This is a genomic window from Aeromonas sp. NJAU223, assembly GCF_051125555.1.
GTDB lineage: Bacteria > Pseudomonadota > Gammaproteobacteria > Enterobacterales > Aeromonadaceae > Aeromonas > Aeromonas veronii_G.
Map to the genome: position 1 here is coordinate 2,733,292 of NZ_CP144204.1, position 57,671 is coordinate 2,790,962.

Sequence of the window (57,671 nt, forward strand, 5' to 3'; positions counted from 1 at the left end):
GTGCGAGCAGGAGCTGGCAAGCGTGGAGCGGCTGTTCCGCCAGGAGGCGATCCGCTTCCTCGATACCAGCTCCCACTCGGTGGAGGAGATCAGCGCCAAGATCCTGGAGGCGACTGGATTGCGTCGCCAACTGTGCTGACATATCGATCAATTGCAGAATAAAATGCCAACCACCATGTGGGTGGCAATATAAATGAACAGAAAAATGAGAGAGACACTGTGCCCACAGGGCGGGTCGGCACTGTGCCGTGTCAAAAAATCCCTTATGGCAGGGGATCAGCACCCGGCTTGTTGAGCTCCTTGTTGTTCATCAGCCAGCCGTGGAGGGTCAGCAGCCCCGTCCCCTTGCGTATCCGCTCACTCAACCAGCAGGCGGGGAGCAACCCGGCCCCGGCGGCCAGCATCAGTACCATGGCAATGTTGGCCACCAGATAATCCGCCCCCTGCCAGCCCCATACCATGAGGCAGGCCGCCGCCAGGGTCAGCAACATGGGGGAGAGCCAGATCCCGAACCAGAGTGCGACCATGACGAGCCCGCCGACAACTTTCTCTATCATATGAGTCCCTTTCATAGAAAAGAGACAATTGCGCACAAACATCAAAATCCGTCAATACCGCCACACCCAGCTGCTCACTAAACCATCAATCACTTCAAAAACCCCATTCCAGATCATAAAAACCCTGCGTAAAGCCGGAATTGGCAGCCGAAACCAAGGAAAACAGGTGCATGAACGGGCGTTTATCATTATTCTGCTCGGGTTGATAGCCGCTACAAAAAACCGAAGGCGGCAATCCGTAACGAAATTAATACGGTTTTTGTCATGTTTTCGGCACGACGTGCTGATCCGGCCCACAGGATGCGGGCCGTCTGGCACGATGAAAACCGCGTGACCTCAGCGACCTAAGGAAGGAAGAATGGATCTTCAGCAAGACGGCGAAGAGCTCAAGCGCGGCCTGAAAAACCGCCATATCCAGCTCATCGCATTGGGCGGTGCCATCGGTACCGGCCTGTTTCTCGGCATTGCCGACACCATCAAGATGGCGGGCCCCGCCGTGTTGCTGGGCTACGCCATCGGTGGCTTCATCGCCTTCCTCATCATGCGCCAGCTCGGCGAAATGGTGGTGGAAGAGCCGGTCGCCGGCTCCTTCAGCCACTTCGCCTACAAGTATTGGGGTGACTTCGCCGGGTTCGCCTCCGGCTGGAACTACTGGGTGCTCTATGTGCTGGTGAGCATGGCCGAGCTGACCGCGGTCGGTATCTATGTGCAGTACTGGTGGCCCGAGATCCCGACCTGGATGTCGGCGGCCTTCTTCTTCGTGCTGATCAACGCCATCAACCTCTCCAACGTCAAGGCGTTCGGCGAGATGGAGTTCTGGTTCGCCATCATCAAGGTCGTGGCCATCCTCGGCATGATAGGGTTTGGCGGCTACCTGCTGTTCTCCGGCGCCGGTGGCCCCGAAGCCACCGTCAGCAACCTCTGGGCCCAGGGCGGTTTCTTCCCGCACGGCGTCGGTGGTCTGGTGATGGCCATGGCCTTCATCATGTTCTCCTTCGGCGGCCTTGAACTGGTCGGTATCACGGCGGCGGAAGCGGACAACCCCGAGAAGAGCATCCCCAAGGCCACCAACCAGGTGATCTACCGCATCCTCATCTTCTATATCGGTGCCCTGACCGTGCTGCTCTCCCTCTACCCCTGGGGCAAGGTGGTCGAAGGTGGCAGTCCGTTCGTGATGATCTTCCACGCCCTGGACAGCAACCTGGTGGCCAACGTGCTGAACCTGGTGGTGCTGACCGCCGCGCTGTCCGTCTACAACAGCTGTGTCTACTGCAACAGCCGCATGCTGTTTGGCCTCGCCAAGCAAGGCAACGCCCCCAAGACGCTGCTCAAGACCAACAAGCGCGGGGTGCCGCTGACCGCCATCACCATCTCCGCCGCCGCCACCCTGCTGTGCGTGCTGATCAACTACCTGATCCCGGGCAAGGCCTTTGGCCTGCTGATGTCCCTGGTGGTCTCGGCGCTGGTCATCAACTGGGCCATGATAAGCTTGGCGCACCTGAAGTTCCGCAAGGTCAAGGCCGCCGAGGGGGTCACTCCCAAGTTCAAGGCACTGTGGAGCCCGTTTGGCAACTATCTCTGCCTCGCCTTCATGGCCGCCATTCTGGTGATCATGTACATGAACGACGGCACCCGCATCTCGGTCGAACTGATCCCGGCCTGGGTACTGCTACTCGGTATCGGCTACCTGCTCAAGCAGAAGAGCCAGCGCAGAGTGGCCGCCAACCTCGGTTGAGCTCCCCCCTCCCCATGAAAAATGCCGGTCGATGACCGGCATTTTTTTCATCTGTGGCGCCCCGCCACTTCATCGGGACAGCCCCTGGTACGCCGCATCGGAGACAGGTTCCAGCCACTCGTTGCTCGCCCCTTCGGCCGGCACTTCGATGGCCAGGTGTGCAAACCAGCTGTCGGCGCTGGCCCCGTGCCAGTGCTTGGCACCCGCCGCGATATGGACCACATCCCCCGCCGCCAGTGCACGGGGAGCCTGGCCCCACTCCTGGTACCACCCTCGCCCGCCGGTCACGATCAGGATCTGCCCGCCTTGGTGGTGAACATGCCAGTGGTTGCGACAGCCCGGCTCAAACACCACGTTGCCGATGGTGACGCCCTGGGTGGAGAGCATCGCCAGATAACTGGTACCGGTGAAGTACTGGGCATAGGCCTCGTTCCTGGCTCCTTTGGGGAAGAGCCCGTTCCCGTCAAATTCAGTGTTCATCGTTTTTCCTCGCCAGACCCTGCGTCTCCCGTCTGCTGACTCGCCAGCAGCTCATTGAGCACCGCCTCGGCATTGCGACCCATCTCATCCCCGCAGCTTGCCTTCAGGGTACTCACGTATCCCCGCAGCTGTGCCACGGTCCACCCAGTGTTCAGACTCATCGCAAGATGGCTCTTCAGCTGGTTGTTGACCCCCGCCATGGCGGCGAGCGCCCCTATGGTTGCCAGCTCCCGGGTCTGCCAGTCGAGCACATCTCGCTGGAAGATATCCCCGAAGAGATGGGACTTGAGAAAGCCGTCAATGGCCGGGGCAAACGCGAACAGCGCCCCCGTCACGGGCTGACCCACCAGTCGAGTCTGGTTGCGGGTCCCTTCCACCAGAGCGTCCCACGGTTCGGGATTGGAGCTGGCTTCCCTGCCCACCTCGTCGGTCAGGCCTCGTTGCTGGCGCTGCGCCAGGACAGTCATGAATGCCGAGAGCGCGTTCAGACTCCGGGGAAATCCGGCATAGGCATAGAGCTGCACCAGGATTTCCTTGATGCCGTTGATGGTCATGCCTACATCCAGCCCATGGTGTAGCGCCGTGCCGAGCGCAACCATGTCCCCCTTTGCGGTGAATGCCGCGATGGGGATCATCGCCTGTTGTTGCTCACTCAAGGGATTGCTCATCATCTCACCTCCAGACAGGGTTCAACGCTGGGCGGCGCGCTGCAGCCATCCCAACAACGGCAGTGTAGAGAAAGGCAGATTGGATGATAATATGGGCAAATCAACACACACCTGTGCAGATAACTCACCAATCATGACCAAAGAGAAACTCGGCGATCTCCAGGCTTTCGTGACGGTGGCGAGAGAGCGCAGCTTCACCCGGGCGGCCACCCTGCTTGGCGTCTCCCGCTCGGCCCTCAGCCATACCTTGCTCTCCCTCGAGGATCGCCTCGGCGTACGCTTGCTGACCCGCACGACGCGCAGCGTCTCCCCGACCGACGCGGGTCACCGTCTGATGAGCGTGCTGGCCCCCCGGCTGGACGAAATAGAATCCGAACTGGCCGCCTTGCGCGCCGCCAGTGACAAACCCGCCGGCTCGGTACGCATCACCGCCAACGATCACGCCATCTCGACCGTGCTGTTGCCCCGTCTGCAGCCCCTGTTGAGAGAGCACCCGGATATCCGGGTGGAGTTCAGCATGGATTACGAGCTGACGGATATCGCGGCCAGGCAGTTCGATGCGGGGGTACGGATGGGGGATCAGGTCGACAAGGACATGATTGCCGTGCGCATGACACCGGATATCCGGATGGCGGTGGTGGCAACCCCTGCCTATCTCTTCGGCAAGGATCCCATCATCGCCCCCCGGGACCTCATGGCACATAACTGTATCAACCTGCGGCTGCCGACCCGGGGTTCCCTCTATGGGTGGGAGTTTGAGCAGGATAATCACCCTCTTTGCGTGCAGGTGGCGGGACAGACGGTGTTCAACAATACCTTCTTGATGATCCAGGCGGCCCGGGAGGGTTGTGGCATTGCCTATGTCCCAAGCGATCTGGTCGCAAAGGAGGTGGCATCCGGCGAGCTGGTTTCGCTGCTGACCGACTGGTGCCCGCTATTTCCGGGCTATTACCTCTATTATCCCAGCCGTAAACACCTTCCCGTGGCGTTTGAACTCGTCATCGATGCCCTGCGCTGGCACAAGCGGGGCTGATCCCCAGATTTGCGGACTCGGCATCAGATAACAACGAGTACCGCATCACCCCCTCCCCCCCCGCCTGAGTGTTTATCCGCTGACATGGCCCACCTGAAACAACAAGCCCGAGGGATGAGCCTCGGGCTTGGTATAAACAGGCATTCAGGCTGGGTCATCACTCCAGCAGGAAGACGGCTTCCACGTTGTCCGTGATGCTGATCTGTTGCTGTTGGTAGCTGTTCTCCACCATGTCGGCGGACGGCGCAGCGGCGGCCTTCATGGCCCGGCTGTACACCGGCACCGGCGAGCTGTTGCGGTACTCGACACTGTAGACCTTGCCCAGCTTCATGCCAAAGGCTTTTGCCAAGGATTCCGCCTTGCTGGTGGCATCGGCCACGGCGCCAAGGCGGGCCTGCTCCTTGATTATCTGCGGGGACTTGAGACCGTATTCAATCTGGGAGACGGATTCCAGACCGGCCTTGAGCGCGGTGTCCATCAGCTGGCTCAGCTTGTCGAGCTGATAGAGTTTGACCGAGAGCTGGCGCTGGGCACGATAACCCACCATCTCCGGCTGCTTGTTCTGGGGATATTGATACTCGGGGGAGATCACCAGGTTGCCGGCCTCCACGTCGCTGCGCTTGATGCCGAGGCTCTCCAGCTGGCCAAAGAAGGCGGCCACCTTGGTATCCACCTGCTGCTTGGCCTTGATGCCCTGCTTCTCCAGTGCGGTCACGGCGACATTGAGGGTCAGCATGTCGGGCTCGGCCTTCTGCTCGGCATAACCGCTGACCACCAGATGCGGTGCCTGGGGCACTTCAATGGCAAACAGGGGGGCACTGACAACCAGGGCAGACAGGGTAAGAAGGGGACGCCACATAGAAAAAAAACCTCAATCGGTTGGATTGAGGTCATTATGCCCATCGCCGAATGAGATTCAAATATCGTGCAAGGGAGGGAGCTGCTCCAACACCTGATTGGTCATGTCGATATTGATGCTGATCTCGCCATTCAGGGAACCATGCGGGCTCACCGCGGCCACGGATGCCGGTGCACCGAGCAGTTCATCTTCTTCGAAGTGGAAGGCGTCCCACGACAGAACGTGACCTTGCGGCGGAGACATGGGCTCGGAAGCCGTCACTACCGCCAGCGAATGCCAGTCGAGTTCATCCTCCTGGCCGAGCAAGCCGTGCAGGGCATTGTCACTCAAGCTCGAGAGGGCATACTCCTGTTGCCCCCACTCATGACCGACCAGCACCACCATGTGAGGCATGGGGGCACTCTCCACCGGGCTGAAGCTGATGCTGGACGCGGCGAAATCCACGTTGAGGGACCCTGCCACCTCACCGTCTTCCGTCTCCAGCTCCAGGCCATTGAGCCTGTCACCCGTCATCGATGCCTGATAGCCAAAGCGGCCGGAGCAGACGATGTTGTCCTGCCCATCCCAGCTATAGCGAATGCCATCGATGTCGACCCAATTGAATGGACCCATATCATCCTCACAACGTTGATCTGGCCTATCTTAACGTCCTTCTGGCGCCAACGACAGAGGACAGGCGAACCTGCCCTCTGTCTGCGTCATCAAGGATGTTGGTCCACCTTGAGGTTACCATCGTCAAGCAGTTGCTTGATGATGTCCTGATTGGTGAGCGTGGTCCCTCCATGGGTCAGATCTGGCCCTCCCTGGAACTGAACGGTCAGCTGCCCACCTCCCGCAGCGCTGCCATTGGTATCTATCGTCAATTTGTTATTGATCGTATCGAACGTCAGATAACTATTCAGAGCACTGGCCAAGGCACTGTTGTTGGCACTCGCTGGCACGTTGTCCAGAAGCTGGGACAAATCCAGTACATCACCACTGCTCCCCGTCCCCAGGGTGAAGTCGGTGATTTTGTCGGTGCTGCCATCGGCATCACCAGCCAGCCACTTGAAGGTGTCTTTACCTGCTCCCCCTGTCAGGGTGTCCGCCCCCAGTCCACCAATCAGCGTGTCGTCACCGATTCCACCATCCAGAATGTCGGTACCAAGTCCCCCCAGCAATACATCATTGCCGCTATCGCCGTACAGGGTATCATTGCCGGCCCCACCTTCAATATGATCATTCCCCCCATTACCATGGATGATGTCGTTGCCATCATGACCAAGCAGCACATCGTCGACAGCCGTACCATTGAGGGTATTGTCCCCACTGGTTCCTTCAATGGGGGTTGGCACAGTCGCGGCCGTTGCACCTATGTTGATGGTCAGCTGGGCTGTATCCTTATCCCCATCGTTTTGTACCACCTGATAGGTGAAAACATCCGATTTCCCTTGGTTGGCAAGGTTGGAGTTCGGGGTATAGGTGTAAGAACCATCGCTCTGGATTTGGAGTGACCCATAGAGACCGGTCACCGTCTGACTGGTTGTCACCGACACATAGCTGCTGCCATTCCAGATCTTGAGTACCGAATTTTCACTGCCAAGGGAATCGGTCGCTCCCCAGGGATCACTGCTCATGAGGTTGTGATTAGGCTCTGTCAACACATTGCCCTGTGCCACCATGATGGCAATTGCAGCTGTGGCGGCAGCAGTGACGTTGAGTTTGATGTTATCCAGTTGCAATGTTGAATCGCTGTTACCACCACCGTCATTGACGGAGAAATAGACTCGATAACGTGCATTCGCATCCAGCGTTGCCGTGGTGACCGTGGTCATTGCACCGGGATCACTGGACAGGATGCCACTCAGGCCAGCTCCGGAGAGCGAGATCCAGTTAGTGCCATCAAACTTGTACAGGTTCCATGTCACGGTATCATTGCCATTCACATTGCTTCTGTCGTACTGGAAGCTCAACGTCGTCGCCAACGCCGTGGTGGCAAATTCCGGTGTGACCAGTTGTGCCGCCCCAACCCCATCGTCATTGGAGTCCACCAGTGACAGCGAACCGCTGCTGACACCGCCATCCAGAGTTGTGCCGTTCAATGTGCTGACAACCCATTTGTCACCATTACTGGCCACGGCTGTGGCAATCGAGTTATTTCCCAGATCGATCACACTGATGCCTGTGCCGTTGGTGTCATAGACCCAGGGGTTGTAGCCTGCACCGCTATTCGCGCTGTTACTGGTACTGCCAAAATCAGCCAGTGTGGTGGGAGTTGTCGCCCCAGGTACCATGACCTGATACACCAGTGCATCATTGCTATTGTCATAGACGATGACCTCACTGGAATCCGTCGTGATCAGATTCAACACGCCGGTTTTCACATCCCCATCGGCATCACTGATGGTGTAGCGGAACGTTTCGGTATAGTCATTGGCCACATCCAGCGACAAGCTGTAGCTATAAGCACCCGTCAACAGATTGACTGAGAGAGTCCCACCACCATGGGTTGGAATCGTCAGCACATGGGTTGTGGCGTTATAGCCGGAGTAGGCGGTGGTATAAATCACGTCCGGTGTGGCCGGATTGCCATCGGCATCGTGCGAGATGCTGGTGATGGGCAAAGCCGCAGGACCATCGGCACCAAACACGACGCCCGCATCTACCAACAGATTTCCTGTTGTTGGAACCTGTACAGTTCCCGACAGCGTGCTGGCTAATTGACTCAGGTCCGTCACAATAATGGCTGGCTGTTCAGTCCCAGTCGCACCATTGTAAGATATGGGCTCCAAGGCTGGAGCAGTAGCTCCCGTTCCCATACCCAACGCATAGGACTTGATATCATTGTTGGTCAGGAATGTTTGCCAAGCAGACTGCTCGGCAGCATTGATACCACTGCTACCCGTCCCTGCAACCCCAGACCAGTTAGTGCTCTCCGTTGGCTCACCATCTGAGAGGAAGTACAGTACGCTTTGCCCACCGATGATCTTTCCCGCTGAGTTGTAGGCCGACATGGCTTTTATCAATGCGTCGTCATAGTCAGTACCGCCATTGCCAAGTGTATCGGTAATGGAGTTGATGACATTGAGCGCCTGGGTCGCAGTCAACCAGATATCTCCAGAACCAAGGAAATTGGTCGTTGCAGTGCTGGCAAACCCAACCAGCCTTACCATGACGTTCCCTACATCATCGTAGTCATTGATAAGCTGCAAAATGGATGCTCTAGCAATAGCCATTCGAGTAGCGTATCCAGCAACGCCTGAGGGTTCATCCATACTGCCCGAGGTATCCAGGATGATCATCAGATTGGTCCCCGGATTCGAGAACTCCTCGATCCTCGTATTGATATCGGCAGGTTGAACCGGTACGTCATCGACAATCTGCACGCTCAGGGTACTGCTCGCCGCATCGTTGTCGCTGTCCACCAAAGTCACGGTGAAATCTTCATACAGGCTGTTGTTGCCACCCGCCGTCGGGTGCGCCTCGTTGTCCAACAAGGTGTAGCTGTAGCTCACCAGCCCCGTCGCCGGGTCGTACGCCGTTACCTTGAGGGTATTGCCCAGCGGCGTCGTCACGCTCTGCGGGAAGCTCACTACCACTCCGTTGTTGACGATAAGCAGACTCCCCACACTCAGGGTCTTCACCCCGTCCGGCGCACTGATATTGAAGTCGCCGGTGACCGTGGTCGACTCCTTGCTGGTGTCCGACCCCGCCGATTCCCCCGTACCACGGCCCGCCAGCAGGTCATCCTCGTACACGATGGCATCCCCGCCCTGCGCCTTGGGTATCAGGTTGGTGATGGTCACCCCGTCATCGTCGTTCTTGATGCTCAGGGTCAGGGTCGCCGTGCTCACGTCACCGTCCGCATCGGTCAGGGTGTAGGTGAACACTTCACTGCCCACACTGCCCCCGGTCAGCGCCTTGAAGTCCACGTCGCCCGGATTGAGGGTGTAGGTATAAGTGCCGTTGGCATTGAGCACCAGGCTGCCATAGGTACCGCTCAGGGTACCGCCGGTCACCGCCGCACCATCTGCCCCTTGCACGTCGTTGGTGATGACGTTGCCGGTCAGCGTCAGGTTGCTCTCGCTCGCGGTGTTCGGGTTGCTGTCGTTCACCGCAGTCGGGACGTCATCGACAATCTGCACGCTCAGGGTGCTGCTCGCCGCATCATTGTCACTGTCCACCAGGGTCACGGTGAAGTCTTCATACAGGCTGTTGGTGCTATTGGCCGTCGGGTGCGCCTCGTTGTCCAACAAGGTGTAGCTGTAGCTCACCAGCCCCGTCGCCGGGTCGTACGCCGTTACCTTGAGGGTATTGCCCAGCGGCGTCGTCACGCTCTGCGGGAAGCTCACTACCACTCCGTTGTTGACGATAAGCAGACTCCCCACACTCAGGGTCTTCACCCCGTCCGGCGCACTGATATTGAAGTCGCCGGTGACCGTGGTCGACTCCTTGCTGGTGTCCGACCCCGCCGATTCCCCCGTACCACGGCCCGCCAGCAGGTCATCCTCGTACACGATGGCATCCCCGCCCTGCGCCTTGGGTATCAGGTTGGTGATGGTCACCCCGTCATCGTCGTTCTTGATGCTCAGGGTCAGGGTCGCCGTGCTCACATCACCGTCCGCATCGGTCAGGGTGTAGGTGAACACTTCACTACCCACACTGCCCCCGGTCAGCGCCTTGAAGTCCACGTCGCCCGGATTGAGGGTGTAGGTATAAGTGCCGTTGGCATTGAGCACCAGGCTGCCATAGGTACCGCTCAGGGTACCGCCGGTCACCGCCGCACCATCTGCCCCTTGCACGTCGTTGGTGATGACGTTGCCGGTCAGCGTCAGGTTGCTCTCGCTCGCGGTGTTCGGGTTGCTGTCGTTCACCGCAGTCGGGACGTCATCGACAATCTGCACGCTCAGGGTGCTGCTCGCCGCATCATTGTCACTGTCCACCAGGGTCACGGTGAAGTCTTCATACAGGCTGTTGGTGCTATTGGCCGTCGGGTGCGCCTCGTTGTCCAACAAGGTGTAGCTGTAGCTCACCAGCCCCGTCGCCGGGTCGTACGCCGTTACCTTGAGGGTATTGCCCAGCGGCGTCGTCACGCTCTGCGGGAAGCTCACTACCACTCCGTTGTTGACGATAAGCAGACTCCCCACACTCAGGGTCTTCACCCCGTCCGGCGCACTGATATTGAAGTCGCCGGTGACCGTGGTCGACTCCTTGCTGGTGTCCGACCCCGCCGATTCCCCCGTACCACGGCCCGCCAGCAGGTCATCCTCGTACACGATGGCATCCCCGCCCTGCGCCTTGGGTATCAGGTTGGTGATGGTCACCCCGTCATCGTCGTTCTTGATGCTCAGGGTCAGGGTCGCCGTGCTCACGTCACCGTCCGCATCGGTCAGGGTGTAGGTGAACACTTCACTGCCCACACTGCCCCCGGTCAGCGCCTTGAAGTCCACGTCGCCCGGATTGAGGGTGTAGGTATAAGTGCCGTTGGCATTGAGCACCAGGCTGCCATAGGTACCGCTCAGGGTACCGCCGGTCACCGCCGCACCATCTGCCCCTTGCACGTCGTTGGTGATGACGTTGCCGGTCAGCGTCAGGTTGCTCTCGCTCGCGGTGTTCGGGTTGCTGTCGTTCACCGCAGTCGGGACGTCATCGACAATCTGCACGCTCAGGGTGCTGCTCGCCGCATCATTGTCACTGTCCACCAGGGTCACGGTGAAGTCTTCATACAGGCTGTTGGTGCTATTGGCCGTCGGGTGCGCCTCGTTGTCCAACAAGGTGTAGCTGTAGCTCACCAGCCCCGTCGCCGGGTCGTACGCCGTTACCTTGAGGGTATTGCCCAGCGGCGTCGTCACGCTCTGCGGGAAGCTCACTACCACTCCGTTGTTGACGATAAGCAGACTCCCCACACTCAGGGTCTTCACCCCGTCCGGCGCACTGATATTGAAGTCGCCGGTGACCGTGGTCGACTCCTTGCTGGTGTCCGACCCCGCCGATTCCCCCGTACCACGGCCCGCCAGCAGGTCATCCTCGTACACGATGGCATCCCCGCCCTGCGCCTTGGGTATCAGGTTGGTGATGGTCACCCCGTCATCGTCGTTCTTGATGCTCAGGGTCAGGGTCGCCGTGCTCACATCACCGTCCGCATCGGTCAGGGTGTAGGTGAACACTTCACTACCCACACTGCCCCCGGTCAGCGCCTTGAAGTCCACGTCGCCCGGATTGAGGGTGTAGGTATAAGTGCCGTTGGCATTGAGCACCAGGCTGCCATAGGTACCGCTCAGGGTACCGCCGGTCACCGCCGCACCATCTGCCCCTTGCACGTCGTTGGTGATGACGTTGCCGGTCAGCGTCAGGTTGCTCTCGCTCGCGGTGTTCGGGTTGCTGTCGTTCACCGCAGTCGGGACGTCATCGACAATCTGCACGCTCAGGGTGCTGCTCGCCGCATCATTGTCACTGTCCACCAGGGTCACGGTGAAGTCTTCATACAGGCTGTTGGTGCTATTGGCCGTCGGGTGCGCCTCGTTGTCCAACAAGGTGTAGCTGTAGCTCACCAGCCCCGTCGCCGGGTCGTACGCCGTTACCTTGAGGGTATTGCCCAGCGGCGTCGTCACGCTCTGCGGGAAGCTCACTACCACTCCGTTGTTGACGATAAGCAGACTCCCCACACTCAGGGTCTTCACCCCGTCCGGCGCACTGATATTGAAGTCGCCGGTGACCGTGGTCGACTCCTTGCTGGTGTCCGACCCCGCCGATTCCCCCGTACCACGGCCCGCCAGCAGGTCATCCTCGTACACGATGGCATCCCCGCCCTGCGCCTTGGGTATCAGGTTGGTGATGGTCACCCCGTCATCGTCGTTCTTGATGCTCAGGGTCAGGGTCGCCGTGCTCACATCACCGTCCGCATCGGTCAGGGTGTAGGTGAACACTTCACTACCCACACTGCCCCCGGTCAGCGCCTTGAAGTCCACGTCGCCCGGATTGAGGGTGTAGGTATAAGTGCCGTTGGCATTGAGCACCAGGCTGCCATAGGTACCGCTCAGGGTACCGCCGGTCACCGCCGCACCATCTGCCCCTTGCACGTCGTTGGTGATGACGTTGCCGGTCAGCGTCAGGTTGCTCTCGCTCGCAGTGTTCGGGTTGCTGTCGCTCATCGCCGTCGGCGTGTCATCCACGATGCGCACTATCAGCTGGTCACTCGCCGTGGTACCACCCACCCCGTTCACCGTGATGGTCACGCTGTCGTCAAATTCAGTACCCGTCGCGCCCAGCTTGCTGTCATTGTCGATGGTCGCGCTCAGGGTGTAGCTGTAGTTCACCGTCCCACCACTGGCGGTACCGCTGTAGCTCAGCAGAGTCAGTATCCCTTCCCCGGTATTCACGCTCTGACTGCCGTTGAAGCCTTGCAGTTGCGCCAGGGTATAGGTCGTTCCGCCTATCACCACGTTCAAGATACCGTCCGAGGCCGACACCGTGAAGCTGCCTGGCACCGTTTCGGTAGTGGCCGCCGCATTGGAGCCGTTCGGATTGAGACCAGACTCGTACACCAGATGGTCCGGACCGGTCGCTGCCACCGTTACCACGGTAGAGGTATCGTTCGCCCCCTTGACCGTGATGGTCAGCTTGGCAGTGCTCTCGTCCCCATCCGCATCCTTCATGGTGTACCAGACGTCGTAGCTCTGGTTGAACCCCGCCCCCAGCGCCTGGGTAGCCGGGCGGCTGTTGTCCAGCACGTAGGTCCAGCTGCCATCACCGTTTTGCACGAAGCTGCCATAGGTATTCAGGGAGGCTACTGCCGAGCTGTTGTTGTGACCGGTCGCACTCCAGCCCACGAAGGCAGCCGGGGTATCCGCACCGGAGGCATCGTTGCTCAGTACGTTGCCGCCCAGGCTGCCCGCTACGTCTTCGGTGACAGTGCCGCCGTTTTCATCGTTTGCTTTGGGCACGTCATCTTCCACATGGATGAGGAAGCTGCCAGCCAGGGTGCCACTGCCGCCTGTCGCCTTCAGGATGCTGGTAAAATCCAGGGTCAGCAGTTCGCTGTCATCGCCGTTACCCAGCGGATGATCCAGCGATTTGACCAGGTTGAACTGATAGCTGCCATTTGAACCAACCTGGAGCGTGAAGACTGTCGCCCCATTGGCGGTGGCAGTCAGGGTGTCGCCGACAACCGTATAGACCAATGCTACGCCACCAGAGCTGGCCGCAGTCACGCCGCTGGTGTTGGTGTTGAGGCTGATGGTGGCGGAGTTGTCCGGACCGACGATCAGCGGCGCAACACTGCCGCTGATACTGTTGGTGACGCCATCGTTGTCGGTGATGCCTGTGGGCAGCTCATCCTCATCCACATAGCCTTCCACCGACCCCACATCCTCGACATAGAGGTGCAGGGTTGCGGTGGCCGGATCGCCATCCTTGTCGATGATGGTGTATTGGAAGTCCTCGGTCAGATCGCCATTCACATTGGCGGGAGCCTGATAGCTCCATGCACCGGTGGAGAAGTTGAAACTCAACTTGCCACCCGCGGGAGTGGTCACGGCAGTCAGTTGCTGATCGCCGTCGAGCACACCATCCCAGCTGTAGGTGATCGCCCCAATCTTGATGGACTGGATATAACCCGGGCCATCGGCACCATAGGCATCATCATCCCCACCGCCAACCACATTGTTGGAGCCATTGAGCACGTTGCCCTGTACCAGACCACCAATCACCTGATTAAGCAGGGTATCGACCAGATCACCGAAATCGTTCACCCGCAACGGGGTATTGTTCGGACCTGCATCGAGGTCCACATCCTGTAGGCGGGTATCGTTTATTCCGTCGCCGATACCGATAGTGGTGACAGTGATACCTTTGCTGTCGACGAAGGTGTTCCAGTCATTCGCAGTGCTAGGTTGTAACGAGTTACCTGGCACATTCCCCTCATTAGGATTGCCATCACTGATGAAGACCACTTGATTATTCCACCCCGGAAGCGGGGTATAAGAGTCCATAGTCTGTTCGATGGCGTCGGTGAAGTTGGTATTGCTGTTAAGCGGTCGCGTACCGCCTTCTTGCGGGTTCAGCGAGTTCACCAAATTTGTAAACGCCGTGACATTGTCGACAACAGGGTAACCAATAGAATCACTGGCGAAGGCCACTATCTGGATCTTGACCTGACCACCCGAGGTGTTGAACAGGGTCTGCCCGGCGGTACGCACCGCATCGAGCATGGCGTTCAGTTCGTTGTTATCTATGCTGCCGCTGAAATCGAGTACAAACACCATGTTGATGTTCTGGGACTGCCCCGCAAGCACGGTGGCATAGTCATCTTGGGCCACCGGAATATCATCCTGCACATCGACAACAAAGGCGCCTTTGCCAAAACCGGATAACTTGTCGCCATCCCCATCGGTCGCAACCAGCACCCCGGAGAAATCGATGGGCACGGGCAGCAGTTCATTGTCGCCGTTGGGCAACCCTTCCTTGACGGGGTGATCCAGCGGTCCCTTCAGGGTGAAGGTGTAATCGCCATCGGCGGCCACCGCCAGGGTGAAGATAACCGTCCCCCCGGCCGAGGCCGTCAGCACATTGCCCACGACGTTGTAACTCAGCGCCATGCCACTGCTGCTCAGTCCTTGCGCGGTCAGGGAGCTGACATTGTTGGAGAGGCTGAATGCACCGGGGCCGTCTGCCCCGAAGTTCACCAGGGTATTGAGGGAACCCGTAGTATCACTGGCCGTGGTGGTCTGCCCGGCATTTTCATGATTGCCCTCGTGGGGCGCGCCGCCAGCCAGCGTCAGCGCATCTTCCTGTACCTGTACTCTGATGCCACCACCTTGCAGGTCCCGCAACTGCGGACCATCGTCCTCGAAGCTGAACACCTTACCGGCCCCCAGATCCAGGCTGGCCTTGGCGCTGTCGCCATCGGCATCGGTTACCGTTTGCTCCAGCGTCAGGATACCGCTCTTGAGCGCCAGGCTGACGCTGTCATCCGAACTGGTGGTGTTGCCGTGCCAGACGTTGTCCAGCAAGGTCAAGGTCACGGCACCCGTGACAGGATCGACGGTCAGGGTGAAGTAGTTCACTCCGTTGGCACTGCCGGTGATGACGTTGCCAGACTGGTTCAGCAGGATCTGTGCCCCCTGACCGTTGGCGGCAGAGGGATTAACTGCATAGAGGCCACTCGCCACGTTGCTGCCACTGAGTACCAGGTTGTAGCCGACGCTGCCGGCACCATCGGCACCAAACACATGACTGAACTGACCTTGCACTGCGGTTGCGGTCAGGGTAGCACTCGCGATGCCGTCACTATCCGCGCCGCCCAGGGCGGGCAAGCTTTCATCCACTGTCGCCAACAGGCGTGGGGCCCCCTCTGTCAGACAAACGGTCGGGCCGTCATCCTCGAAGCTGAACACGCCACCGGCCCCCAGATCCACGCTAGCTTTTGCACTGTCACCATCGGCATCAGTCACGGTCTGCACCAGGGTCAGGATGCCACTCTTGAGGGTCAGGCTGACACTGTCGTCGGGATCGCTGGTATTGCCGTGCCAGACGTTGTCCAGCAGTTTCAGAGTCACTTCGCCGTTGGCGGGATTGATGGTCAGGGTGAAATAGTCCACGCCGTTGGCATTGCCGGTGATGACATTGCCAGACTGGTTCAGCAGGATCTGAGCCCCCTGACCGTTGGCGGCAGAGGAGTTGACTGCATAAAGGCCACTCGCCACATTGCTGCCACTGAGCGCCAGGCTATAGCCGATACTACCAGCACCATCGGCACCAAAGGCATGGCTGAACTGAGCTTGCACCGTCGCGGCTGCCAGAGTCGCACTGACAATGCCGTCGTTGTATGCACCGCCCAGGTTCGACAGGCTCTCATCGACCTTCACGACCCCGAGGCTTGGCCCCTCGGCAGCCAGGCAGACGGTCGGACCGTCATCCTCGAATTGGAAGGTGCCATTCACACCCAGATCCACGCTGGCCTTGGCGCTGTCGCCATCGGCATCGGTGACTGTCTGTACCAGGGTCAAGACACCGCTCTCCAGGGTCAGGCTGACACTGTCATCGGGATTGCTGGTGTTGCCGTGCCAGACGTTGTCCAGCAATTTCAGAGTCACGGCACCGCTGGCGGGATCGATCGTGAGGGTGAAATAGCTCACCCCGTTGGCACTGCCGATGATGACGTTGCCTACTTGGTTCAGCAGGATCTGGGCCCCCTGGCCGTTGACGGCAGAGGGATCGACTGCATAGAGGCCGCTCGCCACGTTGCTGCCACTGAGCGCCAGGCTGTAGCCGATATGACCGGCGCCATCGGCACCGAAGGCATGGCTGAACTGTGCTTGCACCGTCACGGCTGCCAGAGTCGCGCTCACAACGCCATCGTTGTATGCACCGCCCAGGGCCGGCAGGCTCTCGTCCACCTTGACAGTCCCAAGGCTCGGGGCTTCGTCAACCTGGCAGACTGTCGGGCCGTCATCCTCGAAGCGGAAGGTGCCATTCACACCCAGATCCAGGCTGGCCTTGGCACTGTCGCCATCGGCGTCGGTGACTGTCTGCACCAGGGTCAGCACACCGCTCTCTAGGGTCAAACTGACGCTGTCATCCGGGTTGCTGGTGTTGCCGTGCCAGACATTGTCCAGCAGCTTCAGGGTCACGGCGCCGCTGGCCGGATCGATCGTCAGGGTGAAATAGCTCACCCCGTTGGCGCTACCGGTGATGACGTTGCCTACTTGGTTCAGCAGGATCTGAGCCCCCTGACCGTTAGTAACAGAAGGATCGACTGCATAGAGGCCGCTCGCCACGTCGCTGCCACTGAGGGACAGGCTGTAGCCGATACTGCCAGCTCCATCAGCGCCGAATGCCGCATTGAACTGTCCCTGCACGGCGGCCGCCGCCAGGGTCGCGCTGGCCACGCCATCGCTGTATACACCGCCCAAGGCAGGCAGGCTCTCATCCACGGTGACAGAGCCCAGACGCGGGGCCTCGCTAGCCGGCCCTGTGGTCGGGCCATCATCTTCGAAACGGAAGGTACCGTTGGCCCCCAGATCCAGACTGGCCTTGGCGCTGTCGCCATCGGCATCGGTGACCGTCTGCACCAGGGTCAGGATACCGCTCTCCAGGGTCAGGCTGACGCTGTCGTCATGATTGCCGGTATCGCCATGCCAGATGTTATCCAGCAAATTCAGGGTCACGGCACCACTGGCCGGATCGATGGTGAGGGTGAAATAGCTCACCCCGTTGGCACTGCCGGTGATGACATTCCCCACCTGATTGAGCAGGATCTGGGCACCCTGGCCATTGGCGGCAGAGGGGTCAACGGCATAGAGGCCGCTGGCTACGTTGCCGCCATTGAGCATCAAGCTGTAGCGTACGCTGCCAGCCCCATCGGCGCCGAAGACATGACTGAACTGGGACTGCACGGCCGCCCCCGTCAGGGTCGCACTGGCAATACCGTCGTTGCCGGCACCACCCAGTGCAGGCAGGCTTTCATCGACCGTCACGAGTCCGGGGCGCTGGAACTCGGGGGCCAGACCGGACGTCGGGCCATCGTCTTCAAAGCGGAACACGCCACTCGCCCCCAGATCCAGGCTGGCCTTGGCGCTGTCACCATCGGAGTCGGTCACCGTCTGCACCAGTGTCAAGATGCCACTGCCGAGGGTCAGGCTGACGCTGTCATCATTGCTGCTGGTATCCCCTTGCCAGATATTGTCCAGCAGGGTCAGGGTCACGGCGCCAGTGGCAGGGTTGATGGTCAGGGTGAAATAACTCACCCCGTTGGCGCTGCCAGTGATGACATTGCCGACCTGGTTGAGCACGATTTGGGTACCCTGACCATTGGCAGCTTGCGGATCGACCGCATAGAGACCACTCGCTACATTGTTGCCACCAAGAGAGAGGCTGTAGCCGATACTGCCCGCCCCGTCAGCCCCGAAGGCATGGCTAAACTGGGCCTGCACCACTGAGGCCGCCAGCGTCACACTGGCAACGCCGTCGTTGTCCGCACCGCCCAGTTGCGGCAGGCTCTCGTCCACGCTGAGCACACCCAGCTCGGCAGAACCTGGCACCACAGACACGCTCGGCACGTCATCGAGGATCACCACATCCAGGCTGGCGCTGGTACTGTCACCGTCGCTGTCTGTCAACACGACACCGAAGCTCTCGGTCAGCGCCGTGTCATTGGCTGGCTGGGTGTGAGACTCATTGTCGCTCAGGGTATAGCTGTAGGTGACGCTACCGACACCGGTCACCGGGTTGTAACTGATACCGGTCACCAGCAACTGGTTGCCCAGCGGGCTTGGGATGGTCTGCGGGAAACTGGTGATGACCTGACCATTGCTGATGAGCGTCACCCCACCCAGGGTCAGGCTCTGGATCCCGTCGGCCGCATTGAAGGTAAAGGTACCGCCCTTGGTCAAAGCCGCGGCATCCGGTGCACTGCCATCGGCCAGGGCGGCTTCATTGAGGAGAAGCTCGCCCCCCTCCACCGCCAACCCGCCGAGAGAGACCCCTTCATCTACCGGAGTGATGGTGATGATCAGTGTCGAAGGATTGGTATCGGCCCCATCCGTGACGATGTAATCGGCCGGGGGAACCGGGCCCGTATAGTTGAGGGCCGGAGTGAAGGTATAGGTCCCATCGGCATTGATGATCAGCGTGCCTATCCCGTCCAGCGTGGTTGCCACCCCGGCTGGCACGCCGATGTTGTTGCCCCAGCTGTAGGTGAGGATCGACACCCCAAAGGGACCATCAGGGTTGGTGCTGTTGGCAAGCAGGTCGCCGCTGACAGACTGATCTTCCTGCGTCACGGCGAACTCATCCAGATCGTCGAGTTGGTTGTCAGGCAGCAGATCATCTGCTTGTACCGGATTTTGCCCGGCAGCCGCGTCATGGCTGGTATCAAAGCCCGCGCTAGCAATGGTGGCATCACCAATGCGGTCGATGACGACAAAACCGCCATTGCCGCTAGCGCCGGCTACCCCGCCAATCCCGCCACCACCACCACCAGCGGCCGGAGCGCCGCCCGCAGCCGCGGCTTCGAAGTTCTTGGTCGGGTCAACCCCTTCCAGTATGGATTTTTGCAACGCGGCGATTTCTGGCGAGACATCCTTGTTCTCGGCCGATGAGGAAGGATCTCCCTGTGCTGGCGCATCCGTGGGGGCTGGGGCCTCTGGCGCAACATTGGGGCCGTCATCATAAGGGGCCAGCATCAGCTTGGCGTCGTCGGCGATGTTGAGTTTGGCCCCTGGCTGCAATATCTCTCCGGGCTGGAGGGGACGACTGCTGCCATCGGCCAGCAGGATCTGAACATTGCCTTCTACGGATGAGACGACGACGGTCTTGTCGATGATTTGGGTACGCATATCCATTGCTCCAGGGTGACAAATCTTGATGCATACACCTTAGATTTCCCCCCCGTCGGCTTCCGTTGCAAAAATGTACTGATTTGAAACTGTTCACCCCACTCTGATGCAGCGAATCGAATGGTGAATTTTTACACAAATAAATCAATAGATTAACAAATCGACATCTACCCCATTCATCGATACCAACCCAAAAAAACGAAAGCTTATTCTAAATGGATATAAAAAAGGGCCCACAATGGGGCCCATTTGGATTTTGATATTGCTCAGGAGAGCGGGAACGCCGGATGGACGAAGCCCTGATAACCATCGATGTGCAACTTGGCCAGCATCTCGACCTGCTGCTCATCCTCCACCCGCGTGGCGATGGTGATGACGCCGGCATTGTGAGCCGCACGGCAAACCGCCGCCAGGAAGGAGGTATCAGCCCCCGGCTCCATGATCTGGCTGGTATAGCCGTGATCCACCTTGACATAGGCCGGAGCCAACTCTTCCAGATAGCCCAGTGACTGGAAGTGGCGACCATAATGATCGACCCCCCACTGGAAGCCATATTCTTGCAGCACGCTGACCAAGACAGCCACCTGATCCTTGTGCTTCATGATGGCGGCCTCGGGAATTTCAAACAGCAGCTTCTCTTTGAGCTCCCCATGCTGGCCCAGATAGTCTCGCAACCAGCTCAGGAATTCATCGGAACAGAGTGAACCTGCGGTGATGTTGACGGCGAGCACCAGATCGGGTTGCTGCTGGAGCAACGGAACGCAGGCCTCCAGCACGGCCTGATCGAACTCGGGTCCCATCTTGAACTGCTCGATGGCCGGCAGGAACTGGCCGGCAAAGTAATCCGTCCCGTCTCGCGAAATGGAGGCGAACAGCTCGGCATGCAGCCGGGCACCATCGTCAAAGCGACAGGCAGGCTGCGCCTTGAAGCGCCACAAGCTTCTGGCAATGGCATCTTGTACCAGGTCGCGCCAGGCCAGACGGCCCATCAGCCCCTGCTCTGTGCCACCTTCCATCACCACGGCACCACGGCGTTCGTTGCGCGCCTTGCCGAGGGCATTGTCCGCCTTGGTCAGCAGAGCGGAGAGATCGTCGCTGCCATCGCGCCCGGCGATGCCGATGACGGAGAGCGCACGCCCCTCACCCATGGGGTTCACGACCAGATCCGCGATACGGCTATTGATGGTCTCGGCCAGCTCCTTGAGGCGGGAGAGATCATCGGTCGGACAAAGCAGGGCATATTCGGTGGCCGAGATCCGAGCCAGCGCGGATCCATCCCAACCATTGAGGAGTTCTTTGAGCACCTGGGCGATGGATTTCACCATGTTGTCCCGGGCGGCGAACCCCTCTTCCCGATAGAGATCATCCAGCATGTCCACGGCGACCAGCATGACGCCGCCCTGCCCTGCCTCGGCAATCCAGGCGTTGACCTGCCCCACAAAGTAGGAGCGGTTGCCAAGACCCGAGACCGCATCCACATAGACGCGGGCACGCAGATTTTCCGCTTCGTCGGCCTGTTCTTTGAACTGCACGGCCAGCTTGCTGGACAGGATGTTGATGGCTTGTACCACCTGCTTCAATTCACGCGTCTTGGGTTCCGGGATGGCATGCCCGAAGTGGTGCAATTCAATCTCGACGGCCTGATCGCAGATGAGCTTGAGGGGTTTGAGCAGATAATTCAGGGCCCGCATCAACAAGATGGTCGTGATCAAGAACCCGATCAGGAACCAGCTGGCCAGCTTACTCATCCCTTCCCAGAGTTCGTAGTAGGCCTGCCCGGGATGGCCCACGACCTTCAGTTTGCCAAGCTGCAACCAGCCAGAGGTCAAAATAGATTCGTTGGATACCTCAGGAAACAATCCCAATCCGATGAACCACTGGGGCACTCCCTGGATGTTGTTGGTGTTATCCAGCTCGATCACATCCTTGGAGGCCAGCAAGTCCAGACGCACCAGCTGATAATAACCACCATCGAACACGGCCTTGATGACCGACTCGGCGCTGACCTTGTCGCCATTCTCCAGATAAGGCGTCAACGCCAGCCCCAGGGAGGTGGCGGTGTTGATCACCGTGGTTTCCTGTTGCTGTGCCAGATAGTTGCGGGTCGAATTGAACTGCACCCAATAGGTGGCGGCAAACAGCAATCCGAACAGAAGCAACATGGTTGCCAATAATTGTCTGTAGAGCGTCATAGGTTAATCATCCAAATTCAGCACTGGCCGAGCCAATCGCCCCGAAGTCATGCGATTGCGTAAATCATTCCATAATCCCAAGCGTGACGACTGTCCGGTCAATTCCCCTTGTCCACGCGCCTTCATCAACCACAAGTGACTACCGTTAAAGCTGTAAATGGGCAGCAGATCCGCCCGTTGACTGGCCGGTCGAATGGCGCCGACCAGATTGTCCAAAATCAATGGCACGGAGGCGGGCGTCTCATAATACGCAACCACCATATGAAACTGGTTATAATCCAATGCCTTGACATATACCATTCGCATTTTTTCATCCGGGATGCCAAGCTCCAGCAGCGTAAAATATTTGGAAATGCTGAAGTCTTCACAATCTCCGCCGGCAGCCCCCAAAAATTCCAACGGGGTCGCCCAATAATCTTTCTTGTGCCACAGCTTGATGTCGTCGATGAAGCGCATCTGATTGAAGAACTGGTTCACCTTCTCCAGTTTCTGCCGATCCGACAGGCCCGCATCCCGATTCTGCATGGCCAGGGTGCGCCAACCGGTCACCCGCTTGCCTGCCCTCACGCCATAGGTCTCTTCCGCACGCTTGACCAGTTTGAGATCTTCCGATGAGAGAGGCTGGCTGGCATTGAGCAGCAAGGGGAGCGACAGCAGGCACAACCAGAGCATCGAACGAGAACCACGCAGAGACAGACGCATAAGCCGTCCCCACCTGGTCATCCCGTTGCTGCTTGCTTTGTAGCCGAACGTCACATTCTTCCCCTGCGGCAGTGCATCAAAACGTCCCGTGAGACAACAACATAAAAGAATGACTGCAGCGAGCTGCAGCCATTGCTTTGTCTGAACTCATGTCAACGGGATGGACATCAGTTGTTGTTGGCCTGCCAATCGGCTGGCTGCTGCACGTTCATGGCATTGAGCAGACCCCCGGTGGCGTTGAGGATCCGGTAGTCCGCCAGCAAGGAGTCATACTCGGCCGTGATGTAGCTGCGACGCGCTTCGAACAGTTCATTCTCCGTGTTCAGCACGTCCAGCAAGGTCCGTTGGCCCAGACCAAACTGCTTCTTGTACGCCTGAACGGTGTCATAGCTCGCATCCACGTGTTCCTTGAGGAACACCTTCTGCTTGGCCAGAGACTCTTTGGCGTTCCAGGCAAGACGGGTACCCTCTTCCACCTGACGGAAGGCATTCAAGTGAATGTCTTTCGCCTGGGAATAGAGCGCCGAGGTGGCTTTGCTTTCCGCCAGATCGGAGCCACCACGGAACAGGTTGTAGCGCATCCGGACCATGGCGGTCAGGTCGTCGTTACGGCCCTTGACCGCGTCGATATCCTCGTTCCAGTTCTGATCCACTTCGAATGCCACATTCGGATAGAAGCCGGACTTGGACCCTTCGTGCTGGTATTTCGCCTCTTCGATATCCTGCAGGGATGACAACAGCGTCGGATGCAGCTCGGTCGCCGTCTTGAGCGCATCTTCAAGGGTCGCCGGGATCAGCTGGCTGTTAGGCGCGGGCTGAACCAGATCCTTGGGTACCTCGTTCACGACACGGATGAACTCACTCTCGGCATCCCGATAGTTGTTCTCGGCTGCCGCCTGGTTGGAATAGGCTCGGGCCACACGACCATCGATCTGGGTCTGGTCTGCGGTCGACCCCAGGCCGGAGTCAGTCCGTTTCTGGATGTCACTGCGGATCTGTTCGTGAGTCTCCAGGTTCTGCTTGGATAGCTCCAGGATCTCCTGCTGACGCAGCATGTTGAGGTACACCTCTGCCACGCGCAGCGCGGTATTCTCTGCTTCGGAGATCATGGCCAGGCGCTGGGCCTCGGCGGCGGCATCGGTACGGGCCACGTTGCTGCTGACGTCAAAGCCGTCGAACAGCATCTGGCGCAGACTGATCCCGGCCTCTTTACGAGTCATGGAATCATCGATGGTCTGCGAGTTCGCGCCAGCAGCGCGGGTCGAGGGGCTGTCAGTCTTTTCATAACCGACACCGCCACGCAGATCGATGGTGGGATAATAGCCACCTTTGGCTCCATCATGCTGATACAGTCGTGCCTGATAGAGGTCAAAAGCTTCCTTGATTTTAGGATGGGTGGCCAGTGACTGTGCCACTGACTGCTCCAGCGTTTGAGCCTGGCCAAGGCCAGGGAACAGCACTGCGCCACTGACCAGCATGGCAACAATCGTCTTCTTCATGGTATCTCCAGTCATGTTGTTTTTAGATTGTTGGCTTATCGTTCTCTCAGTGCCGACTGCTTAGCCCGCAAGATCGGCTTTAGCAAGTAGTCTAAGACACTTTTTTTACCAGTTATGATATCTGCACTGGCTAACATACCGGGGATGATGGGAAGTGCGTTAAGCTCATCGCCCAGATAACTCTTCTCGGTTCGGACCCGCACCAGATAGAAGGAGTTGCCCTCCTCATCCTGAATGGAGTCCGCGCTTATCTGTTCAACCTTGCCATGTAAACCTCCATAAACAGTGAAATCGTACGCCGTTATCTTGACCACGGCCTCGAGCCCGGGACGCAGGAAGGCGATGTCCTTCGGCGAGACCTTGGCCTCCACCAGCAGGGTATCTTCCAGCGGTACTATTTCCATCAGATCCATCCCGGGCTGCACGACGCCCCCCAGGGTATTGATCTTGAGTTTCTTGATGGTGCCCTTGAGCGGGGCGATGACGCTGGTCCGATCGACCCGGTCACGCAGCCCGACCTGCCCCTCTGAGAGCTGACCCAACTTGCCCTGACGCTCGTTGAGCTCAGTTTGGGAGTCGGCCCGGAATTTCAGGGCGATATCATTGCGCTTGGAGATGGTTTCACGGAGCACAGAGTTGAGCTTGGGGATCAGCAGGCGATTGGCTTCCAGCTCCCCTTGCATCTCGTTCACCTGCCGCTCCAGCTTGATAAGCTCCACCTGAGGCACTATCCCCTCTTTCGCGAGCGGACGGCTGATGTTGAGCTCCTGACGCGCCAGGTCGACGCTGCGGCTCACGGTGCGGATCTTGGCATTGAGCTCTATGGTTTCCTGTTCTTTCTGCTCTATCTGCTGACCAAGGATATAAAGCTGGTTCTGCAGATTGTTGAGACGATCGTTCTGAACCGACTTCTCCCGGTTCGCATATTCGGCGAACACATTCTCATAGCCATCCGGGAAGACGATGGGCTGCTTGTCGATGACCACTTGCTCACGCCAGCCCAGATTCGGCTCATTCTTTACGATCACGCTCTTTATCTCTGCGCGCAGACGGGCGATATCCCCCTTGAGGGTCACCAGCTCTTGCTCACGCTCCCGAAAATCCGACTTGAAGCGGGTGTCGTCGATGCGCAGCAAAGGCTCCCCTTTTTCGACGATGTCCCCTTCCTTGACGAAGATCTCCTTGACGATCCCCCCTTCCAGGTTCTGGATGACCTGCAGCTGGCGAGACGGGATCACCTTGCCTTGGCCCACGGTGACTTCATCGAGCTTCGCCCAGGCGGCCCAGACGATGGCACTCACGAAGAACAGGAAGCAGGCCCACAGCAGAACCCTGGCACGGGTCGGCGTGGTCAGCAGGACGGCGGCGGCCCCGTCATCCACGAACTCCAGCTGTTCCGGGGAAGGCAGGACGGTGTCGGGGGCCGTTTTCTTGAACCAGTTGTTAGCCATGGGCCGTCTCCTGCACGCGTACCTTGCCTTCCTTCAATTGTTGCAATACCACCTCTTTGGGACCATCGGCCACTATCTGGCCCTGCTCCACCACGATCACCCGGGAAGCCACATCCAGCATGGAGGTCTTGTGGGTGATGAGGATCAGCGTGGTTTCGGGCCCGAGCCGCGCCAGTTCCTGCTTCACCAGCATCTCGGACTGGTTGTCCATGTTGGAGGTCGGCTCGTCCATCACCAGGATGGGTGGATCATTGAGCAGGGAGCGAGCCAGCAAGATGGCCTGACGCTGGCCACCGGAGAGCTGGCGTCCACCTTCACCTATCTGTCTGTCCAGCCCGTTGGGATCCCGGTTGGTGAAATTGGTCACCCCGGCGCGCTTGGCGGCGCGCATCACCCGCGCATCATCCACCAGCGGGTTGCCGAGCATGATGTTGTCCCGCACCGAGCCAAAGAAGAGGGTCACGTCCTGGGGCACACAGCCGATATTGCGGCGGATGGCCGCCGGCGGCAGTTGATCCAGTTCAAAACCATCGAGCCTGACCGAGCCGTCGGTCGGACGATAGAGACCCATCAGCAGCTTCTCCAGCGTGGTCTTGCCCGCGCCAATACGGCCGATGATGGCCACCTTCTCGCCGGGTTCGATGCGCAGGGAGATGTTGTGCAGGGTGCTGCTCTCCATCCCCGGGTACTTGAAGGAGACATTCTCGAATTCGATGCGCCCCTGGATCACCGGATGGTGGATGTACTGCTTGCCTTCCTCCTGCTCCCCCGGGGTCATCATGATCTTCTCGAGGATCTCGAGGGCCGACTTGGCCTGGTTATAGCGCGTGGAGAGCACGGAGAGTTGCACCATGGGCGCGATGGCGCGACTCGACAGCATGACGGCGGCGATCATGCCCCCCATGGTCACCAATCCTTCCGAGATCTGATAGACCCCGACGATAACCAGCCCCACGGTCACCACCTGCTGGATGTAACTCGCCAGTGATGACATGGAGTTGGTAATACGGCGGGTCTGCACACCCCAGGTGGAGATATGGGATACCGCCTGCTCCCAGCGGTGCTGGAACAGGCTCTCGGCGCCGAAGATCTTCACGGTCTCAAGGCCTGAGATGCTCTCGATGAGGTTCGCGTTCTTCTGGGAGGCGAGACGGGAGCCTTCCTCAATGGACTGCTTGAGGGGCTCCTGAATATAGAAGCTGTAGGCAACCAGGATCAGGATGGCGACGATGGGGACCACTACCATGACACCGGCGAAGATCCAGATGATGAACAGGAAGAAGATGGCAAAGGGCAGATCAATCAGGGTGGAGACGGTGGCGGAGGTAAAAAATTCCCGCACCGACTCGAACTCCTGCAGGTGTTTGGCAAAGGCCCCCGTCGAGGCGGGACGCGACTCCATCTTCATCCCCATCACCTTGGCGAAGATCTTGGCCGACAACAACACGTCCGATTTCTTGCCCGCGATATCGATGAAGTAACTGCGCAACTGGCGCATGACGAAGTCGAAGGTAAACACCACCATGGCCCCGACCGCCAGCACCCAGAGGGAGTCAAAGGCCAGGTTAGGCACAATCTTGTCGTAGACGTTCATGGTGAACAGGGGGCTGGCCACCGCAAACAGGTTGATGAGGATGGAGGCGATCAGCACGTCCCGATAGATACCACGGGACTCGAACAGCGTGCTCCAGAACCAGTGGCCATCCCGGGTCTCCAGGACCTTGGGGGAGCGCTCGTCAAACTTGAACTGCTTCTTGACGAAGAAGCATCGGCCATTGTATTCGTCACCGAGCTGGGCAACGCTCACCCACTGGGCGGCATCACCGGCCTGGGGAAAGATGACTTTGCCCTGGCTTCTGTCTTCACTCCATTCCAGCAGGATGCAAGCCCCGCCGTTGCGGGTCTGCAACACGCAGGGCAGCAGCAGAGAAGAGATGTTTTCGAGCGGCTGGATCACCTCACGGGCCGAGAGCCCTCCCCGCTCGGCAGCGCGGCTGAAGAGTGCGGTACTCAGACGGCCGGATACCAGCGGCAAGCCGTTGGTCAGGGCATCCTGGCTGTTGGGTACGCCATAAAAGCGGGTCAAGAAGACCAGGCATTCCAGTAGCTCATCAATACGGCTAGTTTCTGCTTGCATAGCATCCCGTTAAATATGATTTCAAACGGTTGTCGCGGGAGTGTCGCCACCCGAGGCGGCGGGGATCGGCAAAAGACATCATGTACAGACCCCGGGATCGACAACCTGATTAGCGCACGGTGACAGGACTTTCCATGACGCGCCTCACTCCCTCATCTGGCCCCGGATATGAAACCCGGATGGCGTGAGGTGGCGGCCCGAATACCGACGCGTCCTGTCCGATTCGTAAACACTACAAGCTTATTGATAACAATGTATTTTTCAAGCCGACCATGATAACAAGGCGACTTGAATGAAACTATACCGCAAAGACTGAATTTCTTCTAATAAGCCCCTGTTTTTTTGATGAAATTAGAGTGACTGCTCATTAGTGCCCAGCAGGGAGAAGGGTCGACCCAGGCTGGCCCCCTGGGGGCCCATGCGACTCAGTTCCGCCGCGATATCGGCCATGGCCGTCCAGCGATTCTCGCACCAGGCAGGCGCCAGCAGGGTCGGGCGGCGGGCCGATGCCGAGATGCGGTGGTACACCACCTCGGGAGGAGTGTGCTGGATCATGGCCACCGCTGCCGCAACATACTCCTCCAGGGTCGGAACCACGAGACGCCCTGCTTGCCAGGCCTTGCCAAGGGTGCTCCCCTCCACCACGTGCAGCGGATGCAGTTTGATCCCTTCCACCCCGGTCTCGACGATGCGGTGCAGAGTCCCCAGGCTGTCCATGGCCGCCTCCCCCGGCAGACCGACGATGAGGTGGGCACACACTTTAATGCCTCTGGCATGGGCGCGGCGCACCGCATCTTCATAGGCGCCATAGCCATGACCCCGGTTAATCCGCTGCAGCGTCTTGTCATTGGCGCTCTGCAGCCCGAGCTCCAGCCACACCTCGTAGCCTCTCGCCTGATAGCCGGCCAGCAAGTCCAGCACCGCATCCGGCACACAGTCCGGGCGGGTGCCGACACAGAGCCCCACCATGTCGCTCACCGACAACGCCTCTTCATACATGCGCTGCAGGTACTCCACCTCGGCGTAGGTACTGGTGTAGGCCTGAAAATAGGCGAGATAACGCTTGGCGCGGGTCACCTCATCCCGCCTCGCCAGCAGTTGCTGCACGACGGAAAGCTGCTGGGCCGACTCGTCGGCAAAAGAGGAGACGTTACAGAAAGTGCAGCCGCCACGGCCAAGGGTGCCGTCCCGATTCGGGCAGGTAAAGGCACCGTGAATGGAGAGTTTATGGATCTTCTGGCCATGACGCTGCTTGAGATCCTGGCCGAATGTATTGATGAGTTCGTGTAACTGCATGACGCCTCCGTGATGAGGCGACATTGTAAGGGCTAGGTCCTTGGGAGGGAGTGAGCTGGATCAAGCCTCTCTTTGGCCAGAAATCATATAAACATTCATCAATTCACGAATAAATATACACAACCATGCTATTCAGGGTACTTTTGGAAACCTTCTCTCTCCCGGCAAGGTTGCCAGCGGTAAACCGGGAGTGGCTATAAACAACTGTTAATCATGAATAATTTCCATATAGCCCGGCAATCTGTAAATGCAAGACACAGGATCCTGAAATGTGATCCCCGCCCTCCCCTGACGAGATGAATTGGTAAGATTACTACAGGAAACGGGCACGATGCAGTCAACCACCAAACCCACCACTGACAGAGCAAAAAACCACTATTTAAATAAATATCAGATTAATATATAGGTTTAATCAGAATTACCCCCCCAATCCCGCATTTTGTTATGCCGATGTAACATTGCAAACAGCAGGGATGTCCAATTGACCTTGCCGAAAATTCCCATTAGTTTGGAGATTCGCCACCTCAGGCGGACGGAACCACAAGAGCCAATCGCAATTTATGCAGTCTGTCGATGACAGAGCGATGGAAGGCCGAGCAAGGGAGAAATGCAATGTCACTATATGATCCAAAGCTGGAGAGGGATAACTGTGGCTTCGGCCTGTTGGCCCACATGGAAGGGGAAGCCAGCCACAAGCTTGTCCGTCTCGCGATGTCAGCCTTGGCTCGCATGCAGCACCGCGGCGGTATCTCCGCCGATGGCAAAACTGGCGATGGCTGCGGCCTGCTGCTGCAAAAACCGGACAGCTTCTATCGCGCTGTCGCCGAAGAGAAGGGATGGCACCTTGGCCGCAATTATGCGGTCGGCATGCTGTTCCTGAACCCGGATCCCGTCCTGGCCCAGGCCACTCGCGACATCATCGACGAGGAGCTTGAGAAAGAGACCTTGAGTCTGGTCGGTTGGCGCAAGGTGCCCATCGATACCAATGTACTCGGTCCCATCGCCAAGGCCTCACTGCCCAGCATCGAACAGGTCTTTGTCAACGCCCCCCCGGGCTGGGTCGACAAGGATCTCGAGCGCCGCCTCTATATCGTGCGCCGCCGCATCGAGAAGCGCATCAGCGACGACTACTTCTACGTGGTCAGTCTCTCCAACCTGGTCACCGTCTATAAAGGGCTGTGCATGCCGGTGGACTTGCCGCGCTTCTATCTGGATCTCGCCGACATCCGCATGCAGGCCGCCATCTGCGTGTTCCACCAGCGTTTCTCTACCAACACCAGCCCGCGCTGGCCGTTGGCACAGCCGTTCCGCTACCTGGCTCACAACGGCGAGATCAACACCATCGCCGGCAACCGCCAGTGGGCCAAGGCCCGCAGCTACAAGTTTGCCACTCCGCTCATTCCGGACTTGCAGGAAGCCGCCCCCTTCGTCAACACCACGGGCTCGGACTCCTCGAGCCTCGACAACATGCTGGATCTCTTCCTCGCCGGCGGCATGGACTTGTTCCGCGCCATGCGCCTGCTGATCCCGCCTGCGTGGCAGAAGCACCCGAACATGGATGACGATCTGCGCGCCTTCTATGACTTCAACTCCATGCACATGGAGCCCTGGGATGGCCCGGCCGGCATCGTCATGACCGATGGCCGCTACGCCACCTGTGCCCTCGACCGCAACGGCCTGCGCCCGGCCCGCTACGTCATCACCAAGGACAAGTTCATCACCCTGGCCTCCGAAGTGGGCACCTGGGACTACACCCCGGACGAGGTACTGGAGAAGGGCCGGGTCGGCCCGGGCGAGCTGTTCGTGGTGGATACCAGCAACGGCAAGATCTGGACCAGCTTCGAGATCGATGACGATCTCAAGAGCCGTCACACCTACAAGCAGTGGATGGACAAGCACTGCAAGCGCCTGGTGCCGTTCGAGCAGATGGACGACGCCAGCACCGGTGCCCGCGAGTTCCCGGACGATCGCCTCAAGACCTACCAGAAGCTGTTCGGCTACTCCTACGAGGAGCTGGATCAGGTGATCCGCGTGCTCGGCGAGAACGGCCAGGAGGCGGTGGGCTCCATGGGGGATGACACCCCCATGGCGGTGCTCTCCTCCAGCCAGCGCACCCTGTACGACTACTTTCGCCAGATGTTCGCCCAGGTGACCAACCCGCCCATCGATCCCCTGCGGGAAAACCACGTCATGTCGCTGGCCACCTGTATCGGCCGCGAGCAGAACGTGTTCAACGAGACCTTCGGCCACGCCCACCGGGTGCTGTTCCAGTCGCCGATCCTGCTCTACTCCGACTTCCACCAGCTGCTGGCCCTGGAAGGGGAGCACTACCGCCACGCGGTACTGAGCCTCAACTACCAGCCCGAAGAGGGGCTGCAGGCGGCCCTCGAGCGCCTCTGCCGTGAAGCCGCCGACGCGGCCCGCGCCGGCACAGTGCTCATCGTGCTGTCGGACAGAGACATCAGCCAGGACACCCTGCCCATCCCGGCCGCCATGGCGGTGGGGGCGGTGCAGCGCACCCTGGTGGACAACAATCTGCGCTGCGATGCGAACATTCTGGTGGAAACCGCCAGCGTACGCGACCCGCACCAGTTCGCCGTACTGCTGGGCTTCGGTGCAACCGCCATTTATCCTTATCTGGCTTACGAGACTCTGGCCAAACAGGTCGAGGAAGGCGTGCTCAAGATGAGCCTGCGCCAGGCCATGCTCAACTACCGCAACGGCATCAACAAGGGCCTCTACAAGGTGATGTCCAAGATGGGCATCAGCACGGTGGCGAGCTACCGCTGCTCCCAGCTGTTCGAAGCCATCGGCCTCTCCAAGGCGGTGGTGGAGCTCTGCTTCCGCGGCGTATCGAGCCGCATCCAGGGCGCCGATTTTGCCGATATCCAGCAGGATCAGGTCAATCTGGCCCGCCAGGCCTGGCTCGGCCGCAAGCCGCTCACTCAGGGCGGCCTGCTCAAATTCGTCCACGGTGGCGAGTACCACACCTACAACCCGGACGTGGTGCAGACCCTGCAAGTGGCGGTGCGCTCCGGCAACTACGCCGACTACAAGGAGTACGCCCGTCTGGTCAACGAGCGCCCGGTGGCGACCCTGCGCGACCTCTTGTCCCTGAAAAAGGGCACGACGCCCATCGCTCTGGAAGAGGTGGAACCCGCGGCCAGGATGTTCCCGCGCTTCGACTCCGCCGCCATGTCCATCGGTGCCCTGGGCCCCGAGGCCCATGAGGCGCTCGCCATCGCCATGAACCGCCTCGGCGGTCAGAGCAACTCCGGTGAAGGCGGCGAAGATCCCAAGCGCTTCGGCACCGAGAAGAACTCCCGCATCAAGCAGGTGGCGTCGGGGCGCTTTGGCGTCACTCCCCACTACCTTATGAACGCGGACGTGGTGCAGATCAAAGTCGCCCAGGGCGCCAAGCCCGGCGAAGGGGGGCAGCTGCCCGGTGACAAGGTGACAGCACAGATAGCCAAGCTGCGTTATTCCGTGCCCGGCGTGACCCTCATCTCCCCGCCGCCGCACCACGACATCTACTCCATCGAAGACTTGGCCCAGCTCATCTTCGACATTAAGCAGATCAACCCCGACTGCCTGGTGTCGGTCAAGCTGGTGTCCGAGCCTGGCGTCGGCACCATCGCCTGCGGCGTGGCCAAGGCCTACGCGGACTTCATCACCGTCTCCGGCTACGACGGCGGCACAGGTGCAAGCCCGCTGACCTCGGTCAAATACGCCGGCTCCCCTTGGGAGCTGGGTCTGGCCGAGACCCAGCAGGCGCTGGTCGCCAACGGTCTGCGCCACAAGGTGCGTCTGCAGGTGGACGGTGGTCTCAAGACGGGTCTGGACATCATCAAGGCGGCCATCCTCGGCGCCGAGAGCTTCGGTTTCGGTACCGGCCCCATGGTGGCGCTCGGTTGCAAATACCTGCGGATCTGTCACCTGAACAACTGCGCCACCGGCGTCGCGACCCAGGATGAGAAGCTGCGCCGGGAGCACTTCACCGGCCTGCCGGAGATGGTGATGAACTACTTCCAGTTCATCGCCGAGGAGACCCGCGAGCTGATGGCAGAGCTTGGCGTCGCCCAGCTCACCGACCTCATCGGTCGCACCGACTTGCTCGAAGCCCTGCCCGGCCTCACCGCCCGCCAGTCCAAGCTGGACTTGTCCGGCGTGCTGGCAAGCCCGGTGGCACCGGCGGGTTCCAGCCTGTTCAGCCAGCAGCACAACCCCACCTTCGACAAGGGGCCGCTCAACCTCCAGATGGTTGAGGATCTGCTGGGCGCGGTAGAGAACATGAGCGGCGGCGAGTTCCGCTACGACATCCGCAACACCGACCGCTCCGTGGGGGCACGCCTGTCAGGGGAAATCGTCAAGCGTCACGGCAACCAGGGCATGGCGGCGGATCCGGTGCGGGTACACTTCAACGGCACCGCCGGCCAGAGCTTCGGCGTCTGGAACGCGGGCGGCCTCGAACTCATACTCACCGGGGATGCCAACGACTACGTGGGCAAGGGCATGACCGGCGGCAAGCTGGTGGTCAAACCCCACCTCGGCGTGGCCTTCAAATCCCACGAGGCGGCCATCATCGGCAACACCTGTCTCTATGGGGCCACCGGCGGCAAACTCTATGCGGCGGGAACCGCAGGGGAGCGTTTCGCGGTGCGCAACTCAGGCGCCCTGGCGGTAGTCGAGGGCATCGGTGACAACGGTTGTGAGTACATGACCGGCGGTATCGTGACCATTTTGGGCACCACCGGCGTCAACTTCGCGGCCGGCATGACGGGCGGTTTCGCCTATGTGCTGGACGAGTGCGGCAACTTTGCCAAACGCACCAACCCCGAGCTGGTGGAACTGCTGGACGTGGCGGACCTCGCCATCCACCAGGAGCACCTGCGCGGCATCATCACGGCGCACCTCAACGAGACAGGCAGCTCACGCGCCGAGGAGATCCTGGCCAACTTCGACTCCTATGTGCCCAAGTTCAGGCTGATCAAACCCAAGTCCAGCGACGTCAAGTCCCTGCTCGGTCACACCAGCCGTTCCAGTGCAGAACTCAGAATCCAGGCGCAATAAGGAGGGAACCCTATGAGCCAGAACGTATTCCAGTTTATCGATGTCCAGCGGGTCGACCCGCCCAAGAAGCCGCTCAAGATCCGCAAGATCCAGTTTGTGGAGATCTACGAGCCCTTCAACCAGGCCCAGGTCGGCATGCAGGCAGATCGCTGCCTCGACTGCGGCAACCCCTATTGCGAATGGAAGTGCCCGGTCCACAACTACATCCCCAACTGGCTGAAACTGGCCAACGAGGGGCGCATTCTGGAGGCGGTGGAGCTCTCCCACCAGACCAACAGCCTGCCGGAAGTGTGTGGCCGTGTCTGTCCGCAAGACCGACTGTGCGAGGGGGCCTGCACCCTCAACGATCGCTTCGGTGCCGTCACCATCGGCAACATCGAAAAGTACATCACCGACAAGGCGTTCGAGATGGGCTGGCGCCCGGATCTCTCCAAGGTGGTGAAGACCGACAAGCGGGTCGCCGTCATCGGTGCCGGCCCGGCCGGCCTCGCCTGTGCCGACGTACTGGCCCGCAACGGCGTCACCCCAGTGGTATTTGACAAGTACCCCGAGATTGGTGGCCTGCTCACCTTCGGCATCCCCTCCTTCAAGCTGGAAAAGGAGGTGATGCAGCGCCGGCGCGAGATCTTCGAGGGCATGGGCGTCGAGTTTCGTCTCGAGACCGAAGTGGGCAAGGATGTCACCTTCGCAGATCTGCTCGGCGAGTTCGATGCGGTCTTCCTCGGGGTCGGCACCTACAAGTACATGAAGGGCGGGTTCGAGAACGAAACTGCGCCGGGTGTCTATGACGCCCTGCCCTATCTCATCTCCAACGCCAACCGCCTGCTCGGCTTCGAGAAGGCCCAGGCCGATTACATCGACTTCGCCGGCAAGCAGGTGGTGGTACTCGGCGGCGGCGATACCGCCATGGACTGCGTGCGCACCGCCATCCGCCAGGGGGCCGACAAGGTCATCTGCGCCTATCGCCGTGACGCCGAGAACATGCCGGGCTCCAAGCGGGAAGTGAAAAACGCCCAGGAAGAAGGGGTGGAGTTTATGTTCAACCTGCAACCCATCGGGGTTGAACTGGACGCCCATGGCCGCACCTGCGGTATCAAGGTGGTGAGCACGACCCTTGGCGCCCCCGATGCCAACGGTCGTCGCAACCCTGTGGTGATCGAAGGCTCCGAGCAGGTGCTGGCCGCCGATGCGGTGGTGATGGCGTTTGGCTTCCAGCCCAACCCCCAGCCCTGGATGGCGGAATACGGCATCGCCCTCGACAGCCGGGATCGAATCAAGGCCCCCGAGCAGGCGGATTACCCCTTCCAGACCAGCAACCCCAAGGTGTTTGCCGGTGGCGACGCGGTGCGCGGCTCGGATCTGGTGGTCACCGCCATCTACGAGGGCCGCAAGGCCGCCGAAGGGATCATGGACTACCTGGCCGTGTAAGCGGCCGCTCGAAACCCCTACCCCAAAAACAGCCCCGCCATGCGGGGTTGTTTTTTATATGCGCCTCAGAGGAAGGATAAAGCGCAACAATCTGCTTCCAGTGCACCGTGGCCTAGCCAATCCATCTCTTGCATGGTCAATCCTCGGTGGGTGCTTGATCCCCCAGCAGATAGCGAGGGCCGCTTCCCTGGTGGGCTGCCCTATCCTCCGGGTTGTAGAGGGCGCAATGTTCCAGCGACAGACAGCCGCAACCGATGCAGGCGCCGAGCTTGCGTTTCATCAGTTGCAGGGTCTCGATACGCCGATCGAGCAACGCCTGCCACTGGCCGGCGATCCCATTCCAATCGTGGCGATCCGGTGTGCGGCCATCGGGCAGCCCGGCCAGGGCCTCGGCAATCTCCCCAAGGCTCAGTCCCACGCTCTGCGCCACCCGAATGAAGGCGATACGGCGCAGGGCATCCTGAGGGTAGAGCCGCCGCCCTCCCTCGCTGCGCACGCTGCCAAGCAAACCTTTTTCCTCGTAGAAACGCAGGGCGCTGGCATTGACCCCTGCGCGTTTGGCTATCTGGCCGATGGCCAGCCATTTGCGATCCATCTTCGTCCTTGATCTCAAGTTAACTTGAACTTGCATAATCCTGTCTCCCCCGACAAAAGGAGTCAAACGATTATGGATAATCTCCATGCCCTGCTCGATGCCAACCAGGCCTTCGCCCTCAACGGCCGTGATACCACCAATCACTGCCCCATGGCGCTGCACGCCCTGCACGAGATGGGCGCGACCCCGCTGCAGTTGAGGCAATTTTTCAACCACTGGCAGCGCACCCATGCCCTGCCCGCTGGCTCGCCTGCACTGGGGGAAGAGGAACAGCAATTCGTGCAGCAACGCCAGCGGCTAGCCATTCGAATGGCCGGGGAAGGCTGGCTGCCCACCTTCGAAACCCTGCTGGAAGAAGGTCTCTCCCCCGCCGGTGGCGCCTTTCATCCACTTATTCGACTCGCTTGCGCCCTGGAGAACGACCATCTTGGCGAGCAGGCCGCGGCGCTGGCCGCCTGGCGCTGCAAGCCGCTGATATTGCCGGAGGGTGTGGGAGTGGCTTGCCGAGATATCTCCGCTCTGCTGGGGAGCCTGTCTGCGCAATGGGAGGGGTCACATTGGCCCAGTGAGTGGATCACCGCCCGTTTGCGTCAGGTAGCCGCGGATCCGCGTTGGCCGGACTCACTGCCGCGCACGCTGGATGACGATGGCGATATGCTGACGCAACTGGCCGAAGCAGCCCTATCCCTCTATTGGCAGACCCGCAATTTCACCGTGCTTAATCTGGTGACCGGCAGCCGGGCCGCCGCCATCGTCGCTCGCCATCTGCCCGATGAGCTAAAAGGCCGCTGGCAGACTCTGGTGTGGCAGGCGGTGGCCGCAGCCTATATCACGGTCGGAGCACCGGCGCCGGGAATCCAACGCTGGCCGGACGTTGCAGGGCTGACTTGGGAGCAGGTGTTGCCGCTGGCGATCGCGAGCCGGGACGATCACGTGATCAAGCTGGTGCACTGCTGCTGGCGGGAGCAGGCGAGCACTCCTCACCCGTCCCGTTACCTGGCCGTGGCCGCCCGCGCGGTGGGACTGCTGGCAACTGAAGGTGAGCGGGTGGCCGGTTAAGGCGCAGCCACCCGGGTGAAGCTGATGGCGGGGCAACTGGGAGCAAACCCCTGGGTCAGGGTCAGCGACTGGGGGCGATAGCTCAGGTGGTACTGGCCCGGCAGCGACAGATCATAGACCTGGGTCAGATCCGCATCCGCCTGGTTGCGCTGATTGGCCCCGAGAATGAAGAAGTCGTCGGGCCCCGGAGCGCCGCGTTTGGCCAGCGGCCCCCGGTAGGCAATCGGGTTCTCCTCGAGACGCAGGTCGATGGCATCGGCGAACCAGCCCTCGAAGGGGGTGAACCAGCTCAATACCTCGATGGGCCCCTCCCCCTGGTTGGTCAAGGTCATCACCAGCGGCAGGGGTTCGTTCACCGCGCTCTCGGCCTTGACCGACAGCTCGCACTGCAGGGGGGTCGCCAGGGCGAGGGTGGTGATCAAGAGTGTCATCATGGTGCCTCCATCAAAAAGGGGCCTTGCGGCCCCATCATCCATCAATTTTCGCTCGGGGTGTTCTCGGCGAAATACTCGTGGTTGTCGGCGTTGTTGAGCGCCTTTTGCGGATCCGTGCTCGCCAGGTTGCGGGCGTTGCCTTGACCGTAACCCAGATCGTCGGTGCCCGCCACCGCCGTGAAGTGACTCAACTCATGAACGATGGTGCCGGCACGGGAGTCGGTCCCGTTGACCGGGGCCGTCCAGAAGCTCTTGCACAGATAGACCTTGTAGGGCTGATCCGGGTAGACGTAGGCGAAGTAGCTCTGCTGGCAGCCGCAGTCGAAGGTGAGCGGCTTGTTGTCGATGGCATCCTTGATCTTGCTAAAATTCGCCTCGGCCTGGTTCCAGCGGGAGGCATCATAGGCACCGAACCAGCTGCGATAGCGCTGCCCGCTGGGTTTATCCACTGCCAGATAGCTGCTTGAGTTATTGGTAATGCTGCTGGCTGCATCCAGAGCCGTCAGAATGTTGCTCTTCTGGGTATTGGTACAGCGTCCGGTAAAGCTCACCGAGGCGGTCACCGCCTGGGGCTCGGCCAACGATGCGGCCCTGGCTTGCAGCCGCTCGTCGCTCACCCCTTCCACCCAGAGGCTGACGGTATTCGATTCACTCCCCTGGGCCTGCTTGGCCTTGGCGACGCCACTGCCCTGTGCCAGGGTCGGCAGTTGATAACGGATGTGGTACTGGCCCTGGACGCTCATGTCGTAAAGACCGGAGATCTCCGCCTGCAGCGTCAGGCTCTGGCCAGCCTTGAGCAGTTGGTAGTCCTTGTCGGTCGGGGCAGCCCGCTTGATCAGGGCCCCCTCATAGCCAACCCGCTGGCCGTCACGCTCCACCACGAACAGGGGGGCATCCTCGCCGCCCGGCAGTTGCCATTTGAGCAGGCGGACGGGCTTGTCGCCGGTGTTGGTCAGCGTCAGGTTGACCCGCACGTCCTCGGCGTTGCCCTCCACCAGGGAGAGGCGGGCATCGAGGGCGGCAGCGCAGAGTGGCGAGGCCAGAATACCGGCCAGCAGCAGGGCGATGGGAGTTGCTTTCATCGGATTTCCTCATTCATTGAGTTGCGCCATCAGGCGGTTTGCTTCCTTACTTCATTCGGCCCTCTTTGGGGCCTGTTCACCCTAGAGCAGAAGTTTTGCGCCACCATCCCTCCATATGGGGGACGACGTCCATCTAAGGGGGGAGCCTCGCCCTCGCCCCCATGCTGCGACAAAAACGGGCCTTCGCGGGGGCGCCATGGCCTCAACTCGTTAGCCCCTTGCCCACTGCTGCCCATAAAAAACCCCGGCGCGGGCCGGGGTCGATGCAAGGGAAAAACCTCGAGTGATCAGTCACTGACCCGGGCCAGCAGCGCCAGCGCGCTCTGGGCGTTGTCCGGCACCAGTCGATAGGCCTTGTGATGCTTGACCAGGGTGGTCTTCTTGTTGCCCTGGCTCAGCAGCAGGCCCTGGGCAAAGGCCGCGGCGGCGAGATGCGCCTCATCCCCGCGCACGTAGAGAGTCAGGGGCTTGACCAGCTCACCACCCTCGATGTTTTCCTCGTATTCGCGACGCGAGATCACCAGGCTGGATTGACCCTGCCCCTGCAGACGCAGCTTGGCGTCCACCTCCACGTCGGTAAACACTAACCAACCCGCCTCCTCCAACTCGGCCAGCAGGGCGGCGAGCCTGGTGCCGAGACCGGCCGGATCCCTCATGGCGCGGCCGTACTGGCAGACGATGCGCTCCAGCAATCCTTTCAGATCGGCCCCCGCCCCCAGGGTACGCCCCTGCTGGATCCAGGTCTTCAAATCTTCCATCACCAGCCGGGAGAAGCGCTTTTCCTTGAGCGAATCCGCCATCCAGGTGCAGAGGAAGTGGCTCTCCTGGGCCGGGGTGCGCTGGCCGGCTTTCTGCTCGCCGGTGCGGGCCAGTTCGGCCAGGCTCTGGCTGGCCATGTCGAACAGGGCCTGATTGTAGGTGGGAGTGGTCATCACGAGTCCTTCAAACAGAGTGCGGGCCAACCGCTGAGTCATCGACAGCACAAAGGCGCCAGTGGCGCCTTTGAATACCAGGCCCCCGCGAGGCAAGGGGCAACATGCGCGCCTTATTTCGGCTGGCGCGGCTTCTTGGCGGCGGCCAGACGCTTGAGACGCTGACCCTGCAGCTTGCTCTCGGCCATGGCCTGGGCGGCGGCGTTGTCTTCCCGCTGGGGACGCTTGCCGAAGCGACGGCGCTCCTGCAGTTGCTTGATCAGATCGTCACGGCTGCTCACCTCGTAGCCCGGCACCATGATGCGGCGGATCTTCTGGCCGATCAGCGCCTCGATCTCCAGCAGGGTGCGCTCCTCCTCGCGACTGACGAAGGAGATGGCCATGCCGCTCTTGCCGGCACGGCCGGTACGACCGATACGGTGCACATAATCCTCGGCGAGGAAGGGAAGATCGTAGTTGACCACGTATTCGAGATTCGGAATATCCAGACCGCGAGCGGCCACTTCGGTGGCCACCAGCACCCGCAGCTTGCCTTCGGTGAATTCGCGCAGGGCGCGGCGACGGCTGCCCTGGGCCTTGTCCCCGTGCACCACGGCGGACTTGATGCCATCCAGGTTCAGCTCGGTCACCAGTTCATCGCAGCTCTCGCGGGTACTGGCGAACACCAGCACCTGGGGCCAGTTCTGCTTGCCGATGAGCTCGGAGAGCAGCTCGCGCTTGCGCTTCTGCTCCACCGGATAGACGGTGTGGCTGACGGTGTCGGCGGTGGAGTTCTGCTTGTTGACGCTGACGATCTGCGGTCTGTCCAGCATCAGGTTGGCGAGCTTGCGCACCGCATCGGAGAAGGTGGCGGAGAACAGCAGGTTCTGGCGCGCCTTGTTGGTGGCTTGAAGGATCTGCTGCACATCGGCGCTAAACCCCATGTCGAGGATGCGATCCGCTTCGTCCAGCACCAGACACTCCACCCCGGAGAGGCTCAGGTTGCAGGCGGTGAGGTGCTCGAGCAGGCGGCCCGGGGTCGCGACGATGATGTGTGCCCCCGCCTTGAGTTTCTTGGCCTGCACGTCCTGCTTGCCGCCGCCATAGATGGTCAGCACGCTGATATCCAGGTACTTGGCGAAGTCATTGATGTTGCTCGCCACCTGAGCTGCCAGCTCGCGGGTCGGGGTCAGGATCAGCACCCGGGCGTTGGAGGGTTGTATCGGTGCCGGGTTGTCCAGCAGGCGCTGCAGGATGGGCAGCGCGAAGGCGGCGGTCTTGCCGGTGCCGGTCTGGGCGCTGGCCAGCACGTCGCGGCCACGGCGTATGGTCGGGATCGCCTGGCTCTGCACAGGGGTCATCTCCTGATAACCGCAATCTGAGATAGCGCGCAAAATCTCGGGGGCAAAATCGAACGATTCAAATCTCATATTGGGTTCCTGTGTTCCAGCTGGGTTGTGATTGGCTTGAGTGGATGGATGGCTCGGCATCGCGAGGCAAGTGGCCACGGACGGCTGGGCCTGACATCAAGTCAGAGTGTGAGCCGGAAATCGCGGGCGCGAAGTGTAACAGATAGACGAGGAAAATGCCGCCTCAAATGGCCGCTATTTTTACCAGGCGCCTGCCGCGTGCGGGAAGCTGGCGCCAGCAATGCAAAGAGGGCGCCGGCCCCCTCTGCTTGCATCGGCGGGTCAGCGAATGCGGTTGGTCGGGCGCTTGAGCAGACGAAAACCGATGGCGGCGACGGCGATGACGAAGAGGGCTAGCGACGTCACCAGCAGGCATTTGGTCAGCAGCTCGTGGTGATTGGCCAGGACCGGAGTCGCCATCACGAACTTGCCGATGAGGCTCAACACCAGGGCCCAGAGGAAGGCGCTGGCAAAGCTGGCCACCATCACCTTGGGCAGATGCAGACGGGAGACCCCCATCAGCATGGGCGTCAGCACCCTGACGAAGGGGATGAAGCGGGAGACGAACATGGCCCAGAAGCCGTATTTGTCCAGCAGGCGGGAGGCTCTTGGCAGGCTCCCCTCCGGGATCATTCGCTCCACGTGACTCATGAAAGAGGTGCCATGCAGGGCATGCCCCTGCAGATAGGCCACCAGACTGCCGAGCCCGGCGGCGAGGGGCATATAGAGGAAGGTCACCTCGGGACCGAGCACCCCCATCCCCACCAGGCCACCGGCCAGCAGTACCAGGCTGTCACCCGGCAGGGGCAAAAAGACGAAGGCCGATTCGAGAAAAAGGATCACCACCAGACAGGTGACGAGCAAGCCGATGGCTTGCATTTGTATAAGCTGTTCAAAATCCTGATGCCATATGGCAAGCAGCATGTCCTGCATCCGGTGTGACTCCCATCAACGTACTGCACATCCGTCATGGAGACCCAAGGGCTCCAGCTGGCCATTCTTCCCTGATAGCAACCCCAACTATCCCTGTGGGAGGCCCGTTATACACCCGCAGAACTGAACAATAAATTAATGTCTGCGATTTATGTGGGCTTTTGGCATTCCCGCACAGACATGCCGAGCCAGCACACAAGGGGACGCATGCCGCTGATCCAGCGTGAGATTTGGCAAAGAATATAGTCAGTTGGCACTGCTGCCCGCTGCCAAGGCGACCAAAAACCATTACAGTGTAAGGACGCCTCATCGGACGAGGATACCCACGGAGCAAGGTATGGCGTTGACCCCATTTTTTGACAGCAAAGCCCTCTCTCTGACCAGCCTGGGGCTGCTCAGTCTCGCGGCCCATGCCGATGATGAATCCCTGGTACAGCGCCGTGCCAATGCCGTGGTCTCCCTGATGAGCTACACAGTGGTGCCCGACATCACCGCCAGCAACCTGGACATAGGGGGCGGCACGGGGGAAAAATCGGCGCTGACCATCACCCAGTTCGGGGGCGGCGCCACCATGAGTGCGGAGGTGCCCATCTATCTGGAAGGCACCCTGGGCTACAGTCGCTACGATCCCCAGTTCGTGTTCAGCGATGGTAACGAGACCCGCACCATTCCCACCAAGTGGAACAGCCTGACCGCCACCGGTGGCATAGGGTGGGACTTCACCCTGCACAAGGACAAATGGGGCGGCAACCTGGTGCTGCGCCCCATCGGCAACTTTACCCTGGGTACCTTGGCGAGCGATCTGCGCCTCGGCGCCCTCTTCATCCGGCACAAGACCGGCAAGAGCCTGGACTTTCTCGATGGTGGCCGACTCAACGTCTATGGCCTCGGGGGGGCCCTGATGCTGGACTATGAGCTCTTCTCCAAGCCGCAGGACATCGACGTGGAGCTGCGCTACTCCTACCAGCATCTGCAGAGTTTTTCCGGCACCAGTCCCAGCGTCAAAGGGCAGGCCGAGGCGGAAAACCTGGGACTCTATCTGCGCCGCCGCGCCCCCATGTGGGACTGGACCCTGCTTGACCGCCCCCTGCGCTACGTGCTGGAAGGGGCTCGCACCGAATACCTGGGAGAGCAGCGGGGACTGCTCGGCTTCAACAGCCTCAACTCCTTGGGGCTTGGGCTCGAACTCGATAGCAGCAAATACGATATCTTCGTGACTCGCACCCGCCTGGTGGCTCGCTATATGTTCAGCAACAACACCCACGGTTACTCCGTTGGCTTGGCGATGAGCTTCTGATGTATCCCAAAAAACGCCACATTAATTAATCAACATGTAGTGATGTTTATTTGCCACGTCATTGATGTATGCAACATATAAGTATTGAAATATACTCATCTAAATCATCACTCAGAATAAAACGGTAATATTTCTTATCGCCGCCGATTATATTTCAGCTCGGTGCGACAGTGTTGTTCACATTCACGAAACCATCTCACCAAACGGCAATGAATATCAATTAAAGCGATTGATTAAAAATCAATAAATACTAAAAAACCAACAAACAACCGTATGGAATATATATTTACCCCTCTCCTTTCCTTTATTCTCTTTATGCCACAGCTCTGCTAGATTTCGCCCTCAACGGGGCACATTCAACGCTTATCGAGCCACTCCCTTGAACTCAACACATTGATTGCCGAGTCAATGCACCGAGCCCTGTTGTCCCTTGTCGCTTTATTGAGGTTAATTCATGAAAAATGCTCTCATCGCCTTGTCCGTTTTGGCCATGGCTGGCGTTGTCCAGGCTCAGGTCCCAGATTTCAATGCCAGCTGCCCCGGCAATATCCAGGCGGCAGCCAATGCAGGCGTCGTCACCATCAACGGCAAAAAAGCCGCCCTGACCAAATTCAGCCCCAGCTACTACGAGGCGAAATCCGGCAAAACCACCCTATCTATCACCACCGAGGGGGAACTGGCCATCAGTTACGCCATCGCGCACGGCCCCAATGGCATCTGCCAGGCCGAGGCCACCAACGCAACGCCTGCGGTTTACAACGGTAGCAAAGCAGAAAGTAAGCCAGCGGAAGCCGCCTGCCTCAAGGCCGTCGCCAAGAAAAGCGGCGTCGCCCAGAGCAAGCTGATCGTCGATTACGTCTCCTTCTCCCAGGCCGCTACCGGCGTCGATATCAAAGCCCCCAATGATGCCAAACTGTGGCGCTGCGTCAGCGACAGCAAGGGGCATGTTCAGGGCCTGAGCCAGGGCTGAGCTCAGTCACCAGCCTGGCACCACGCCGTCAAACATGACGTAAGACTTCATACTTCGAAGCCCCGCCCAGGGGCTTTTTTTTACCGAAGGCGACTCTCCCCCATTGCCCGCCTGCAGAACCTCTTCTGCCCCTTCCATGATCCCAGCCGGGCCTGACCTTAACTGGCAAGGGCGACCACTGGCGCCCTTGCGATATCACTGACTGAATGACTCCATATGATCACTGGATAGTCGCCAGCTTGCGCACGCAGGCTTGTTCCCTGTCATCCACCCGCTTGGCAAACCAGGCGGTGGTGAGGTTGCGGGTGATCTTGGGGCTCTTGAGCTGGATCCCGGGCAATATGGCCCTCGGCAGACGGGTGCCGGCCTGCTTGTCCGCCAGGGTGAAAACCCTGCTGTAGAGATCCGTCTTGGCAAACTTCTCGCTGTCCCCCAGTCGCAGGCTCTGGCGAATGGCGTTCTGGCTCATGCTGAGGCGGCTCGCGATGCTGTAGACCGCGAGCTCCGTGTTGCCAGGCTTGTCGGAGTCATAGCGGATGAGATCCCCATCCAGCGCCAGGGTCTTGCCACTCACCCGGCTGACGGCGGCCTGGAAGGCGGCATTGCGACTCGCGTACCAGCCGGCATTGAAGTCGGCGAAGCGATAGAGGGTGTCCGGGTAGTCGGCGGGATAACCGAAGATATGCCTGGTGCCAAACCAGATGCCCCCACGACGGCTGAACACCTCGTGACGGATGGACTCCTTGACCGGATAGGGATAACCACGGGCATTGGCCTCGGCAAACGCGATGCTGACCTGCATGGGGCCGCCGGTGTGCACAGGGTTGAGGTTGCCAAACAGGGTCTTGCCCATGGGCACTGTGCCTATCATGTCCTCGAAGATCTCGCTCATCTCCCGCTCGGTGCGCAACTTGTCGATGCGCTCGGCATAAGACTTGCCCGTGGGGGACTTGATGCTGAGGGCCGAGCGCACCACGAACTCCGGGATAAGCAGCTTGCCGGCCCGCCGGTTGATCTCCTTCCAGGCAATCTTGCCAAGACCGGGGACCACGGGGTCGGCCTGATAGGTCGCCTCCTGCTCCGCCACCGCCAGCACGCTGCAGACATTGTGATCGCTCACCGTGATGTTCTGGGTCGAGAGGGCCGTCACCACGTCGTTGGCCCAGCCCTGCTTGTCCGGTACCTGGCGCGGCAGGAAGCGCACGATGCGGTTTTTCATGTCAGCAGGCTGACGGGGCTGCATGGCCTTGGGTTGTTTGGCAATGGCGGCGGCCTCTTTCGCGGGGACGCCAGGTTCGCTGGCACAGCCTGCCAGCAGGGCGGCCAACAAGAGGGACAAGGCAACAAGCGAGTGGGCCGAGCCCAGCGGTCGGGGAGAAAGTGTCATGAAGGCTTCCGGTGAGCAGAAGGGGTCGGGTCCCTCATCCCGGATGAGGGGCCCCGAACGCAAACAGGCGGTCATTGTAGTGGATTGGGAAAAGGATCAGAAGGCGCGCATTCATGCGACCCTGTGGGGATGAGCACCGCAGAATGCCGTTTTCTCAGGCCAGTTCAACCCGGTTGCGACCCAGATGCTTGGCCCGATAGAGGGCAAGATCGGTACGTTTCACCAGGGCCTCCGCATTCTCCCCTTCGAGGCAGATGCCGACCGCCACGCTCACCGTCACCCTGATCCCGTCCGTCATGACCAGACGCTCCGTTGCGGCCCGGATCTGCTCGGCGAGCTCGCCCCCCTTGCCGATGGCGAGCCCCGGCAACCAGATGGCAAACTCCTCTCCCCCGAGCCGCGCGACGATCCCTTCCGCCGGACAGTGCTGACGCAGCAAGGCGCTGAACTCCCGCAGCACATTGTCACCCGTGCCGTGACCATGGCGGTCATTGACCTGCTTGAAATGATCCAGATCCAGCAACAGCAGCGGGGTGCCCGTCTCCATCTGGGAGTCGAGCACGGCACTGAAAGAACGGCGATTGGACAGACCGGTCAGCTCGTCGGACATGGCGAGCGAAGCCAGACGCACCTGGGTGTCGTACATCTGCTTGACCATCAGCAAGACTCCCCATGCCGTCGCCAGCATCCCCAGAGAGCGCAGACAATCCTCCACCCGCGAGAGCCACCAAGGCTGGAAGTAGACCTCGTCCATCACGTCGATGGCGCCCGAGACGAGCCACAGATAGAGGCCGGTGGAGAGGTAGAGATAGGAGCGTCGGGAGAGGCTGGCACACTGCACGACCCAGAACATGAATAGCAGGGTCAAGACATTGATGATTTCGGCCATGCCCCCGATGGTATAGAGGTGGTGCTGGGGCAGCAGAGCAAAAGAGAGTCCATCCCATCCCGCCGTCAACAGCAGCAGGCAGGGCAGCAGCATGAGAGCGATGCGGCGGCCACGGGAGAGAGACGAAAAGCGGCTTGGGTGTATGGATAATTTAAGGGGAGTCTTTAGCATCTCTCTGGCTCCAAGGCATCGCTAGCCCGCGACAGCCGGGTGTTTGCCAGCATGGGCGGGCACATGCCGCCATGGTGCAGTCCAGGCCGTTCAATGCTCGTATTGTGAACCAGATTTTCCATAAAAAACAATCCCCTCACCACAAAGGCCAGGGGATTGCCGAGGAACAAATACGGGCCGCACAGGCCCGCAATGAACGGTCAGGCGCTCTGGCGCAGAGCCTGATGCTGCGCCGCACCGTTGATCACCGCCTGCAGGGAGGCGTTGACCACGTCGCGCCCCACGGCGACGCCACAGTGGCGCACGCCATCGATGCTGAGCAGCACATAGGCGGCAGCCCGGGACTCGGTACCGGCACTGAGGGCATGCTCCGAGTAATCGAGCACGTCGATGTGCATCCCGGTATGACGCTCCCAGCCGTTGACCAGTGCCGTGATGGCCCCCTCCCCCTCGCCACTCAGCTGCACACCGCCATCCGGCGTCTGCAGTTCGAGGCGCAGGTTCTCCTGGTTGTCGTGCCCCAGCTGGAAGCGACCGATACGGTAGCCATGGACGGGTTCGAGATAGTGCTGCTCGAACAGGGCGCGGATCTGCTCAGGGCTGATTTCGCTGCTGCTCGCTTCGGCCTGCGCCTGGACCCGGCGGCTGAAGTCGATCTGCAGCCAGCGCGGCAGTTGCAGGCCAAGATCCCGCTCCAGCAGATAGGTAACGCCGCCCTTGCCGGACTGGCTGTTGATGCGGATCACCGCCTCGTAGCTGCGGCCGAGATCGGCAGGATCAATGGGCAGATAGGCCACGTCCCAGTAAGCGTCGGGTTTGGGCGCCGCCAGGGACTTGCGGATGGCGTCCTGATGGCTGCCGGAAAACGCGGTGTAGACCAGCTCCCCCGCATAGGGGTGGCGCGGGTGCAGTGCAATCTGGGTGCAGGCCCCGACGGTGGCGACGATGGCGTCCATATCAGACAAGTCCAGCTCCGGGTCTATGCCCTGGCTGTAGAGGTTCATGGCCATGGTGACGATGTCCATGTTGCCGGTGCGCTCGCCGTTGCCAAGCAGGGTGCCTTCGATGCGATCCGCCCCCGCCAGCACCGCCAGCTCGGCGGCGGCCACCCCGCAACCCCGATCGTTGTGGGTATGGATGGAGATGCTCACCTCGGGGCGTGCCTTCAGGTGGCGGCAGAACCACTCCACCTGATCCGCAAACACATTGGGAGTGCTCACCTCCACCGTCGCCGGCAGGTTGAGGATCATGGGGCGGGCGGCAGGGCGCCACTCGTCGATGACGGCGTCACACACCTCCACCGCAAACTCCACCTCGGTGCTGCTGAAACTCTCGGGGGAGTACTGGAAGCTCCACTCGGTACCTGGGTTCTTCGCCGCATAGTCGCGCACCCAGCGCGCCCCCTGCACGGCGATGGCCTTGACCCCTTCCCGACCCGAGTTGAACACATAGTTGCGCTGGGTCGGATTGACCGAGTTGTAGACGTGAACGATGGCCCGCTTGGCCCCCTTGAGGGACTCGAAGGTGCGGGCGATGAGATCTTCCCGGGCCTGCACCAGCACCTGGATGGTCACATCCTCGGGGATGAGGTCCCGCTCGATGAGCTCGCGCACAAAGTCAAAATCCGGCTGGGAGGCGGCGGGGAAGCCCACCTCGACATGCTTGAAGCCAATGTGCACCATCAGTGCCCACATCTGCAGCTTCTGGGCCACCGTCATGGGCTCGACCAGCGCCTGGTTGCCATCACGCAAGTCCACTGCGCACCAGAGCGGCGCCCGCTCCATCACCCGGTTGGGCCATTGGCGATCCGCCAGATTGATCACGGGGGAGCGGCGGTATTTGCGGTGATCGAAGCTCATATTCGTCTTTCCTTGGCTGGGGCCATAAAGGGGTCACGGGAAGCGGCTGAGGGGCAGTGCAAGCAGGGGGAACGGGTTGGCGCGGTAACGCTGGCCCTGACAGGGGGTGGGACGATGACCCCACCACCGGTTTCCATGGGCCCCGCCTGATAAGGGGGAGCCGGCCAGCGTGGCTGGGTAAGCCGCTGACCCTGATCCTCTCGCACTGCCTATGCGTTGTCTTGCGACAGCGGCACCTGCAGACGCGGATGACCTTGGTGATGAGAAACCAGTATAGGGAAGCGGACGCGGTGAAAGATTGCGAAGATGGCGACTAAAGACTAAATATGCGCAACAACTCCTTAAAATATAACTATTTATGAGTTCATTTCACCTCAGCCAGCGCCGCTCTCTTCACACAGGATTGGGTAAACAAAAACCCCGCCATCGCTGGCGGGGTTTTGAGGAGTACAGGAGCCGAGGTCCCCGGCCCTTGCCATGGGTGCCTTAGCGGTTGTTCACCTTGTGGTGCAGCTCCTGCACCGAGTTCACATTGGCGGTGGCATCGACGCTGATGGCCATGCAGGTGGCGAAGGCCGCGTGCAGCGTGGTGGTGTAAGCCACCTTGTGCTGCAGGGCGCCGCGGCGCAGCTGCTTGGAATCCTCGATGGCCTGACGCCCCTCGGCGGTGTTGACGATGTAGGTGTACTCGCCATTCTTGATGCGATCCAGAATGTGCGGACGACCCTCGTGCACCTTGTTCACCAGACGCGGGTTGATGCTCGCCTCCCCCAGGGTCACGGCGGTGCCGTGGGTGGCATCGAGCTCATAGCCCAGTTCCAGCAACTTGGCCGCCAGGTTCACCACCCGCTCCTTGTCGCCGTGGCGCACGGAGAGCAGGGCGCGCCCTTCGCTCGGCACCTGATGACCGGCACCCAGCTGGGCCTTGGCATAGGCCTCGGCGAAGCTGCTGCCCACCCCCATGACCTCACCGGTGGAGCGCATCTCCGGCCCCAGCAGCGGATCCACACCCGGGAACTTGGCAAACGGCAGCACCACTTCCTTCACCGAGTAGTAGGGCGGGATGATTTCCTGGGTGAAGCCCTGCTCTTTCAGGCTCTGACCCGCCATCACCCGGGCGGCAATCTTGGCCAGCGGCGCACCGGTCGCCTTGGAGACGAAGGGCACGGTCCGGGCGGCGCGGGGATTCACCTCGATGAGGTAGATCTCGTTGTCCTTGACCGCAAACTGCACGTTCATCAGACCCACCACACCGAGTTCCAGCGCCAGTTTGCGAACCTGCTCGCGCATCTCGTCCTGGATGGCCTTGGACAGGGTGTAGGGCGGCAAGGAGCAGGCGGAGTCACCGGAGTGGATACCGGCCTGTTCAATGTGCTCCATGATGCCACCGATGACCACGTCGGTGCCGTCGCAGATGGCGTCCACGTCCACCTCGGTGGCGTCGTCCAGGAAGCGGTCCAGCAGTACCGGCGATTCGTTGGAGACGCTCACGGCCTCGGCGAAGTAGCGGCGCAGGTCCTGCTCGTCATAGACGATCTCCATGGCGCGGCCACCCAGCACGTAGGAGGGGCGAACCACCAGGGGGTAGGTGATGCGGGCCGCAACCTGCACCGCCTGCTCCAGCGCCGTGACGGTGCCGTTTTCCGGCTGCTTGAGCGCCAGACGCTCGACGGCGGACTGGAAGCGCTCGCGGTCTTCGGCGCGGTCGATGGCATCCGGGCTGGTGCCAATCACCGGCACACCGTTTGCCTCCAGGGCGCGGGCGAGTTTGAGCGGGGTCTGGCCGCCGTACTGCACGATGACGCCCTTGGGGTTTTCGACCCGCACGATTTCCAGCACGTCTTCCAGGGTCACCGGCTCGAAGTAGAGGCGATCAGAGGTGTCGTAGTCGGTGGAGACGGTTTCCGGGTTGCAGTTGACCATGATGGTCTCATAACCGTCTTCGCGCAGGGCCAGGGCCGCGTGCACACAGCAGTAGTCGAACTCGATGCCCTGACCGATGCGGTTCGGGCCGCCGCCGATGATCATGATCTTGTCGCGGTTGCTCGGCGCCGCCTCGCACTCCTCGTCATAGCTGGAGTACATGTAGGCGGTGTTGGTGGCGAACTCGGCGGCGCAGGTGTCGACCCGCTTGTAGACCGGGAAGATATTGTGACGGGCACGCAGCTTGCGCAGCTCACCCTCGGCCACGCCGAGGATCTTGGCCAGACGCGCGTCGGCGAAGCCCTTGCGCTTCAAGGTACGCAGGAAGTCGGCGTCCAGGCCAGCCATGCCACGCTCTTTGACCTGCTCTTCCAGCTTGATGAGCTCTTCAATCTGCACCAGGAACCAGGGGTCAATCTTGGTCAGCTTGAACACCCCTTCCATGGAGAGACCCGCGCGGAACGCATCGGCGATGTACCAGATCCGGTCACAACCCGCGTCTTGCAGCTCGTGACGGATGCGGGTCAGGGAGTCCGGTGCGTTCAAGTCCACCATGGGGTCGAAGCCGGTCTTGCCGGTTTCGAGGCTGCGCAGGGCCTTGTGCAGGGACTCCTGGAAGTTGCGGCCGATGGCCATCACTTCACCCACCGACTTCATCTGGGTGGTGAGACGGTCGTTGGCGCCGGTAAACTTCTCGAAGTTGAAGCGCGGCACCTTGGTGACCACGTAGTCGATGGCCGGCTCGAAGGAGGCCGGGGTGCGACCGCCGGTGATGTCGTTCATCAGCTCGTCCAGGGTGTAACCGATGGCAAGCTTGGCGGCGATCTTGGCGATGGGGAAACCGGTCGCCTTGGAGGCGAGCGCGGAGGAGCGCGACACCCGCGGGTTCATCTCGATGATGACCATGCGGCCATCTTTCGGGTTGATGCCGAACTGGACGTTGGAGCCACCGGTCTCGACACCGATCTCGCGCAGTACCGCCATGGAGGCGTTGCGCATGATCTGGTATTCCTTGTCGGTCAGCGTCTGGGCAGGCGCCACCGTGATGGAGTCACCGGTGTGGATGCCCATGGGGTCGAAGTTCTCGATGGCGCAGACGATGATGCAGTTGTCGTTGCGGTCCCGCACCACCTCCATCTCGTACTCTTTCCAGCCAATCAGCGACTCATCGATGAGCAGCTCCTTGGTGGGGGAGAGATCCAGGCCACGTTCACAGATCTCGACGAACTCTTCGGTGTTGTAGGCGATGCCGCCACCGGAACCACCCATGGTGAAGGAGGGACGGATGATGCAGGGGAAGCCCACCATCTGTTGCACGCCCCAGGCCTCTTCCATGTTGTGGGCGATGCCGGCGCGCGGGCACTCGAGGCCGATGCTGCGCATGGCCTTGTCAAAGCGGGAGCGATCCTCGGCCTTGTCGATGGCGTCCGCCGTGGCACCGATCATCTCGACACCGAACTCCGCCAGCACCCCGTGCTTCTCCAGCGCCAGGGCGCAGTTCAGCGCAGTCTGGCCACCCATGGTGGGCAGGATGGCGTCCGGGCGCTCTTTCTTGATGATCTCGCGTACCACTTCCCAGGTGATGGGCTCTATATAAGTGGCATCGGCCATCTCCGGGTCGGTCATGATGGTGGCCGGGTTGGAGTTCACCAGGATGACGCGGTATCCCTCCTCGCGCAGGGCCTTGCAGGCCTGGGCGCCGGAGTAGTCGAATTCGCAGGCCTGACCGATGACGATGGGGCCGGCGCCGAGGATCAGGATGCTCTGTAGGTCGTTACGTTTTGGCATGGCTTCTCTTTTCCTCTTAAGCGCGATACTGCTTGATCAATTCAATAAAGTGGTCAAAGAGACCGGCACAATCGTGGGGGCCCGGGCTTGCCTCCGGGTGACCCTGGAAGCTGAAGGCTGGGCGGTCGGTGCGATGGATGCCTTGCAGGGAGCCGTCGAACAGGGAGACGTGGGTCGCGCGCAGGCAATCCGGCAGGCTCTCCTCGTCCACCGCAAAACCGTGGTTCTGGGCGGTGATCATGACGGTGTTGTCATCGAGGCTCTTCACCGGGTGGTTGGCACCGTGATGACCGAACTTCATCTTCAGGGTCTTGGCACCGGAGGCCAGCCCCAGCAACTGGTGACCGAGGCAGATGCCGAACACCGGGGTGTTGGTATTGAGGAAGTCCTTGATGGCCTCGATGGCATAGTCGCACGGCTCGGGGTCACCGGGACCGTTGGAGAGGAAGATGCCATCGGGGTTCAGTGCCAGCACCTCGGCGGCCGGGGTCTTGGCCGGCACCACGGTCAGACGGCAGCCACGGTCCACCAGCATGCGCAGGATGTTGCGCTTGACGCCAAAGTCATAGGCCACCACGTGGTACTTGAGCTCATCGGCAGCCGGGGTGACATGGCCCTTGCCGAGCTGCCAGCTCCCTTCGGTCCAGCTGTAGGACTCGCTGACGGTCACTTCTTTTGCCAGATCCATCCCCTTCAAACCGGGGAAGGCGCGGGCCTGTTCGAGTGCATACGCCTCATCCACCTGTTTGCCCGCCAGGATGCAACCGGCCTGGGCGCCTTTCTCGCGCAGGATGCGGGTCAGTTTGCGGGTGTCGATGTCGGCGATGCCAACGATGTTTTGAGACTTGAGGTAATCGGAGAGGGATTGCTGATTGCGGAAATTGGAGGCAAGTATCGGAAGGTCCCGGATGATCAATCCTTGTGCGTGGATTTGACTGGACTCTTCATCTTCGTTGTTGGTGCCGGTGTTGCCTATATGGGGGTAAGTGAGGGTGACTATCTGACGGGAGTAAGAGGGATCGGTGAGGATTTCCTGATAGCCCGTCATCGACGTATTGAAAACCACTTCACCAACGGAACATCCCTCGGCGCCTATCGACACGCCTTTGAACACAGTTCCATCTTCCAGCACTAGCAATGCAGTGTGATTCAAGACAACCTCCAGTTATTTAGCTTTAAACTCAGCAATTTACCTGGGTGTTGCGGGTCTTTACGCTGTTTGAAACAGGGCTCTGACCCGGCAGATTTCTGGCAAATTGGGCGCATTCTACTTAAAAACGATCGCATTTCAACGTCTTTTCTCACCTGAAACGCATCTAAATTCAATAAAAAAGCAATATTACCCATTATCTATGCACTAACCCGCTTTGCAACCCCCTCCCCCAAAAGAAAATCAAAAAGCTGACGCAAAAGGCAGGAAGAAAGCCATCACTCATACACAAATTGATATTTATTTCATTAATTACAGATAGTTATGATTTCACAAAAAAACAAACATGAGCCAATCAATGCCATTTTATGATAAAAAACTTTCAATCAACAAAGAAAAACGTTTTTATGTGATTGAATTTTTAGTCTCTTTGATGACGGTTAAGAAAACGGGGCAAGCGGGATCATTGAGGCTCATTCCCGTTACCCTTTGATGACATTTTCGCAATGCAGAGCGGGAAGGTTTCGGGGAGGCGTTGATTTTATGGCAGTTCAGACAAAAAATGATGACTAAGCCTTGTTTAGGCAACTAATGTAAAAAACCCCGGCGTACCGGGGTTTCTCTTCTGACGGATGGCAAGTCTGGACAGCCTTATTTCAGATTGAGGACATCCTGCATGTCGTAGAGACCGGCGCCCTGATCTTTCAGCCACTTGCCTGCCCGCACGGCACCATTGGCGAAGGTCAGGCGGCTGGACGCCTTGTGGCTGATCTCCACCCGCTCACCGATGTCGGCAAACATGACGGTGTGCTCCCCCACCAGATCGCCGGCACGTATGGTGGCAAAGCCGATGGTGTTGCGATCCCGCTCACCGGTGATCCCCTCGCGACCGTAGACGGCGCACTCTTTCAAGTCACGTCCGAGCGTCCTGGCCACCACCTCCCCCATGGAGATCGCGGTGCCTGACGGCGCATCCACCTTGTGTCTGTGGTGCCCCTCGATGATCTCGATGTCGGTGTAATCCCCCATCACCTTGGCGGCCTGCTCCAGCAGCTTGAACACCAGGTTGACCCCCACCGAGTAGTTGGAGGCGAAGACGATGCCTATCTGGCTGGCGGCCTGGTGCAAGGCGGCCTTGCCCGCCTCATCAAAGCCGGTGGTGCCGATCACCATCTGTTTGCCGTGGGCCTTGGCGAACGCCAGGTTGGCCAGGGTCACCTCGGGGCGGGTGAAGTCGATGATGAGATCGAACTCATCACGTACCTTGTCCAGGCTGTCGCTGATCAGCACGCCCAGTTTGCCAAGGCCGTTCAACTCGCCGGCATCCAGACCTATCATGGCAGAGCCCGGTCGCTCCAGCGCCGCTCCGACCACCACGCCCTCGGCATTGGTAATGGCCTCCAGCAGCACCTTGCCCATACGACCATTACAGCCCATCACGGCCACACGGATCGGATTGTCCATCTCCACCCTCTCATCTGTTTTTATGGAAAGATGACCGTTTTACCAGCCTGCGTCCGCTTTGAAAAGCTCGCCGTGGACGCCAGTCAACACCCGACATAAAAACAACAAACAAAACAAATCACCGAATTTTAAGTGGAATTAATCACCCAATCGAAATCACCAGATAGAAAAAATTATCCATCTGGACGTCTATCTTGACCCCGCCTCCCGCTCCCACTACTGTAGGCCCCCCATAGCGGCAGGATGCCCACCCTGTGCCCGACATGCTTCGGACTCACGCAGGCCGCGACAGGAGGTCATTGTTCAAGTTTCGAGGAACACATGATCCAGACCCAACCCAGTGCCCGGGCCTTGCTGCCCCTGCTGGTCTTTCTTGCTCTCTTCATCGGTACCGGCACCTGGCTGACCCTGCAGGGGGTCGAGTTTGCCTTCTATCAGCTGCCCGCCCCCGTCGCCGCCCTGCCCGCCGTCATGCTGGCGCTGATGCTGGGTCGGGAGGGGTTCAACAAAAACCTCGAGACCTTCTTCAAGGGGGTCGGTGACAGCAACATCATGGCCATGTGCCTCATCTATCTGCTGGCGGGCGCCTTCGCCACCGTGGCCAAGGCCACCGGCGGGGTCGATGCCACGGTCGCGCTCGGCCTCTCCCTCATCCCGGGCTGGTGTCTGCTGCCGGGCCTCTTCCTTATCTCTGCCTTTATTGCCACCGCCATGGGCACCTCCATGGGCACCATAGGCGCCGTGGCGCCGGTGGCCCTCGGCGTGGCCCATGCCACCGGCATCAGCCCGGTGCTGATGGCGGGCACTATACTCTCCGGCGCCATGTTCGGGGACAACCTCTCCATCATCTCCGACACCACCATAGCCGCGACCCGCAGCCAGGGCTGCGAGATGAAGGACAAGTTCCGCGAGAACGTCAAGATTGCCGCCCCCGCCGCCGTGCTGGTGATCCTGCTCTATCTGCTGCTGGGTTCCACCGGGGATGTCCCCGCCTCCGCCGCCAGCGCCGATCTGCTCAAGGTGATGCCCTATCTGCTGATCCTGGGGCTGGCACTGGCCGGGGTGAATGTGTTCGTGGTGCTGGGAATTGGCATCCTGGCCGCCGGCGGCGTGGGTCTAGTAGGGGGTTACCCCATCGGCCAGTTCAGCAAGGACATCTATCAGGGCTTCACCAGCATGCAGGAGATCTTCCTGCTCTCCATGCTCATCGGCGGCCTCGGTGCCCTGATGGAGCGCCAGGGGGGCCTTGCCTGGATCAGCGCCCGCATCGCCGCCCTCATCGCCCGCTTCACCCGGGCCCATGAGGGGGAGCAGAACGAGAAGGCGGCCGAGCTTGGCATCGCCGGGGTGGTAGGTCTCACCAACCTGTGCACCGCCAACAACACGGTGGCCATCATCGTCGCCAGCAAGGTGGCACGGGATCTGGCCGAGCAACACGGGGTCACCCCGCGCCGCGCCGCCTCCATGCTGGATATCTTCTCCTGCGTGGTGCAGGGGCTGATCCCCTGGGGTGCCCAGGCCCTGCTGCTCGGCTCCATCTTCGCCCTGTCGCCGCTCGCGGTTGTGAGCATGAGCTTCTACCCGATGGCCCTGGCGCTGGCGGCCATCGTTGCAGTGTTTATCAAGCACCAGACCCAGGGCGCTGCCGGCAACCGCCAGGTCGCCTGAGCCCCCTCTGCGTGAAGGGCCAGACCTTTGGCTGCGCCCTTCACCAATCCTGACCCGCGGGTCGGGACGCTTTTCATCCCGCCATGCCCTTGTTAAGGTAATCTCGGCCTTCTGCCCACCCTCTTCATCATCCTCAAGGAGCCCCCATGCCGGATCGTCAGCCTGAACACCCCGATGCACGTCATTCCCTGCGCCAGCTCATCCGCCAGCGCAGAAAGAGCCTGAGTCAGGACGAGCAGCAGGCGGCGGCAGAGCAACTGGTGGTCGGCTTCAAGGAGCACCCCGGGATCCTGGCAGCCAGGCGTATCGCTCTCTACCTGGCCAACGACGGGGAGCTCAATCCCCTGCCCGCCATTCACTGGCTCTGGGGCCAGCAAAAAGAGGTTTACCTGCCGGTGCTGCACCCCTTCACCCCGGGGCATCTACTGTTCCAGCGCTACACCGCCACCAGCCCCATGATCCGAAACCGCTTCGGCATCCCCGAGCCCGAGCTCGACATGTCGCAGGTGGTGCCCCACAGCATGCTGGACATCATCTGCACCCCCTTGGTGGCCTTCGATGCCACAGGCAACCGGCTCGGCATGGGAGGGGGGTATTACGATCGCACCCTCGCCAGCTGGCATGAACACAGGCTTGGCCCCCTGCCACTCGGCCTCGCCCACGACTGCCAGCAGGTAGACAGCGTGCCGCAGGAGCAGTGGGACGTGCCCCTGCCGCAGATCCTCACCCCGGCCCGCCTATGGCACTTCTCCCAATCCCATCCAGCCTGACAGTCAACTACGCTGCCAACGGATTGAATGACGACATGTTTGACTGCCACCAGGCCTCATGACCAATAAACAGGCAAACGATTTACATCTTGGGGCTTTTTGGGCCAAAACATGCGCCCTGCGGTCGCTCTCGAGGGATTGCTTGGATATAATGCCGCCGCTTTTTCCATAAGGATCCATCATGACTCAAGATGAAATGAAGAAGGCGGCCGGTTGGGCTGCGCTCAAATACGTGGTTCCCGGCACCATCGTCGGGGTCGGCACCGGCTCTACCGTCAATCACTTCATCGACGCACTGGCGACCATGAAGGATGAGATCAAGGGCGCGGTCTCCAGCTCCGTCGCCTCCACCGAGCGCCTCAAGGGCTTCGGTATCCCCGTGTTTGATCTCAACGAGATCGATGCCCTCTCCGTCTACGTGGATGGCGCCGACGAGATCAACGCCAGCCGCGACATGATCAAGGGCGGTGGCGCTGCCCTCACCCGCGAG

General features: G+C 60.3%; 36 protein-coding genes (2 of these 36 only partly in view). 12 read left to right on the plus strand and 24 right to left on the minus strand.

The annotated features are described in order from the left end of the window. Positions 1–139, plus strand: the 3' end of a protein-coding gene (gene ppsR, locus VZC39_RS12455; RefSeq protein ID WP_349918321.1) for a posphoenolpyruvate synthetase regulatory kinase/phosphorylase PpsR. 674 nt of this gene lie to the left of the window's left edge; only the last 139 of its 813 coding nucleotides appear in the window; its start codon lies off the left edge, out of view; it ends in the stop codon at positions 137–139. Positions 140–263: 124 nt separating this feature from the next. Here the strand turns inward: ppsR and VZC39_RS12460 are convergent, their stop codons facing one another. After that, complete coding sequence (locus VZC39_RS12460; protein ID WP_434662886.1) at positions 264–557, minus strand: hypothetical protein; 294 nt, start codon at positions 555–557, stop codon at positions 264–266. A gap of 358 nt (positions 558–915) precedes the next feature. Here VZC39_RS12460 and VZC39_RS12465 point away from each other — a divergent pair, with 358 nt between their 5' ends. Continuing rightward, complete coding sequence (locus VZC39_RS12465; RefSeq protein WP_434662888.1) at positions 916–2,292, plus strand: amino acid permease; 1,377 nt, start codon at positions 916–918, stop codon at positions 2,290–2,292. A gap of 69 nt (positions 2,293–2,361) precedes the next feature. On the opposite strand, the gene VZC39_RS12470 is transcribed toward VZC39_RS12465, so the two are convergent. Together VZC39_RS12470 and VZC39_RS12475 are read right to left on the minus strand one after the other, a co-directional pair. Next, on the minus strand, positions 2,362–2,772 hold the full coding sequence (locus tag VZC39_RS12470) for a cupin domain-containing protein (RefSeq protein WP_349918325.1): 411 nt from the start codon (positions 2,770–2,772) through the stop codon (positions 2,362–2,364). Next, positions 2,769–3,443: a carboxymuconolactone decarboxylase family protein gene (locus VZC39_RS12475; protein WP_434662891.1), complete on the minus strand. Its 675-nt coding sequence runs from the start codon at positions 3,441–3,443 to the stop codon at positions 2,769–2,771. The genes VZC39_RS12470 and VZC39_RS12475 overlap by 4 nt, the downstream gene beginning before the upstream one ends. Positions 3,444–3,573: 130 nt before the next feature. On the opposite strand from VZC39_RS12475, the gene VZC39_RS12480 reads away from it, so the two are divergent. Further along, complete coding sequence (locus VZC39_RS12480; RefSeq protein WP_434662894.1) at positions 3,574–4,473, plus strand: LysR family transcriptional regulator; 900 nt, start codon at positions 3,574–3,576, stop codon at positions 4,471–4,473. A 157-nt stretch (positions 4,474–4,630) separates the two neighbouring features. Here the strand turns inward: VZC39_RS12480 and VZC39_RS12485 are convergent, their stop codons facing one another. The 9 genes from VZC39_RS12485 to VZC39_RS12525 all read right to left on the minus strand — a co-directional run bounded on the left by VZC39_RS12485 (position 4,631) and on the right by VZC39_RS12525 (position 28,924). Beyond that, complete coding sequence (locus VZC39_RS12485) at positions 4,631–5,332, minus strand: SIMPL domain-containing protein (protein WP_349918328.1); 702 nt, start codon at positions 5,330–5,332, stop codon at positions 4,631–4,633. A gap of 57 nt (positions 5,333–5,389) precedes the next feature. Then, complete coding sequence (locus tag VZC39_RS12490; protein WP_434662897.1) at positions 5,390–5,944, minus strand: hypothetical protein; 555 nt, start codon at positions 5,942–5,944, stop codon at positions 5,390–5,392. 89 nt (positions 5,945–6,033) lie between these two features. After that, positions 6,034–19,647: a retention module-containing protein gene (locus VZC39_RS12495; RefSeq protein ID WP_434662899.1), complete on the minus strand. Its 13,614-nt coding sequence runs from the start codon at positions 19,645–19,647 to the stop codon at positions 6,034–6,036. 266 nt (positions 19,648–19,913) lie between these two features. Beyond that, entirely contained in the window at positions 19,914–21,839 is a 1,926-nt protein-coding gene (locus VZC39_RS12500) for an EAL domain-containing protein (RefSeq protein ID WP_349918331.1), read from the minus strand. Between the two features lie 3 nt (positions 21,840–21,842). Then, the gene (locus VZC39_RS12505) at positions 21,843–22,541 is read right to left on the minus strand and encodes a transglutaminase-like cysteine peptidase (protein ID WP_349918333.1); all 699 of its coding nucleotides are present in this window, start codon (positions 22,539–22,541) and stop codon (positions 21,843–21,845) included. 167 nt (positions 22,542–22,708) lie between these two features. Beyond that, a complete protein-coding gene (locus tag VZC39_RS12510; RefSeq protein ID WP_349918334.1) occupies positions 22,709–24,040 on the minus strand; it encodes a TolC family outer membrane protein in 1,332 nt (443 codons plus the stop codon). 35 nt (positions 24,041–24,075) lie between these two features. After that, positions 24,076–25,491 carry an HlyD family type I secretion periplasmic adaptor subunit gene (locus VZC39_RS12515; RefSeq protein WP_349918336.1) on the minus strand — a complete coding sequence of 472 codons (1,416 nt, stop codon included), beginning with the start codon at positions 25,489–25,491 and terminating at the stop codon, positions 24,076–24,078. Then, positions 25,484–27,628, minus strand: a complete 2,145-nt coding sequence (locus VZC39_RS12520) for a type I secretion system permease/ATPase (protein WP_349918338.1) — start codon at positions 27,626–27,628, stop codon at positions 25,484–25,486. Before VZC39_RS12520 ends, VZC39_RS12515 begins: the two co-directional genes overlap by 8 nt. A gap of 351 nt (positions 27,629–27,979) precedes the next feature. After that, positions 27,980–28,924 (minus strand): TIGR01212 family radical SAM protein, encoded by a 945-nt coding sequence (locus VZC39_RS12525; RefSeq protein WP_434662901.1) that lies wholly within the window; start codon positions 28,922–28,924, stop codon positions 27,980–27,982. A gap of 612 nt (positions 28,925–29,536) precedes the next feature. On the opposite strand from VZC39_RS12525, the gene gltB reads away from it, so the two are divergent. Then, a complete protein-coding gene (gene gltB, locus VZC39_RS12530) occupies positions 29,537–33,994 on the plus strand; it encodes a glutamate synthase large subunit (protein ID WP_349918341.1) in 4,458 nt (1,485 codons plus the stop codon). A 12-nt stretch (positions 33,995–34,006) separates the two neighbouring features. Beyond that, a complete protein-coding gene (locus tag VZC39_RS12535) occupies positions 34,007–35,422 on the plus strand; it encodes an FAD-dependent oxidoreductase (protein WP_349918342.1) in 1,416 nt (471 codons plus the stop codon). A gap of 136 nt (positions 35,423–35,558) precedes the next feature. On the opposite strand, the gene soxR is transcribed toward VZC39_RS12535, so the two are convergent. Beyond that, positions 35,559–36,017, minus strand: a complete 459-nt coding sequence (gene soxR, locus VZC39_RS12540) for a redox-sensitive transcriptional activator SoxR (protein ID WP_349918344.1) — start codon at positions 36,015–36,017, stop codon at positions 35,559–35,561. A gap of 72 nt (positions 36,018–36,089) precedes the next feature. Between soxR and VZC39_RS12545 the strand changes: the two genes are divergently transcribed. Continuing rightward, on the plus strand, positions 36,090–37,076 hold the full coding sequence (locus VZC39_RS12545) for a questin oxidase family protein (RefSeq protein ID WP_434662904.1): 987 nt from the start codon (positions 36,090–36,092) through the stop codon (positions 37,074–37,076). On the opposite strand, the gene VZC39_RS12550 is transcribed toward VZC39_RS12545, so the two are convergent. The 5 genes from VZC39_RS12550 to VZC39_RS12570 form a co-directional block, all read right to left on the minus strand. Beyond that, positions 37,073–37,510, minus strand: coding sequence for a protease (locus VZC39_RS12550; RefSeq protein ID WP_349918347.1), 438 nt, complete (start codon positions 37,508–37,510; stop codon positions 37,073–37,075). The two genes, VZC39_RS12545 and VZC39_RS12550, sit on opposite strands and share 4 nt — an antisense overlap. A gap of 41 nt (positions 37,511–37,551) precedes the next feature. Further along, the gene (locus VZC39_RS12555) at positions 37,552–38,592 is read right to left on the minus strand and encodes a M35 family metallo-endopeptidase (RefSeq protein WP_349918348.1); all 1,041 of its coding nucleotides are present in this window, start codon (positions 38,590–38,592) and stop codon (positions 37,552–37,554) included. Positions 38,593–38,879: 287 nt separating this feature from the next. Next, positions 38,880–39,524 carry a DUF2913 family protein gene (locus VZC39_RS12560; protein WP_349918350.1) on the minus strand — a complete coding sequence of 215 codons (645 nt, stop codon included), beginning with the start codon at positions 39,522–39,524 and terminating at the stop codon, positions 38,880–38,882. Positions 39,525–39,637: 113 nt separating this feature from the next. Continuing rightward, positions 39,638–40,933, minus strand: a complete 1,296-nt coding sequence (locus tag VZC39_RS12565) for a DEAD/DEAH box helicase (RefSeq protein WP_349918352.1) — start codon at positions 40,931–40,933, stop codon at positions 39,638–39,640. Positions 40,934–41,194: 261 nt separating this feature from the next. Then, on the minus strand, positions 41,195–41,845 hold the full coding sequence (locus VZC39_RS12570; RefSeq protein WP_349918353.1) for a DedA family protein: 651 nt from the start codon (positions 41,843–41,845) through the stop codon (positions 41,195–41,197). 337 nt (positions 41,846–42,182) lie between these two features. On the opposite strand from VZC39_RS12570, the gene VZC39_RS12575 reads away from it, so the two are divergent. Next, positions 42,183–43,142, plus strand: coding sequence for a hypothetical protein (locus VZC39_RS12575; protein WP_349918354.1), 960 nt, complete (start codon positions 42,183–42,185; stop codon positions 43,140–43,142). Positions 43,143–43,596: 454 nt separating this feature from the next. Next, positions 43,597–44,112 carry a hypothetical protein gene (locus tag VZC39_RS12580; RefSeq protein ID WP_434662909.1) on the plus strand — a complete coding sequence of 172 codons (516 nt, stop codon included), beginning with the start codon at positions 43,597–43,599 and terminating at the stop codon, positions 44,110–44,112. 220 nt (positions 44,113–44,332) lie between these two features. Here VZC39_RS12580 and VZC39_RS12585 read toward each other — a convergent pair whose 3' ends face one another. The 5 genes from VZC39_RS12585 to carA all read right to left on the minus strand — a co-directional run bounded on the left by VZC39_RS12585 (position 44,333) and on the right by carA (position 53,282). Continuing rightward, positions 44,333–45,499 (minus strand): DUF1615 domain-containing protein, encoded by a 1,167-nt coding sequence (locus VZC39_RS12585; RefSeq protein WP_349918356.1) that lies wholly within the window; start codon positions 45,497–45,499, stop codon positions 44,333–44,335. Positions 45,500–45,653: 154 nt separating this feature from the next. Then, positions 45,654–46,481 carry a GGDEF domain-containing protein gene (locus VZC39_RS12590; protein ID WP_349918358.1) on the minus strand — a complete coding sequence of 276 codons (828 nt, stop codon included), beginning with the start codon at positions 46,479–46,481 and terminating at the stop codon, positions 45,654–45,656. A 278-nt stretch (positions 46,482–46,759) separates the two neighbouring features. Further along, entirely contained in the window at positions 46,760–48,418 is a 1,659-nt protein-coding gene (gene leuA, locus VZC39_RS12595) for a 2-isopropylmalate synthase (RefSeq protein WP_349918360.1), read from the minus strand. 486 nt (positions 48,419–48,904) lie between these two features. Next, on the minus strand, positions 48,905–52,129 hold the full coding sequence (gene carB, locus VZC39_RS12600) for a carbamoyl-phosphate synthase large subunit (protein WP_434662914.1): 3,225 nt from the start codon (positions 52,127–52,129) through the stop codon (positions 48,905–48,907). Positions 52,130–52,145: 16 nt separating this feature from the next. Continuing rightward, the gene (gene carA, locus VZC39_RS12605; protein WP_434662916.1) at positions 52,146–53,282 is read right to left on the minus strand and encodes a glutamine-hydrolyzing carbamoyl-phosphate synthase small subunit; all 1,137 of its coding nucleotides are present in this window, start codon (positions 53,280–53,282) and stop codon (positions 52,146–52,148) included. 343 nt (positions 53,283–53,625) lie between these two features. Here carA and VZC39_RS12610 point away from each other — a divergent pair, with 343 nt between their 5' ends. Beyond that, entirely contained in the window at positions 53,626–53,772 is a 147-nt protein-coding gene (locus VZC39_RS12610) for a hypothetical protein (protein WP_434662919.1), read from the plus strand. 158 nt (positions 53,773–53,930) lie between these two features. On the opposite strand, the gene dapB is transcribed toward VZC39_RS12610, so the two are convergent. Next, on the minus strand, positions 53,931–54,743 hold the full coding sequence (dapB, locus tag VZC39_RS12615) for a 4-hydroxy-tetrahydrodipicolinate reductase (protein WP_434662922.1): 813 nt from the start codon (positions 54,741–54,743) through the stop codon (positions 53,931–53,933). Positions 54,744–55,064: 321 nt separating this feature from the next. On the opposite strand from dapB, the gene VZC39_RS12620 reads away from it, so the two are divergent. The 3 genes from VZC39_RS12620 to rpiA all read left to right on the plus strand — a co-directional run. After that, entirely contained in the window at positions 55,065–56,411 is a 1,347-nt protein-coding gene (locus tag VZC39_RS12620; protein ID WP_434662925.1) for a Na+/H+ antiporter NhaC family protein, read from the plus strand. Positions 56,412–56,557: 146 nt separating this feature from the next. Further along, positions 56,558–57,181 (plus strand): 5-formyltetrahydrofolate cyclo-ligase, encoded by a 624-nt coding sequence (locus VZC39_RS12625; protein ID WP_434662927.1) that lies wholly within the window; start codon positions 56,558–56,560, stop codon positions 57,179–57,181. 181 nt (positions 57,182–57,362) lie between these two features. Next, a protein-coding gene (rpiA, locus tag VZC39_RS12630) for a ribose-5-phosphate isomerase RpiA (RefSeq protein ID WP_434662929.1) crosses the window boundary here: on the plus strand, positions 57,363–57,671 show its start. The gene runs 345 nt beyond the window's last position; only the first 309 of its 654 coding nucleotides appear in the window; its start codon is at positions 57,363–57,365; its stop codon lies off the right edge, out of view.

What these genes read in the sequence shown, in the direction of transcription:
- VZC39_RS12460 (WP_434662886.1), bottom strand. Translation starts at nt 557, where the DNA reads ATGATAGAGAAAGTTGTCGGCGGGCTCGTCATGGTCGCACTCTGGTTC.
- VZC39_RS12465 (WP_434662888.1), top strand. Translation starts at nt 916, where the DNA reads ATGGATCTTCAGCAAGACGGCGAAGAGCTCAAGCGCGGCCTGAAAAAC.
- VZC39_RS12470 (WP_349918325.1), bottom strand. Translation starts at nt 2,772, where the DNA reads ATGAACACTGAATTTGACGGGAACGGGCTCTTCCCCAAAGGAGCCAGG.
- VZC39_RS12475 (WP_434662891.1), bottom strand. Translation starts at nt 3,443, where the DNA reads ATGATGAGCAATCCCTTGAGTGAGCAACAACAGGCGATGATCCCCATC.
- VZC39_RS12480 (WP_434662894.1), top strand. Translation starts at nt 3,574, where the DNA reads ATGACCAAAGAGAAACTCGGCGATCTCCAGGCTTTCGTGACGGTGGCG.
- VZC39_RS12485 (WP_349918328.1), bottom strand. Translation starts at nt 5,332, where the DNA reads ATGTGGCGTCCCCTTCTTACCCTGTCTGCCCTGGTTGTCAGTGCCCCC.
- VZC39_RS12490 (WP_434662897.1), bottom strand. Translation starts at nt 5,944, where the DNA reads ATGGGTCCATTCAATTGGGTCGACATCGATGGCATTCGCTATAGCTGG.
- VZC39_RS12495 (WP_434662899.1), bottom strand. Translation starts at nt 19,647, where the DNA reads ATGCGTACCCAAATCATCGACAAGACCGTCGTCGTCTCATCCGTAGAA.
- VZC39_RS12500 (WP_349918331.1), bottom strand. Translation starts at nt 21,839, where the DNA reads ATGACGCTCTACAGACAATTATTGGCAACCATGTTGCTTCTGTTCGGA.
- VZC39_RS12505 (WP_349918333.1), bottom strand. Translation starts at nt 22,541, where the DNA reads ATGCGTCTGTCTCTGCGTGGTTCTCGTTCGATGCTCTGGTTGTGCCTG.
- VZC39_RS12510 (WP_349918334.1), bottom strand. Translation starts at nt 24,040, where the DNA reads ATGAAGAAGACGATTGTTGCCATGCTGGTCAGTGGCGCAGTGCTGTTC.
- VZC39_RS12515 (WP_349918336.1), bottom strand. Translation starts at nt 25,491, where the DNA reads ATGGCTAACAACTGGTTCAAGAAAACGGCCCCCGACACCGTCCTGCCT.
- VZC39_RS12520 (WP_349918338.1), bottom strand. Translation starts at nt 27,628, where the DNA reads ATGCAAGCAGAAACTAGCCGTATTGATGAGCTACTGGAATGCCTGGTC.
- VZC39_RS12525 (WP_434662901.1), bottom strand. Translation starts at nt 28,924, where the DNA reads ATGCAGTTACACGAACTCATCAATACATTCGGCCAGGATCTCAAGCAG.
- gltB (WP_349918341.1), top strand. Translation starts at nt 29,537, where the DNA reads ATGTCACTATATGATCCAAAGCTGGAGAGGGATAACTGTGGCTTCGGC.
- VZC39_RS12535 (WP_349918342.1), top strand. Translation starts at nt 34,007, where the DNA reads ATGAGCCAGAACGTATTCCAGTTTATCGATGTCCAGCGGGTCGACCCG.
- soxR (WP_349918344.1), bottom strand. Translation starts at nt 36,017, where the DNA reads ATGGATCGCAAATGGCTGGCCATCGGCCAGATAGCCAAACGCGCAGGG.
- VZC39_RS12545 (WP_434662904.1), top strand. Translation starts at nt 36,090, where the DNA reads ATGGATAATCTCCATGCCCTGCTCGATGCCAACCAGGCCTTCGCCCTC.
- VZC39_RS12550 (WP_349918347.1), bottom strand. Translation starts at nt 37,510, where the DNA reads ATGATGACACTCTTGATCACCACCCTCGCCCTGGCGACCCCCCTGCAG.
- VZC39_RS12555 (WP_349918348.1), bottom strand. Translation starts at nt 38,592, where the DNA reads ATGAAAGCAACTCCCATCGCCCTGCTGCTGGCCGGTATTCTGGCCTCG.
- VZC39_RS12560 (WP_349918350.1), bottom strand. Translation starts at nt 39,524, where the DNA reads ATGACCACTCCCACCTACAATCAGGCCCTGTTCGACATGGCCAGCCAG.
- VZC39_RS12565 (WP_349918352.1), bottom strand. Translation starts at nt 40,933, where the DNA reads ATGAGATTTGAATCGTTCGATTTTGCCCCCGAGATTTTGCGCGCTATC.
- VZC39_RS12570 (WP_349918353.1), bottom strand. Translation starts at nt 41,845, where the DNA reads ATGCAGGACATGCTGCTTGCCATATGGCATCAGGATTTTGAACAGCTT.
- VZC39_RS12575 (WP_349918354.1), top strand. Translation starts at nt 42,183, where the DNA reads ATGGCGTTGACCCCATTTTTTGACAGCAAAGCCCTCTCTCTGACCAGC.
- VZC39_RS12580 (WP_434662909.1), top strand. Translation starts at nt 43,597, where the DNA reads ATGAAAAATGCTCTCATCGCCTTGTCCGTTTTGGCCATGGCTGGCGTT.
- VZC39_RS12585 (WP_349918356.1), bottom strand. Translation starts at nt 45,499, where the DNA reads ATGACACTTTCTCCCCGACCGCTGGGCTCGGCCCACTCGCTTGTTGCC.
- VZC39_RS12590 (WP_349918358.1), bottom strand. Translation starts at nt 46,481, where the DNA reads ATGCTGCTGCCCTGCCTGCTGCTGTTGACGGCGGGATGGGATGGACTC.
- leuA (WP_349918360.1), bottom strand. Translation starts at nt 48,418, where the DNA reads ATGAGCTTCGATCACCGCAAATACCGCCGCTCCCCCGTGATCAATCTG.
- carB (WP_434662914.1), bottom strand. Translation starts at nt 52,129, where the DNA reads ATGCCAAAACGTAACGACCTACAGAGCATCCTGATCCTCGGCGCCGGC.
- VZC39_RS12610 (WP_434662919.1), top strand. Translation starts at nt 53,626, where the DNA reads ATGAGCCAATCAATGCCATTTTATGATAAAAAACTTTCAATCAACAAA.
- dapB (WP_434662922.1), bottom strand. Translation starts at nt 54,743, where the DNA reads ATGGACAATCCGATCCGTGTGGCCGTGATGGGCTGTAATGGTCGTATG.
- VZC39_RS12620 (WP_434662925.1), top strand. Translation starts at nt 55,065, where the DNA reads ATGATCCAGACCCAACCCAGTGCCCGGGCCTTGCTGCCCCTGCTGGTC.
- VZC39_RS12625 (WP_434662927.1), top strand. Translation starts at nt 56,558, where the DNA reads ATGCCGGATCGTCAGCCTGAACACCCCGATGCACGTCATTCCCTGCGC.